General features: G+C 58.4%; 58 protein-coding genes (1 of these 58 cut by a window edge). 47 read left to right on the top strand and 11 right to left on the bottom strand.

Going from position 1 to position 56,451, the window contains the following annotated elements; all coding sequences use genetic code 11:
• Positions 1-111: 111 nt before the first annotated feature.
• The 38 genes from rplJ (at position 112) to bfr (ending at position 30,304) form a co-directional block, all read left to right on the top strand.
• Positions 112-612 carry a 50S ribosomal protein L10 gene (gene rplJ / locus KGB29_RS14170; protein ID WP_007970413.1) on the top strand — a complete coding sequence of 167 codons (501 nt, stop codon included), beginning with the start codon at positions 112-114 and terminating at the stop codon, positions 610-612.
• A gap of 75 nt (positions 613-687) precedes the next feature.
• Positions 688-1,053: a 50S ribosomal protein L7/L12 gene (gene rplL, locus KGB29_RS14165; protein ID WP_007970414.1), complete on the top strand. Its 366-nt coding sequence runs from the start codon at positions 688-690 to the stop codon at positions 1,051-1,053.
• Between the two features lie 220 nt (positions 1,054-1,273).
• Positions 1,274-5,347 carry a DNA-directed RNA polymerase subunit beta gene (rpoB, locus tag KGB29_RS14160; protein ID WP_007984407.1) on the top strand — a complete coding sequence of 1,358 codons (4,074 nt, stop codon included), beginning with the start codon at positions 1,274-1,276 and terminating at the stop codon, positions 5,345-5,347.
• A gap of 64 nt (positions 5,348-5,411) precedes the next feature.
• Positions 5,412-9,611, top strand: coding sequence for a DNA-directed RNA polymerase subunit beta' (gene rpoC / locus KGB29_RS14155; RefSeq protein ID WP_008053876.1), 4,200 nt, complete (start codon positions 5,412-5,414; stop codon positions 9,609-9,611).
• 216 nt (positions 9,612-9,827) lie between these two features.
• The gene (rpsL, locus tag KGB29_RS14150) at positions 9,828-10,199 is read left to right on the top strand and encodes a 30S ribosomal protein S12 (RefSeq protein WP_003186084.1); all 372 of its coding nucleotides are present in this window, start codon (positions 9,828-9,830) and stop codon (positions 10,197-10,199) included.
• A 108-nt stretch (positions 10,200-10,307) separates the two neighbouring features.
• Positions 10,308-10,781, top strand: a complete 474-nt coding sequence (rpsG, locus tag KGB29_RS14145) for a 30S ribosomal protein S7 (protein ID WP_007994653.1) — start codon at positions 10,308-10,310, stop codon at positions 10,779-10,781.
• 30 nt (positions 10,782-10,811) lie between these two features.
• Positions 10,812-12,917 (top strand): elongation factor G, encoded by a 2,106-nt coding sequence (gene fusA / locus KGB29_RS14140; RefSeq protein WP_057713099.1) that lies wholly within the window; start codon positions 10,812-10,814, stop codon positions 12,915-12,917.
• Positions 12,918-12,947: 30 nt separating this feature from the next.
• Entirely contained in the window at positions 12,948-14,141 is a 1,194-nt protein-coding gene (gene tuf / locus KGB29_RS14135; RefSeq protein ID WP_008053875.1) for an elongation factor Tu, read from the top strand.
• Positions 14,142-14,298: 157 nt separating this feature from the next.
• Positions 14,299-14,610, top strand: a complete 312-nt coding sequence (gene rpsJ, locus KGB29_RS14130; RefSeq protein ID WP_003186070.1) for a 30S ribosomal protein S10 — start codon at positions 14,299-14,301, stop codon at positions 14,608-14,610.
• Between the two features lie 80 nt (positions 14,611-14,690).
• A complete protein-coding gene (rplC, locus tag KGB29_RS14125) occupies positions 14,691-15,326 on the top strand; it encodes a 50S ribosomal protein L3 (RefSeq protein WP_007955641.1) in 636 nt (211 codons plus the stop codon).
• Positions 15,327-15,338: 12 nt separating this feature from the next.
• Positions 15,339-15,941: a 50S ribosomal protein L4 gene (gene rplD / locus KGB29_RS14120; protein ID WP_003228735.1), complete on the top strand. Its 603-nt coding sequence runs from the start codon at positions 15,339-15,341 to the stop codon at positions 15,939-15,941.
• On the top strand, positions 15,938-16,237 hold the full coding sequence (gene rplW, locus KGB29_RS14115) for a 50S ribosomal protein L23 (RefSeq protein ID WP_002555488.1): 300 nt from the start codon (positions 15,938-15,940) through the stop codon (positions 16,235-16,237). Before rplD ends, rplW begins: the two co-directional genes overlap by 4 nt.
• Positions 16,238-16,251: 14 nt before the next feature.
• The gene (gene rplB, locus KGB29_RS14110) at positions 16,252-17,076 is read left to right on the top strand and encodes a 50S ribosomal protein L2 (protein ID WP_008018194.1); all 825 of its coding nucleotides are present in this window, start codon (positions 16,252-16,254) and stop codon (positions 17,074-17,076) included.
• Positions 17,077-17,092: 16 nt separating this feature from the next.
• Entirely contained in the window at positions 17,093-17,368 is a 276-nt protein-coding gene (rpsS, locus tag KGB29_RS14105; RefSeq protein WP_002555486.1) for a 30S ribosomal protein S19, read from the top strand.
• Between the two features lie 11 nt (positions 17,369-17,379).
• Positions 17,380-17,712, top strand: coding sequence for a 50S ribosomal protein L22 (gene rplV / locus KGB29_RS14100; RefSeq protein WP_003103908.1), 333 nt, complete (start codon positions 17,380-17,382; stop codon positions 17,710-17,712).
• Between the two features lie 13 nt (positions 17,713-17,725).
• Positions 17,726-18,412 carry a 30S ribosomal protein S3 gene (gene rpsC / locus KGB29_RS14095; RefSeq protein WP_007970424.1) on the top strand — a complete coding sequence of 229 codons (687 nt, stop codon included), beginning with the start codon at positions 17,726-17,728 and terminating at the stop codon, positions 18,410-18,412.
• Positions 18,413-18,424: 12 nt separating this feature from the next.
• Complete coding sequence (gene rplP, locus KGB29_RS14090; RefSeq protein ID WP_003228729.1) at positions 18,425-18,838, top strand: 50S ribosomal protein L16; 414 nt, start codon at positions 18,425-18,427, stop codon at positions 18,836-18,838.
• The gene (gene rpmC / locus KGB29_RS14085) at positions 18,838-19,029 is read left to right on the top strand and encodes a 50S ribosomal protein L29 (protein WP_002555481.1); all 192 of its coding nucleotides are present in this window, start codon (positions 18,838-18,840) and stop codon (positions 19,027-19,029) included. Before rplP ends, rpmC begins: the two co-directional genes overlap by 1 nt.
• Positions 19,030-19,031: 2 nt before the next feature.
• Positions 19,032-19,298 (top strand): 30S ribosomal protein S17, encoded by a 267-nt coding sequence (gene rpsQ, locus KGB29_RS14080; protein ID WP_003176419.1) that lies wholly within the window; start codon positions 19,032-19,034, stop codon positions 19,296-19,298.
• A 23-nt stretch (positions 19,299-19,321) separates the two neighbouring features.
• Entirely contained in the window at positions 19,322-19,690 is a 369-nt protein-coding gene (rplN, locus tag KGB29_RS14075) for a 50S ribosomal protein L14 (protein ID WP_002555479.1), read from the top strand.
• An 11-nt stretch (positions 19,691-19,701) separates the two neighbouring features.
• Entirely contained in the window at positions 19,702-20,016 is a 315-nt protein-coding gene (gene rplX, locus KGB29_RS14070; protein WP_003176416.1) for a 50S ribosomal protein L24, read from the top strand.
• Positions 20,017-20,038: 22 nt separating this feature from the next.
• Positions 20,039-20,578 (top strand): 50S ribosomal protein L5, encoded by a 540-nt coding sequence (rplE, locus tag KGB29_RS14065; RefSeq protein WP_003210069.1) that lies wholly within the window; start codon positions 20,039-20,041, stop codon positions 20,576-20,578.
• 13 nt (positions 20,579-20,591) lie between these two features.
• Positions 20,592-20,897 carry a 30S ribosomal protein S14 gene (rpsN, locus tag KGB29_RS14060; RefSeq protein WP_003176414.1) on the top strand — a complete coding sequence of 102 codons (306 nt, stop codon included), beginning with the start codon at positions 20,592-20,594 and terminating at the stop codon, positions 20,895-20,897.
• Between the two features lie 209 nt (positions 20,898-21,106).
• Entirely contained in the window at positions 21,107-21,499 is a 393-nt protein-coding gene (rpsH, locus tag KGB29_RS14055) for a 30S ribosomal protein S8 (RefSeq protein WP_003186040.1), read from the top strand.
• 12 nt (positions 21,500-21,511) lie between these two features.
• Positions 21,512-22,045, top strand: coding sequence for a 50S ribosomal protein L6 (rplF, locus tag KGB29_RS14050; protein WP_003176412.1), 534 nt, complete (start codon positions 21,512-21,514; stop codon positions 22,043-22,045).
• A gap of 10 nt (positions 22,046-22,055) precedes the next feature.
• Complete coding sequence (gene rplR / locus KGB29_RS14045) at positions 22,056-22,406, top strand: 50S ribosomal protein L18 (RefSeq protein WP_003186037.1); 351 nt, start codon at positions 22,056-22,058, stop codon at positions 22,404-22,406.
• Positions 22,407-22,409: 3 nt separating this feature from the next.
• Positions 22,410-22,910, top strand: coding sequence for a 30S ribosomal protein S5 (rpsE, locus tag KGB29_RS14040; RefSeq protein WP_003186035.1), 501 nt, complete (start codon positions 22,410-22,412; stop codon positions 22,908-22,910).
• A gap of 2 nt (positions 22,911-22,912) precedes the next feature.
• Entirely contained in the window at positions 22,913-23,089 is a 177-nt protein-coding gene (rpmD, locus tag KGB29_RS14035) for a 50S ribosomal protein L30 (RefSeq protein ID WP_003176408.1), read from the top strand.
• Between the two features lie 3 nt (positions 23,090-23,092).
• Positions 23,093-23,530, top strand: coding sequence for a 50S ribosomal protein L15 (gene rplO, locus KGB29_RS14030; RefSeq protein WP_003228720.1), 438 nt, complete (start codon positions 23,093-23,095; stop codon positions 23,528-23,530).
• Complete coding sequence (gene secY, locus KGB29_RS14025) at positions 23,531-24,859, top strand: preprotein translocase subunit SecY (protein ID WP_003210064.1); 1,329 nt, start codon at positions 23,531-23,533, stop codon at positions 24,857-24,859. It begins immediately after the preceding gene.
• 24 nt (positions 24,860-24,883) lie between these two features.
• On the top strand, positions 24,884-25,000 hold the full coding sequence (gene rpmJ, locus KGB29_RS14020) for a 50S ribosomal protein L36 (RefSeq protein ID WP_002555468.1): 117 nt from the start codon (positions 24,884-24,886) through the stop codon (positions 24,998-25,000).
• Between the two features lie 130 nt (positions 25,001-25,130).
• Positions 25,131-25,487: a 30S ribosomal protein S13 gene (gene rpsM / locus KGB29_RS14015; protein ID WP_009045849.1), complete on the top strand. Its 357-nt coding sequence runs from the start codon at positions 25,131-25,133 to the stop codon at positions 25,485-25,487.
• A gap of 30 nt (positions 25,488-25,517) precedes the next feature.
• A complete protein-coding gene (gene rpsK / locus KGB29_RS14010; RefSeq protein WP_002555466.1) occupies positions 25,518-25,907 on the top strand; it encodes a 30S ribosomal protein S11 in 390 nt (129 codons plus the stop codon).
• 18 nt (positions 25,908-25,925) lie between these two features.
• Positions 25,926-26,546, top strand: coding sequence for a 30S ribosomal protein S4 (gene rpsD, locus KGB29_RS14005; RefSeq protein ID WP_003176404.1), 621 nt, complete (start codon positions 25,926-25,928; stop codon positions 26,544-26,546).
• Positions 26,547-26,568: 22 nt separating this feature from the next.
• Complete coding sequence (locus KGB29_RS14000; protein ID WP_007970428.1) at positions 26,569-27,570, top strand: DNA-directed RNA polymerase subunit alpha; 1,002 nt, start codon at positions 26,569-26,571, stop codon at positions 27,568-27,570.
• A 42-nt stretch (positions 27,571-27,612) separates the two neighbouring features.
• Positions 27,613-27,999, top strand: a complete 387-nt coding sequence (gene rplQ / locus KGB29_RS13995; RefSeq protein ID WP_007970429.1) for a 50S ribosomal protein L17 — start codon at positions 27,613-27,615, stop codon at positions 27,997-27,999.
• 237 nt (positions 28,000-28,236) lie between these two features.
• Positions 28,237-29,691, top strand: coding sequence for a catalase (locus KGB29_RS13990; protein ID WP_150814487.1), 1,455 nt, complete (start codon positions 28,237-28,239; stop codon positions 29,689-29,691).
• Between the two features lie 148 nt (positions 29,692-29,839).
• Positions 29,840-30,304, top strand: coding sequence for a bacterioferritin (gene bfr / locus KGB29_RS13985; protein WP_008053867.1), 465 nt, complete (start codon positions 29,840-29,842; stop codon positions 30,302-30,304).
• 65 nt (positions 30,305-30,369) lie between these two features.
• Here the strand turns inward: bfr and uvrA are convergent, their stop codons facing one another.
• Positions 30,370-33,204: an excinuclease ABC subunit UvrA gene (gene uvrA / locus KGB29_RS13980; RefSeq protein ID WP_150814486.1), complete on the bottom strand. Its 2,835-nt coding sequence runs from the start codon at positions 33,202-33,204 to the stop codon at positions 30,370-30,372.
• 191 nt (positions 33,205-33,395) lie between these two features.
• Here uvrA and KGB29_RS13975 point away from each other — a divergent pair, with 191 nt between their 5' ends.
• The 3 genes from KGB29_RS13975 (at position 33,396) to KGB29_RS13965 (ending at position 36,356) form a co-directional block, all read left to right on the top strand.
• Positions 33,396-34,793: an MFS transporter gene (locus tag KGB29_RS13975; RefSeq protein ID WP_150814485.1), complete on the top strand. Its 1,398-nt coding sequence runs from the start codon at positions 33,396-33,398 to the stop codon at positions 34,791-34,793.
• Between the two features lie 9 nt (positions 34,794-34,802).
• Positions 34,803-35,321, top strand: a complete 519-nt coding sequence (locus tag KGB29_RS13970; protein WP_007984430.1) for a single-stranded DNA-binding protein — start codon at positions 34,803-34,805, stop codon at positions 35,319-35,321.
• Positions 35,322-35,483: 162 nt separating this feature from the next.
• Complete coding sequence (locus tag KGB29_RS13965; RefSeq protein WP_150814484.1) at positions 35,484-36,356, top strand: AraC family transcriptional regulator; 873 nt, start codon at positions 35,484-35,486, stop codon at positions 36,354-36,356.
• A 30-nt stretch (positions 36,357-36,386) separates the two neighbouring features.
• On the opposite strand, the gene KGB29_RS13960 is transcribed toward KGB29_RS13965, so the two are convergent.
• Together KGB29_RS13960 and KGB29_RS13955 are read right to left on the bottom strand one after the other, a co-directional pair.
• Positions 36,387-36,887: a YkgB family protein gene (locus KGB29_RS13960; RefSeq protein ID WP_150814483.1), complete on the bottom strand. Its 501-nt coding sequence runs from the start codon at positions 36,885-36,887 to the stop codon at positions 36,387-36,389.
• A 221-nt stretch (positions 36,888-37,108) separates the two neighbouring features.
• The gene (locus KGB29_RS13955) at positions 37,109-37,669 is read right to left on the bottom strand and encodes a cysteine hydrolase family protein (RefSeq protein WP_150814482.1); all 561 of its coding nucleotides are present in this window, start codon (positions 37,667-37,669) and stop codon (positions 37,109-37,111) included.
• Positions 37,670-37,770: 101 nt separating this feature from the next.
• Between KGB29_RS13955 and KGB29_RS13950 the strand changes: the two genes are divergently transcribed.
• The 3 genes from KGB29_RS13950 to KGB29_RS13940 all read left to right on the top strand — a co-directional run bounded on the left by KGB29_RS13950 (position 37,771) and on the right by KGB29_RS13940 (position 40,921).
• A complete protein-coding gene (locus tag KGB29_RS13950; RefSeq protein WP_057713106.1) occupies positions 37,771-38,763 on the top strand; it encodes a GlxA family transcriptional regulator in 993 nt (330 codons plus the stop codon).
• Between the two features lie 300 nt (positions 38,764-39,063).
• Positions 39,064-40,173: a DUF3182 family protein gene (locus KGB29_RS13945; protein WP_150814481.1), complete on the top strand. Its 1,110-nt coding sequence runs from the start codon at positions 39,064-39,066 to the stop codon at positions 40,171-40,173.
• Positions 40,163-40,921 (top strand): alpha/beta hydrolase family protein, encoded by a 759-nt coding sequence (locus tag KGB29_RS13940; protein ID WP_150814480.1) that lies wholly within the window; start codon positions 40,163-40,165, stop codon positions 40,919-40,921. Before KGB29_RS13945 ends, KGB29_RS13940 begins: the two co-directional genes overlap by 11 nt.
• A gap of 138 nt (positions 40,922-41,059) precedes the next feature.
• On the opposite strand, the gene KGB29_RS13935 is transcribed toward KGB29_RS13940, so the two are convergent.
• From KGB29_RS13935 to KGB29_RS13915, 5 genes are all read right to left on the bottom strand, one after another.
• Positions 41,060-42,046: a lysylphosphatidylglycerol synthase domain-containing protein gene (locus KGB29_RS13935; protein ID WP_150814479.1), complete on the bottom strand. Its 987-nt coding sequence runs from the start codon at positions 42,044-42,046 to the stop codon at positions 41,060-41,062.
• Positions 42,033-43,325, bottom strand: coding sequence for a cardiolipin synthase ClsB (clsB, locus tag KGB29_RS13930; protein WP_150814478.1), 1,293 nt, complete (start codon positions 43,323-43,325; stop codon positions 42,033-42,035). The genes KGB29_RS13935 and clsB overlap by 14 nt, the downstream gene beginning before the upstream one ends.
• A complete protein-coding gene (locus KGB29_RS13925) occupies positions 43,322-44,119 on the bottom strand; it encodes an endonuclease/exonuclease/phosphatase family protein (RefSeq protein ID WP_150814477.1) in 798 nt (265 codons plus the stop codon). Before KGB29_RS13925 ends, clsB begins: the two co-directional genes overlap by 4 nt.
• On the bottom strand, positions 44,116-44,718 hold the full coding sequence (locus KGB29_RS13920; RefSeq protein WP_150814476.1) for a DUF72 domain-containing protein: 603 nt from the start codon (positions 44,716-44,718) through the stop codon (positions 44,116-44,118). Before KGB29_RS13920 ends, KGB29_RS13925 begins: the two co-directional genes overlap by 4 nt.
• A gap of 203 nt (positions 44,719-44,921) precedes the next feature.
• Positions 44,922-46,133 (bottom strand): MFS transporter, encoded by a 1,212-nt coding sequence (locus tag KGB29_RS13915; protein ID WP_150814475.1) that lies wholly within the window; start codon positions 46,131-46,133, stop codon positions 44,922-44,924.
• 354 nt (positions 46,134-46,487) lie between these two features.
• Here KGB29_RS13915 and KGB29_RS13910 point away from each other — a divergent pair, with 354 nt between their 5' ends.
• On the top strand, positions 46,488-48,617 hold the full coding sequence (locus KGB29_RS13910) for a mechanosensitive ion channel family protein (protein ID WP_150814473.1): 2,130 nt from the start codon (positions 46,488-46,490) through the stop codon (positions 48,615-48,617).
• A gap of 136 nt (positions 48,618-48,753) precedes the next feature.
• Here the strand turns inward: KGB29_RS13910 and KGB29_RS13905 are convergent, their stop codons facing one another.
• Complete coding sequence (locus tag KGB29_RS13905) at positions 48,754-53,061, bottom strand: DNA glycosylase AlkZ-like family protein (protein ID WP_218543912.1); 4,308 nt, start codon at positions 53,059-53,061, stop codon at positions 48,754-48,756.
• Positions 53,062-53,368: 307 nt separating this feature from the next.
• On the opposite strand from KGB29_RS13905, the gene KGB29_RS13900 reads away from it, so the two are divergent.
• Both KGB29_RS13900 and KGB29_RS13895 read left to right on the top strand, forming a co-directional pair.
• Positions 53,369-54,253 (top strand): sugar nucleotide-binding protein, encoded by an 885-nt coding sequence (locus KGB29_RS13900; RefSeq protein WP_008053852.1) that lies wholly within the window; start codon positions 53,369-53,371, stop codon positions 54,251-54,253.
• Positions 54,246-55,175, top strand: coding sequence for an NAD-dependent epimerase/dehydratase family protein (locus tag KGB29_RS13895; RefSeq protein ID WP_102670736.1), 930 nt, complete (start codon positions 54,246-54,248; stop codon positions 55,173-55,175). The genes KGB29_RS13900 and KGB29_RS13895 overlap by 8 nt, the downstream gene beginning before the upstream one ends.
• A 199-nt stretch (positions 55,176-55,374) precedes the next feature.
• On the opposite strand, the gene KGB29_RS13890 is transcribed toward KGB29_RS13895, so the two are convergent.
• On the bottom strand, positions 55,375-56,073 hold the full coding sequence (locus KGB29_RS13890; protein WP_150813873.1) for an OmpW/AlkL family protein: 699 nt from the start codon (positions 56,071-56,073) through the stop codon (positions 55,375-55,377).
• 221 nt (positions 56,074-56,294) lie between these two features.
• Positions 56,295-56,451, bottom strand: partial view of a DUF3299 domain-containing protein gene (locus KGB29_RS13885; protein ID WP_057713118.1) — the final stretch only. It continues 362 nt past the right edge of the window; 157 of the gene's 519 nt are visible here — the last part of the coding sequence; its start codon lies beyond the right edge, outside the window; its stop codon occupies positions 56,295-56,297.

Raw genomic sequence — 56,451 nt, 5'->3', positions numbered from 1 at the left:
TCTTAAACCACAAGCCTACGCAGATGGTGCTCCCGGTTCCTTACCGAATCAGACACCAAAACGACATCCGGTTTCGACCAGATGAAACGGTAACAAGCAGGAGTTAAACCCGTGGCAATTAAACTCGAAGACAAGAAGGCCATCGTCGCTGAAGTCAACGAGGCTGCCAAAGTCGCTCTGTCCGCTGTCGTGGCTGATGCCCGTGGCGTAACAGTAGGCGCGATGACCGGACTCCGTAAAGAGGCTCGTGAAGCTGGCGTTTACGTACGTGTTGTACGTAACACCCTGCTCAAGCGCGCTGTTGCTGACACTGAATTCAGTGTCCTCAACGACGTGTTCACTGGCCCTACCCTGATTGCGTTCTCCAAGGAACATCCAGGCGCTGCTGCCCGGATCTTCAAGGAATTCGCAAAGGGTCAGGACAAGTTCGAGATCAAGGCAGCTGCGTTCGAGGGCAAGTTCCTCGCAGCTAACCAAATCGACGTACTGGCAACTCTGCCGACCCGTGACGAAGCAATTTCTCAGCTGATGAGCGTGATTCAAGGCGCTACCAGCAAGTTGGCTCGTACTCTGGCGGCAATTCGCGACCAGAAAGAAGCTGCTGCAGCCTAAGGCTCGTCAACTTCTCGCGTTTTTTGTTTTTTTCGATGGTCGCGTAGGCCGTCCCCAATATCAGGAATTAGATTCATGTCTATCTCTCAGAACGATATCCTTGAAGCAGTTGGCAACATGTCCGTAATGGAAGTTGTTGAGCTGATCAAAGCTTTCGAAGAAAAATTCGGCGTTACCGCTGCTGCTGCATCGGCTGGTCCAGCTGTTGCTGCTGCCGTTGCTGAAGAGCAAACCGAATTCAACGTCATGCTGACCGAAGCTGGCGAGAAGAAAGTTAACGTGATCAAGGCTGTACGTGAACTGACCGGTCTGGGCTTGAAAGAAGCCAAGGCTGTAGTTGACGGCGCACCTGCCATGGTTCTGGAAGCTGTTGCCAAAGACGCAGCTGACAAAGCCAAAGCAGCTCTGGAAGAAGCAGGCGCTAAAGTCGAGCTGAAGTAAGCATCGACTTTGCTCCTCCAGCCCGAGCGTTAAGCGACAGGCTGATGGCTGGTGGCTCTTGCCACCGGCCTTTTTCCGTTATTGGCAGCCGACTGGGTCGGTGCCGATAACGTGCTGTAACCACCCGATGCGGTGGCGCAAACCATGGGGTTTGCACGATTTTCTGGCTGCTCCCGTCGGGAGGGGCCAAACAAGCAGGTGACCAAGCTGGGGAACGCTGATGGCTTACTCATATACTGAGAAAAAACGTATCCGCAAGGACTTTAGCAAGTTGCCGGACGTCATGGATGTGCCGTACCTCCTGGCCATCCAGCTGGATTCGTATCGTGAATTCTTGCAAGCGGGAGCGACTAAAGATCAGTTCCGCGACGTGGGCCTGCATGCGGCCTTCAAATCCGTTTTCCCGATCATCAGCTACTCCGGCAATGCTGCGCTGGAGTACGTCGGTTATCGCCTGGGCGAACCGGCATTTGATGTCAAAGAATGCGTATTGCGCGGTGTAACTTACGCCGTACCTTTGCGGGTAAAAGTGCGCCTGATCATTTTCGACAAAGAGTCGTCGAACAAAGCGATCAAGGACATCAAAGAGCAAGAAGTCTACATGGGTGAAATCCCCCTGATGACTGAGAACGGTACCTTCGTAATCAACGGTACCGAGCGTGTAATCGTTTCCCAGCTGCACCGTTCCCCGGGCGTGTTCTTCGACCACGACCGTGGCAAGACGCACAGCTCCGGTAAACTGCTGTACTCCGCGCGCATCATCCCTTACCGCGGTTCGTGGCTGGACTTCGAGTTCGACCCGAAAGACTGCGTATTCGTGCGTATCGACCGTCGTCGCAAGCTGCCTGCCTCGGTACTGCTGCGCGCGCTGGGCTATACCACTGAAGAAGTGCTGGACGCGTTCTATACCACCAACGTATTCCACGTGAAGGGCGAGACCCTGAGCCTGGAGCTGGTGCCTCAGCGCCTGCGCGGTGAAATCGCTGTCCTCGATATTCAGGATGACAAAGGCAAGGTTATTGTCGAGCAGGGTCGTCGTATCACCGCTCGCCACATCAACCAGCTGGAAAAAGCCGGGATCAAAGAGCTGGATGTGCCTCTGGACTACGTCCTGGGTCGTACAACCGCCAAGGTCATCGTGCACCCGGCAACCGGCGAAATCCTGGCAGAGTGCAACACCGAGCTGAACACCGAGATCCTGGCCAAAATCGCCAAGGCTCAGGTTGTTCGCATCGAAACTCTGTACACCAACGATATCGACTGCGGTCCGTTCGTCTCCGACACCTTGAAGATCGACTCCACCAGCAACCAACTGGAAGCGCTGGTCGAGATCTATCGCATGATGCGTCCTGGCGAGCCGCCAACCAAGGACGCTGCCGAGACCCTGTTCAACAACCTGTTCTTCAGCCCTGAGCGCTATGACCTGTCTGCGGTCGGCCGGATGAAGTTCAACCGTCGTATCGGTCGTACCGAGATCGAAGGTTCGGGCGTGCTGTGCAAGGAAGACATCGTCGCGGTACTGAAGACCCTGGTCGACATCCGTAACGGTAAAGGCATCGTCGATGACATCGACCACCTGGGTAACCGTCGTGTTCGCTGCGTAGGCGAAATGGCCGAGAACCAGTTCCGCGTTGGCCTGGTACGTGTTGAGCGTGCGGTCAAAGAGCGTCTGTCGATGGCTGAAAGCGAAGGCCTGATGCCACAAGACCTGATCAACGCCAAGCCAGTGGCTGCGGCGGTGAAGGAGTTCTTCGGTTCCAGCCAGCTGTCCCAGTTCATGGACCAGAACAACCCGCTGTCCGAGATCACCCACAAGCGTCGTGTTTCTGCACTCGGCCCTGGCGGTCTGACTCGTGAGCGTGCCGGCTTTGAAGTGCGTGACGTACACCCGACTCACTACGGTCGTGTATGCCCGATTGAAACGCCGGAAGGTCCGAACATCGGTCTGATCAACTCCCTGGCCGCTTATGCGCGCACCAACCAGTACGGCTTCCTCGAGAGCCCGTACCGCGTGGTGAAAGACGCTCTGGTCACCGACGAGATCGTGTTCCTGTCCGCCATCGAAGAAGCCGATCACGTGATCGCTCAGGCCTCGGCCACGATGAACGACAAGAAAGTCCTGATCGACGAGCTGGTAGCTGTTCGTCACTTGAACGAATTCACCGTCAAGGCGCCGGAAGACGTCACCTTGATGGACGTATCGCCGAAGCAGGTAGTTTCGGTTGCTGCGTCGCTGATTCCGTTCCTCGAGCACGACGACGCCAACCGTGCGTTGATGGGTTCGAACATGCAGCGTCAAGCTGTACCAACCCTGCGTGCCGACAAGCCGCTGGTAGGTACCGGCATGGAGCGTAACGTAGCCCGTGACTCCGGCGTTTGCGTCGTGGCTCGTCGTGGCGGCGTGATCGACTCCGTCGACGCCAGCCGTATCGTGGTTCGTGTTGCCGATGACGAAGTTGAAACCGGTGAAGCCGGTGTCGACATCTACAACCTGACCAAGTACACCCGCTCCAACCAGAACACCTGCATCAACCAGCGTCCGCTGGTGCGTAAGGGTGATCGGGTTCAGCGTAGCGACATCATGGCCGACGGCCCGTCCACCGACATGGGTGAACTGGCACTGGGTCAGAACATGCGCATCGCGTTCATGGCATGGAACGGCTTCAACTTCGAAGACTCCATCTGCCTGTCCGAGCGTGTTGTTCAGGAAGACCGTTTCACCACGATCCACATCCAGGAACTGACCTGTGTGGCCCGTGACACCAAGCTTGGCCCAGAGGAAATCACTGCCGACATCCCGAACGTGGGTGAAGCGGCTCTGAACAAGCTGGACGAAGCCGGTATCGTTTACGTAGGTGCTGAAGTTGGCGCAGGCGACATCCTGGTCGGTAAGGTCACTCCGAAAGGCGAGACCCAGCTGACTCCGGAAGAAAAACTGCTGCGTGCGATCTTCGGTGAAAAAGCCAGCGACGTTAAAGACACTTCCCTGCGTGTACCTACCGGTACCAAAGGTACTGTCATCGACGTACAGGTCTTCACCCGCGACGGCGTTGAGCGTGATGCTCGTGCCCTGTCGATCGAGAAGTCCCAGCTGGACGAGATCCGCAAGGACCTGAACGAAGAGTTCCGCATCGTTGAAGGTGCTACTTTCGAACGTCTGCGTTCCGCTCTGGTCGGCCACAAAGCCGAAGGCGGCGCCGGTCTGAAGAAAGGCCAGGACATCACCGACGAAGTTCTCGACGGTCTTGAGCACGGCCAGTGGTTCAAACTGCGCATGGCTGAAGATGCTCTGAACGAGCAGCTCGAGAAGGCCCAGGCCTACATCGTTGATCGTCGCCGTCTGCTGGACGACAAGTTCGAAGACAAGAAGCGCAAACTGCAGCAGGGCGATGACCTGGCTCCAGGCGTGCTGAAAATCGTCAAGGTTTACCTGGCAATCCGTCGTCGCATCCAGCCGGGCGACAAGATGGCCGGTCGTCACGGTAACAAGGGTGTGGTCTCCGTGATCATGCCGGTTGAAGACATGCCGCACGATGCCAATGGCACCCCGGTCGACGTCGTCCTCAACCCGTTGGGCGTACCTTCGCGTATGAACGTTGGTCAGATCCTTGAAACCCACCTGGGCCTCGCGGCCAAAGGTCTGGGCGAGAAGATCAACCGCATGGTTGAAGAGCAGCGCAAGGTCGCCGAGCTTCGCAAGTTCCTGCACGAGATCTATAACGAGATCGGCGGTCGTCAGGAAAGCCTCGATGACTTCTCGGACCAGGAAATCCTGGATCTGGCTCAAAACCTGCGTGGCGGCGTTCCAATGGCCACTCCAGTGTTCGACGGTGCCAAGGAAAGCGAAATCAAGGCCATGCTGAAACTGGCGGACCTGCCAGAAAGCGGCCAGATGCAGCTGACCGACGGCCGTACCGGCAACAAGTTCGAGCGCCCGGTTACCGTTGGCTACATGTACATGCTGAAGCTGAACCACTTGGTAGACGACAAGATGCACGCTCGTTCTACCGGTTCGTACAGCCTGGTTACCCAGCAGCCGCTGGGTGGTAAGGCGCAGTTCGGTGGTCAGCGTTTCGGGGAGATGGAGGTCTGGGCACTGGAAGCATACGGTGCCGCTTACACTCTGCAAGAAATGCTCACAGTGAAGTCGGACGATGTGAACGGCCGTACCAAGATGTACAAGAACATCGTGGATGGCGATCACCGTATGGAGCCGGGCATGCCCGAGTCCTTCAACGTGTTGATCAAGGAAATTCGTTCCCTCGGCATCGATATCGATCTGGAAACCGAATAACACGTGACGCGAATCGAGAGCGGGGCAGGATTGCCCGCTCTCTGCTCCGCCAGGAGGAAAGGCCTTGAAAGACCTACTGAATTTGCTGAAAAACCAGGGTCAAGTCGAAGAGTTCGACGCCATCCGTATCGGATTGGCATCGCCTGAGATGATCCGTTCGTGGTCGTTCGGTGAAGTTAAAAAGCCGGAAACCATCAACTACCGTACGTTCAAACCTGAGCGTGACGGCCTGTTCTGCGCCAAGATCTTTGGCCCGGTAAAGGATTACGAGTGCCTGTGCGGTAAGTACAAGCGCTTGAAGCACCGTGGTGTGATCTGCGAGAAGTGTGGCGTTGAAGTCGCGCTGGCAAAAGTTCGCCGTGAGCGCATGGCGCACATCGAACTGGCCTCGCCAGTAGCCCACATCTGGTTCCTGAAATCGCTGCCGTCCCGTATCGGCTTGCTGATGGACATGACCCTGCGTGATATCGAACGCGTTCTCTACTTCGAGAGCTATGTCGTTATCGATCCAGGCATGACCACCCTTGAAAAAGGTCAGCTGCTCAACGACGAGCAGTACTTCGAAGCGCTGGAAGAGTTCGGCGACGATTTCGATGCCCGCATGGGTGCCGAAGCTGTCCGCGAACTGCTGCACGCTATCGACCTGGAGCACGAGATTGGCCGCCTGCGTGAAGAGATTCCGCAAACCAACTCCGAAACCAAGATCAAGAAGCTGTCCAAGCGTCTGAAGTTGATGGAAGCCTTCCAGGGTTCCGGCAACCTGCCAGAGTGGATGGTGCTGACCGTTCTGCCGGTTCTGCCGCCAGATCTGCGTCCACTGGTCCCGCTGGATGGCGGTCGCTTCGCGACTTCCGACCTCAACGATCTGTATCGTCGAGTGATCAACCGTAACAACCGCTTGAAGCGCCTGCTGGATCTGTCCGCTCCGGACATCATCGTGCGCAACGAAAAGCGTATGTTGCAGGAAGCCGTCGACGCACTGCTCGACAACGGTCGTCGTGGCCGCGCTATCACCGGTTCCAACAAGCGTCCTCTGAAATCCCTGGCTGACATGATCAAGGGTAAGCAGGGTCGTTTCCGTCAGAACTTGCTCGGTAAGCGTGTTGACTACTCCGGTCGTTCGGTAATTACCGTAGGTCCGACCCTGCGTCTGCACCAGTGCGGTCTGCCGAAGAAAATGGCTCTCGAGCTGTTCAAGCCGTTCATTTTCGGCAAGCTTGAAATGCGTGGTCTCGCTACCACCATCAAGGCTGCCAAGAAGATGGTCGAGCGCGAACTGCCAGAGGTTTGGGACGTTCTCGCTGAAGTGATTCGCGAACACCCGGTTCTTCTCAACCGTGCACCGACCCTTCACCGTCTGGGTATCCAGGCGTTTGAACCGGTACTGATCGAAGGTAAGGCTATCCAGCTGCACCCTCTGGTCTGCGCCGCGTACAACGCCGACTTCGACGGCGACCAAATGGCCGTGCACGTACCGCTGACGCTGGAAGCCCAGCTCGAAGCGCGTGCGTTGATGATGTCGACCAACAACATTCTGTCGCCAGCCAACGGTGAGCCAATCATCGTTCCGTCGCAGGACGTTGTATTGGGTCTGTACTACATGACTCGTGAAGCGATCAACGCCAAGGGCGAAGGTCGTGTGTTCGCGGATCTGCAGGAAGTTGACCGTGTGTTCCGTGCCGGCGAAGCCGCACTGCACGCCAAGGTCAAGGTGCGGATCAACGAAACCGTCAACGACCGTGATGGTGGCAGCGTGACCAACACCCGTATCGTCGACACCACTGTCGGCCGTGCGCTGTTGTTCCAGGTTGTGCCAAAAGGTCTGTCGTACGACGTCGTCAACCTGCCGATGAAGAAAAAGGCGATCTCCAAGCTGATCAACCAGTGCTACCGCGTGGTTGGTCTGAAAGAGACCGTGATCTTCGCTGACCAGTTGATGTACACCGGTTTTGCCTATTCGACCATTTCCGGCGTTTCCATCGGTGTTAACGACTTCGTTATCCCGGATGAAAAAGCCCGCATCATCGGTGCAGCCACCGACGAAGTGAAAGAGATCGAAAGTCAGTACGCCTCCGGCCTGGTAACCCAGGGCGAGAAGTACAACAAAGTGATCGACCTTTGGTCCAAGGCGAACGACGAAGTTTCCAAGGCGATGATGGCCAACCTCTCGAAAGAGAAAGTCATCGACCGTCATGGCGTCGAAGTCGACCAAGAGTCTTTCAACTCGATGTACATGATGGCCGACTCGGGTGCGCGGGGTTCCGCAGCACAGATTCGTCAGCTGGCCGGTATGCGTGGTCTGATGGCCAAGCCGGACGGTTCCATCATTGAAACGCCGATTACCGCGAACTTCCGTGAAGGTTTGAGCGTACTCCAGTACTTCATCTCCACTCACGGTGCTCGTAAAGGTCTGGCGGATACCGCGTTGAAAACGGCGAACTCGGGTTATCTGACTCGTCGTCTGGTAGACGTGGCGCAGGATCTGGTTGTAACCGAGATCGATTGCGGCACCGAACACGGTCTGCTGATGACTCCGCACATTGAAGGCGGTGACGTTGTAGAGCCGCTGGGTGAGCGCGTATTGGGTCGAGTTATCGCCCGTGACGTATTCAAGCCAGGTACCGAGGACGTCATCGTTCCTGCCGGCACTCTGGTAGACGAGAAGTGGGTCGAGTTCATCGAGCTCAACAGCATCGACGAAGTGATCGTGCGTTCGCCGATCAGCTGCGAAACCCGTTTCGGTATTTGCGCCAAGTGCTACGGTCGCGATCTGGCTCGTGGTCACCAGGTGAACATCGGTGAAGCGGTCGGCGTTATCGCTGCCCAGTCCATCGGTGAGCCGGGTACCCAGCTGACGATGCGTACGTTCCACATCGGTGGTGCGGCAAGCCGGACCTCCGCAGCCGACAGCGTTCAGGTGAAGAATGGCGGTACCGTCCGTCTGCACAACCTGAAGCATGTTGAGCGAGTGGATGGTCACCTGGTTGCCGTGTCCCGTTCCGGTGAGCTGGCCATCGCTGATGACTTCGGTCGTGAGCGTGAGCGTTACAAGCTGCCGTACGGTGCCGTGATTTCGGTTAAAGAAGGTGACAAGGTCGAAGCTGGCGCCATCGTGGCCAAGTGGGATCCGCACACTCACCCGATCGTTACCGAAATGAAAGGTACCGTGACCTACGTGGGCATGGAAGAAGGCATCACGATCAAGCGTCAGACTGACGAATTGACCGGTATGACCAACATTGAAGTACTCGACGCCAAAGATCGTCCAGCTGCCGGTAAAGACATCCGTCCTGCCGTGAAGATGGTCGACGACAACGGCAAGGATCTGTTGCTGCCAGGCACTGACGTTATCGCTCAGTACTTCCTGCCAGCCAACGCCCTGGTCGGTGTAGCGGATGGTGCGAAGATCGCGATCGGTGATGTTATCGCTCGTATCCCGCAAGAGACTTCGAAAACTCGAGACATCACCGGTGGTCTGCCGCGTGTTGCCGACTTGTTCGAAGCCCGTCGTCCGAAAGAAGCGTCGATTCTGGCTGAAGTCAGCGGCACCATCGCGTTCGGTAAAGAGACCAAGGGCAAGCGCCGTCTGGTTATCACCCCGAACGACGGTAGCGATCCGTACGAAGAGCTGATTCCGAAGTGGCGTCACCTGAACGTGTTCGAAGGCGAACAGGTAAACCGCGGCGAAGTTATCTCCGACGGTCCGAGCGATCCACACGACATCCTGCGTCTGCTGGGTGTGAGTGCGCTGGCCAAGTACATCGTCAACGAGATCCAGGACGTTTACCGTCTGCAAGGCGTGAAGATCAACGACAAGCACATCGAGACCATCCTGCGTCAGATGCTGCGTAAAGTTGAGATCGCTGAATCCGGCGATTCCAGTTTCATCAAGGGCGACCAGATGGAATTGACTCACGTACTGGTAGAGAACGAGCGTCTGAGCGGCGAAGACAAGTTTGTCTCCAAGTTCACTCGTGTTCTGCTGGGTATCACCAAGGCGTCGTTGTCCACCGAATCGTTCATCTCGGCGGCTTCCTTCCAGGAAACCACTCGCGTACTGACCGAAGCGGCGGTAACCGGCAAGCGCGATTACCTGCGCGGCCTGAAAGAAAACGTGGTCGTGGGTCGTCTGATCCCGGCTGGTACCGGCCTGGCTTATCACAGCGAGCGTAAGCGCCGCCGTGATGCAGACAAGCCGTTGCGCGTAAGCGCCAGTGAAGTGGAAGCTGCACTGACCGAAGCGCTGAACTCGAGCGGTAACTGAGTTCTGCGGTAAATGAGTGTGAGGCCCTGGTCACTCCGTTCATCGAATCGAGACAATTTGTCGAGATTGGATGAGCGGGGAGGGCGGGGCCTTGCCTTGACTGGGGACAAGATCCTCTTTAGACTCTTGTACCCCTAAATTTGGCGGGAACTCGTTCCTGCCATTTTGCTTTTCTTGCAAGACAATAGCGTCGCAAGACAACAGTGGAGCTAGTAGATGGCAACTATCAACCAGCTGGTACGTCAGCCGCGTAAGCGTATCGTCGAGAAATCCGACGTGCCTGCGCTGCAGAACTGCCCGCAACGCCGTGGCGTGTGCACCCGTGTGTACACCACCACGCCGAAAAAACCTAACTCGGCACTGCGTAAAGTATGCCGTGTGCGCCTGACCAACGGTTTCGAGGTTTCCTCGTACATCGGCGGTGAAGGCCACAACCTGCAAGAGCACAGCGTGGTACTGATCCGCGGCGGTCGTGTAAAAGACTTGCCAGGTGTTCGTTACCACACCGTTCGCGGTTCGTTGGATACTTCCGGTGTTAAAGGTCGTAACCAGGGTCGTTCGAAGTACGGTACCAAGCGTCCGAAGTAATCGGCCGTTTTGCAGTTTTTCATTTTATTGAGTCGATAAGAGTAAGGTCGGGCACGCATCCATAGGAGCTGTCCCGGGCTAACCTGAAGACCGTTTGAGGGCTTATCAATGCCAAGACGTCGCGTAGCAGCCAAGCGTGAGATTCTGGACGATCCGAAATACGGAAGCCAAATCCTCGCCAAATTCATGAACCACGTAATGGAAAGCGGCAAGAAAGCCGTTGCCGAGCGTATCGTTTATGGTGCCCTGGATACCGTGAAGGCTCGTAAGGCCGGCACCGATCCCCTGGAACTCTTCGAAAAAGCACTCGACGCCATCGCTCCGCTGGTCGAAGTGAAGTCGCGCCGCGTTGGTGGTGCTACTTACCAGGTTCCGGTCGAGGTTCGTCCTTCCCGTCGTAACGCTCTGGCAATGCGCTGGTTGGTAGACTACGCCCGCAAGCGCGGCGAGAAGTCTATGGCTCTGCGTTTGGCTGGCGAACTGTTGGACGCTGCCGAAGGTAAAGGTGCTGCAGTTAAGAAGCGTGAAGACGTTCACCGTATGGCTGAAGCCAACAAGGCTTTCTCGCACTACCGCTTCTAATTTTAGCGTCACTAATTTTGCGAGGGCTTTATGGCTCGTACAACACCGATTAATCGCTACCGTAACATTGGTATCGTTGCACACGTGGATGCTGGTAAAACCACCACCACTGAGCGCGTCCTTTTTTACACTGGCAAAAGTCACAAAATGGGCGAGGTGCATGACGGCGCCGCGACCACAGACTGGATGGTGCAGGAGCAGGAGCGTGGTATTACCATTACTTCTGCTGCCATTACCGCCTTCTGGCAGGGTTCCGCCAAGCAGCACAAAGACCAGTACCGTTTCAACGTCATCGATACCCCGGGCCACGTAGACTTCACTATTGAAGTTGAACGTTCCCTGCGTGTACTCGACGGCGCGGTCGTTGTGTTCTGCGGTACTTCCGGCGTTGAGCCTCAGTCCGAAACCGTATGGCGTCAAGCCAACAAGTACGGTGTTCCACGTATCGTTTACGTGAACAAGATGGACCGTGCCGGTGCGAACTTCCTGCGCGTGATCGCTCAGATCAAGCAGCGTCTGGGTCACACTCCGGTGCCTATCCAGCTCGCTATCGGTTCCGAAGACAACTTCCAGGGTCAGATCGATCTGATGACCATGGAAGCCGTTTACTGGAACGATGCCGACAAGGGTATGACCCCTCGTCGTGAAGCCATCCCTGCTGAACTGCAGGAACTGGCTGAAGAGTGGCGCAACAACATGGTTGAGGCTGCGGCCGAAGCCAGCGAAGAGCTGATGAACAAGTACCTTGAAGGTGAAGAACTCACCGTCGAGGAAATCAAGGGTGCTCTGCGTCAGCGTACTATCGCTGGTGAGATCGTTCTGGCTGTTTGCGGTTCTTCCTTCAAGAACAAGGGTGTTCCCCTGGTTCTCGACGCCGTTATCGACTACCTGCCGGCTCCAACCGACATTCCTGCCATCAAGGGTACTGACCCGGATGACGAGGAAAAGCAGATGGAGCGTCATGCAGACGACAACGAGCCGTTCTCGGCTCTGGCGTTCAAGATCGCTACCGACCCATTCGTGGGTACCTTGACTTTCGTCCGTGTTTACTCGGGCGTGTTGGCCTCCGGCGACGGCGTGATCAACTCGGTCAAAGGCAAGAAAGAGCGCGTGGGTCGTATGGTGCAAATGCACGCAAACGCCCGTGAAGAGATCAAGGAAGTACGCGCTGGTGACATCGCGGCCCTGATCGGCATGAAGGACGTCACCACTGGTGAAACCTTGTGCAACGCTGACAAGCCAATCATCCTGGTTCGCATGGACTTCCCGGAGCCGGTTATTTCGGTTGCCGTAGAGCCTAAGACCAAGGATGACCAGGAAAAAATGGGTATCGCTCTGGGCAAACTTGCTCAGGAAGACCCGTCTTTCCGCGTCAAGACTGATGAAGAGACTGGTCAAACGATCATCTCTGGCATGGGCGAGTTGCACCTGGACATCCTGGTTGACCGGATGCGCCGTGAGTTCAACGTCGAAGCCAACATCGGTAAGCCTCAGGTTTCGTATCGTGAGCGCATCACGAAGAATTGCGAAATCGAAGGCAAGTTCGTTCGTCAGTCCGGCGGTCGTGGCCAGTTCGGCCATTGCTGGATCCGTTTTGCTCCTGCTGACGAAGGTCAGGAAGGTCTGCAATTCGTGAACGAAGTAGTGGGTGGTGTGGTTCCTAAGGAATACATCCCGGCTATCCAGAAGGGTATCGAAGAGCAGATGAAGAACGGCGTAGTTGCCGGCTATCCGCTGATCGGCCTGAAGGCTACCGTGTTTGATGGTTCTTACCACGACGTCGACTCGAACGAGATGGCGTTTAAGGTGGCTGCTTCCATGGCGACCAAGCAACTGGCCCAGAAGGGCGGTGGTGAGTTGCTCGAGCCGATCATGGCGGTAGAGGTTGTTACGCCTGAAGACTATATGGGTGACGTGATGGGCGACCTTAACCGTCGTCGCGGCATGATTCTGGGTATGGAAGACACGGTCTCCGGTAAGGTGATCCGTGCTGAAGTTCCGTTGGGCGAGATGTTCGGTTATGCGACCGACGTTCGTTCGATGTCCCAGGGTCGCGCAAGCTACTCTATGGAATTCAAAAAATACAATACAGCTCCGTCGCACATCGTCGAAACTGTAACCAAAAAACAAGGCTGATTCAGTCCTTTAGGCAAGGAGTTAATTGTCGTGGCTAAAGAAAAATTTGATCGTTCCCTACCGCACGTCAACGTTGGCACCATCGGTCACGTTGACCACGGTAAAACCACTCTGACCGCAGCTCTGACTCGCGTTTGCTCCGAAGTTTTCGGTTCCGCAATCGTTGATTTCGATAAAATCGACAGCGCGCCAGAAGAAAAAGCTCGTGGTATCACCATCAACACCGCGCACGTCGAGTACAACTCGAAGATCCGTCACTACGCTCACGTTGACTGCCCAGGTCACGCTGACTATGTGAAGAACATGATCACCGGTGCTGCCCAGATGGACGGCGCGATCCTGGTTTGCTCGGCCGCTGATGGTCCGATGCCACAAACCCGTGAGCACATCCTGCTGTCCCGTCAGGTAGGCGTTCCGTACATCGTGGTTTTCCTGAACAAGGCTGACCTGGTAGACGACGCTGAGCTGCTGGAACTGGTCGAGATGGAAGTTCGCGACCTGCTGTCCACCTACGACTTCCCGGGCGATGACACTCCAATCATCATCGGTTCGGCTCGTATGGCGCTGGAAGGCAAAGACGACAACGAAATGGGCACCACTGCCGTTCGTAAACTGGTTGAAACCCTGGACAGCTACATCCCAGAACCAGAGCGTGCTATCGACAAGCCATTCCTGATGCCAATCGAAGACGTATTCTCGATCTCGGGTCGTGGTACTGTTGTGACTGGTCGTATCGAGCGCGGTATCGTTCGCGTTCAAGATGCACTGGAAATCGTTGGTCTGCGTGACACCACCACCACCACCTGCACCGGTGTTGAAATGTTCCGCAAGCTGCTCGACGAAGGTCGTGCTGGCGAGAACTGCGGCGTTCTGCTGCGTGGTACCAAGCGTGACGACGTTGAGCGTGGCCAGGTTCTGGTTAAGCCAGGTTCGGTTAAGCCGCACACCAAGTTCACCGCAGAAGTTTACGTTCTGAGCAAGGAAGAAGGCGGTCGTCACACTCCGTTCTTCAAAGGCTACCGTCCACAGTTCTACTTCCGTACTACTGACGTGACTGGTAACTGCCAGCTGCCAGAAGGCGTTGAAATGGTAATGCCAGGTGACAACATCCAGATGGAAGTTACCCTGATCAAGACCATCGCAATGGAAGACGGCCTGCGTTTCGCTATCCGTGAAGGCGGTCGTACCGTCGGCGCTGGCGTCGTAGCCAAAATCATCGAGTAAGCATCTCTTTTGAGATAGCTTCGATGCTTTGAAAGGCCCCCGCTCAGCGGGGGCTTTTTTATTGGGTTGACACCCATCTGGGGCGTCTATAGAATTGCGCCTCCTTTTAACGGGCGTATTGCGCCCGGTGGGAATAGCAGCCGGAGTCTGAAATCCAATGCAAAATCAGCAAATCCGTATCAGGTTGAAGGCTTTCGACCATCGCCTGATCGACCAATCAACCCAGGAAATCGTGGAAACCGCGAAACGTACTGGTGCTCAAGTGCGTGGTCCAATTCCACTGCCTACCCGTAAAGAGCGGTTCACCGTTCTGGTCTCCCCGCACGTCAACAAAGACGCGCGTGACCAGTACGAGATCCGTACTCATAAGCGTGTTCTGGACATCGTCCAGCCAACGGATAAAACCGTTGATGCTCTTATGAAGCTTGATCTTGCGGCCGGTGTGGAAGTGCAGATCAGCCTCGGCTAAGACTCGGTCTTAGTCGTGTAACGCTCTGAAATGGGCGGCCATAGCGGGTGAAAGCCCCGTACACTCATGAGGTTTACAACATGACTATTGGTGTAGTCGGTCGTAAAGCGGGTATGACCCGTATTTTCACCGAAGAAGGTGTCTCCATTCCGGTCACGGTCATTGAGATCGAACCGAATCGCGTCACCCAGTTCAAAACTGAAGAGACCGATGGCTATCGTGCAGTGCAAGTCACTGTCGGCGAGCGTCGTGCTTCGCGTGTAACAGCAGCTCAGGCTGGCCACTTCGCTAAAGCGAACGTTGCCGCTGGTCGTACCGTAATGGAATTCCGCCTTGAAGAAGGCGAGTACCAAGCCGGCGATCTGATCAACGCTGAAATCTTCGCCGCTGGTCAACTGGTTGATGTAACCGGTCAGTCCAAGGGTAAAGGCTTCCAGGGTACGATCAAGCGTTGGAATTTCCGCGGGCAAGATAACACCCACGGTAACTCCGTATCCCACCGCGTTCCAGGCTCTATCGGCCAGTGCCAGACTCCTGGTCGTGTATTCAAGGGCAAAAAAATGTCCGGTCATATGGGCGCTGAGCGCGTGACCGTGCAGTCCCTCGAAGTAGTGCGCGTGGACGCTGAACGCAATCTGTTGTTGGTCAAGGGCGCTGTTCCTGGCGCTACTGGCGGCAACTTGGTTGTACGTCCAGCAGCCAAGGCTCGCGGTTAAGGGGAAGCTGACATGCAATTAAATGTAAATGACGCTCAAGCGATCGAAGTTTCCGAACTGACATTTGGCGGCGAATTCAACGAGACGCTGGTTCACCAAGCAGTCGTAGCCTACATGGCTGGCGGTCGTCAGGGTTCCAAGCAGCAAAAGACCCGTTCCGACGTTCGTGGTGGCGGTAAGCGCCCATGGCGTCAGAAAGGTACTGGCCGTGCTCGTGCCGGTACTATCCGTAGCCCAATCTGGCGTGGCGGCGGTACCACTTTCGCAGCTCGTCCTCAGGATCACTCCCAGAAGCTGAACAAGAAGATGTACCGCGCAGCAATGCGTTCCATCCTTGCTGAGCTGGTGCGTACTGATCGTCTGGTCGTGGTTCAGGATTTCGCCGTTGAAACGCCGAAAACCAAAGACCTGCTGGGCAAACTGAACAACATGAGCCTGACCGACGTTCTGATCGTGTCCGACGCTGTTGATCAGAACCTGTACCTGGCTGCTCGTAACCTGCCACACGTAGATGTACGTGACGTGCAAGGTTCCGATCCAGTTAGTCTGATCGCATACGACAAGGTGTTGATCACCGTGTCGGCCGTGAAGAAATTCGAGGAGCTGCTGGGATGAACCAGGAACGCGTATTTAAAGTTCTGCTTGGCCCGCACGTTTCCGAGAAGGCTACGGTTCTGGCAGACAAGAAAGGCCAGTTCGTTTTCAAGGTTGCTACCGACGCAACCAAGCTGGAAATCAAGAAGGCCGTCGAAAGCCTGTTCAGCGTGAAAGTAGAGCGTGTTACTACCCTGAATGTTCTGGGTAAGAGCAAGCGCACTGCTCGCGGTCTGGGCAAGCGTAATGACTGGAAGAAGGCAGTTATCTCCCTTCAGCCAGGCCAAGATCTCGATTTCAGCAGCAGTGCTGAGTAAGGAAGGGGTGCATCATGGCAATCGTTAAATGCAAACCGACTTCCCCTGGCCGCCGTTTTGTGGTCAAGGTGGTCAACCAGGAGCTGCATAAAGGCGCTCCTCACGCACCGCTGCTCGAGAAGAAATCGAAGACTGGTGGTCGTAACAACAATGGCCGTATTACCACTCGTCACATCGGTGGTGGTCATAAGCAGCATTACCGTATGGTCGATTTCCGTCGCAACGACAAAGATGGCATCGTCGCCACTGTCGAGCGTATCGAATACGATCCAAACCGTACTGCTCACATCGCACTGCTCTGCTACGCAGACGGCGAGCGCCGCTACATCATCGCCCCTAAAGGCGTGAGTGCTGGCGACACGCTGATCGCGGGCGCTCTGGCTCCAATCAAGCCAGGTAACGCTCTGCAACTGCGCAACATTCCAGTCGGTTCTACCGTACACGGCATCGAACTGAAGCCAGGTAAAGGCGCACAGATCGCTCGTTCCGCTGGTGCTTCGGCTCAGCTGATCGCTCGTGAAGGCGTGTACGTTACCCTGCGTCTGCGTTCCGGTGAAATGCGTAAAGTCCTGGCTGAATGCCGTGCGACCCTGGGCGAAGTCTCGAACTCCGAGCACAGCCTGCGTTCGCTGGGTAAAGCTGGTGCCAAACGCTGGCGTGGCGTTCGCCCAACCGTTCGTGGTGTTGCCATGAACCCGGTTGACCACCCACATGGTGGTGGTGAAGGTCGTACCTCTGGTGGTCGTCATCCGGTATCGCCATGGGGCTTCCCGACTAAGGGCGCGAAGACTCGTGGTAATAAGCGTACCGACAAAATGATCGTCCGTCGTCGCAAGTAAATAGAGGGATACGACAGTGCCACGTTCTCTGAAAAAAGGTCCTTTTATCGATCTTCACCTACTGAAGAAGATCGAAGTGGCGGCGGAAAAGAACGATCGCAAACCGGTGAAAACCTGGTCGCGTCGTTCGATGATCCTGCCACAAATGGTCGGTCTGACCATCGCAGTACACAACGGTCGTCAGCACGTCCCAGTTCTCGTGAACGAAGACATGGTCGGCCACAAACTGGGCGAGTTCGCCGGTACCCGCACTTATCGCGGGCACGTGGCAGACAAGAAAGCCAAGCGTTAAGGGGTTAGGAAATGGAAGTAGCCGCTAAGTTGTCGGGCGCTCGAATCTCCGCCCAGAAAGCCCGCTTGGTCGCCGACCAGATCCGCGGGAAGAAGGTGGGCGAAGCGCTCAACCTGTTGGCTTTCAGCAGTAAGAAAGCCGCCGAGATCATGAAGAAAGTGCTGGAGTCGGCCGTAGCCAACGCCGAGCATAACGAAGGCGCAGACGTTGATGACCTGAAGGTCAGCACTGTTTTCGTCAACGAAGGGCGTTCGCTGAAGCGCATCATGCCACGTGCCAAAGGCCGTGCTGATCGCATCGTCAAGCGGTCTTGCCATATCACTGTCAAGGTTGCTGACAAGTAACGGAGTCGAAGAGATGGGTCAGAAAGTACATCCCATTGGCATTCGCCTGGGAATCGTCAAGGAGCACACCTCCGTCTGGTACGCAGACGGTCGGACTTATGCGGACTATTTGCTCGCAGATCTGAATGTGCGTGAGTACCTCCAAGACAAACTAAAAAGCGCGTCCGTAAGCCGTATCGATATCCATCGTCCGGCCCAAACTGCACGCATCACCATCCACACCGCTCGTCCAGGTATCGTTATCGGGAAGAAAGGTGAAGATGTTGAGAAACTGCGTCAGGACCTGACCAAGCAAATGGGTGTGCCTGTGCACATCAATATCGAAGAGATCCGCAAGCCGGAGCTCGACGGTATGCTGGTTGCGCAGAGCGTAGCTCAGCAGCTGGAGCGTCGCGTAATGTTCCGTCGCGCTATGAAGCGCGCTGTACAGAACGCCATGCGCATTGGTGCCAAAGGCATCAAAATCCAAGTGAGCGGTCGTCTCGGCGGTGCTGAAATCGCACGTACTGAATGGTATCGCGAAGGTCGTGTGCCATTGCACACCCTGCGTGCCGACATCGACTATGCCAACTACGAAGCTCACACCACTTACGGTGTGATCGGTGTAAAGGTTTGGATCTTCAAAGGCGAAGTAATTGGTGGTCGCCAAGAAGAACTGAAACCACAAGCACCAGCGCCTCGTAAAAAAGCTGCTAAGTAAGGGGTACGCCAAATGTTGCAACCAAAGCGTACGAAGTTCCGCAAGCAGATGACTGGTCACAACCGTGGCCTGGCATTGCGCGGTAGCAAAGTCAGCTTCGGCGAGTTCGCGCTGAAGTCTGTTGCTCGTGGTCGTCTCACCGCTCGTCAGATCGAGTCAGCGCGTCGTGCTCTGACCCGTCACGTAAAACGTGGCGGCAAGATCTGGATCCGTGTATTCCCGGACAAGCCGATCTCCAAAAAACCTCTCGAGGTTCGGATGGGTAAAGGTAAGGGTAACGTGGAATACTGGGTTGCCCAGATTCAGCCAGGCAAAGTCCTGTATGAAATCGAGGGTGTTTCTGAAGAGCTGGCGCGTGAGGCTTTCGCCCTGGCTGCTGCAAAGCTGCCGCTCGCCACCTCCTTTGTTAAACGGACGGTGATGTGATGAAAGCGAATGAACTTCGTGAAAAATCCGCACAGCAGCTGAACGAGCAACTGCTCGGCCTGCTGCGCGACCAGTTCAATCTGCGTATGCAGAAAGCAACTGGCCAGTTGGGGCAGTCTCATCTGCTCTCGCAAGTTAAGCGTGACATCGCTCGCGTGAAGACTGTGCTCAACCAGCAGGCAGGTAAGTAATCATGGCTGAAGCCGAAAAAACTGTCCGTACGCTGACTGGCCGTGTTGTCAGCGACAAGATGGACAAAACCATCACCGTTCTGATCGAGCGTCGCGTTAAGCACCCGATCTACGGTAAATACGTTAAGCGTTCGACTAAGCTGCACGCGCACGACGAAACCAATCAGTGCCACATCGGCGACAAAGTCACTATTCGTGAAACTCGTCCTTTGGCCAAGACCAAGTCTTGGGCGCTGGTTGATGTTCTCGAACGCGCTGTGGAAGTCTAAGGACTAGGGGTCGGAGAAATTATATGATTCAGACTCAATCCATGCTCGATGTGGCCGATAACAGCGGCGCTCGCCGCGTTATGTGCATCAAGGTGCTGGGTGGCTCCCATCGTCGTTACGCTGGTATCGGTGACATCATCAAGGTTACCGTGAAGGAAGCAATTCCTCGCGGTAAAGTGAAAAAAGGCCAAGTGATGACTGCTGTAGTAGTCCGCACTCGTCACGGCGTACGTCGTGCTGATGGCTCCATTATCCGCTTTGATGGCAACGCTGCTGTTCTGTTGAACAACAAGCAAGAGCCGATCGGCACCCGTATCTTTGGGCCAGTGACCCGTGAACTTCGTACTGAGAAGTTCATGAAGATCGTCTCGCTCGCCCCAGAAGTGCTGTAAGGAGATCCGACATGCAAAAGATTCGTCGTGACGACGAGATCATCGTGATCGCCGGCAAAGACAAAGGTAAGCGCGGTAAGGTGCTTAAGGTTCTCGCTAACAACCGTTTGGTTATTGGTGGTCTGAACCTGGTCAAGCGTCATACCAAGCCTAACCCGATGTCGGGCGTGCAGGGCGGTATCGTCGAAAAAGAAGCTCCACTGGATGCTTCTAACGTCGCCATTTTCAACGGCGAAACCAACAAGGCTGACCGCGTTGGTTTCAAAGTAGAAGACGGCAAGAAAATTCGTGTCTTCAAGTCGACCCAAAAAGCGGTTGATGCTTGAACACTGCTAGGTAGATGAGACCATGGCACGACTAAAAGAGATTTACCGGAAGGAAATTGCTCCGAAACTTAAGGAAGAACTTAAGCTTTCGAACGTGATGGAAGTTCCGCGCGTTACCAAAATCACCCTGAACATGGGTCTGGGCGAAGCGATCGGCGACAAAAAAGTCATCGAGCACGCTGTTGCTGACCTGGAAAAGATCACCGGCCAGAAAGTCGTTGTGACCTACGCTCGCAAATCCATCGCTGGCTTTAAAGTCCGTGAAGGTTGGCCGATCGGCGTCAAAGTGACCCTGCGCCGTGAGCGTATGTACGAGTTCCTGGATCGTCTGCTGTCGATCTCCCTGCCTCGGGTTCGCGACTTCCGCGGCCTGAATGCCAAGTCCTTCGATGGTCGTGGCAACTACAGCATGGGCGTGAAAGAGCAGATCATCTTCCCGGAAATCGACTACGACAAGATCGATGCTCTCCGCGGTCTGGACATCACCCTGACCACCACTGCCAAGAACGATGATGAAGGCCGCGCTCTGCTGCGTGCGTTCAAATTCCCGTTCCGCAACTGATTGGAGTAGGACCATGGCCAAGATGAGCATGAAAAACCGCGAGCTGAAGCGTCAGCTCACGGTTGCCAAGTACGCCAAGAAGCGTGCAGCACTGAAAGCTATCATCGTTGATCTGAACGCAAGTCCAGAAGCGCGTTGGGAAGCTACAGTAGCCCTGCAGAAGCAGCCACGTGACGCAAGCGCTTCGCGCATGCGTAACCGCTGCCGCCTGACCGGTCGTCCACACGGCGTTTACCGCAAGTTCGGCCTCGGCCGTAACAAGCTGCGTGAAGCTGCCATGCGTGGTGACGTACCGGGTCTGGTTAAAGCCAGCTGGTAAGTACTGTCAAAGTCTCGGTGTCCAGGATCGCAAGATCCTGACCACCGGTGGCCTTGAATCTGGATCAAGCCCCTTTTGGGGCTTGATTCATTTCCGGGGTGTGTCTAGAATACCCGGCTCGCCTGAGCCCGTGTTTTTCATGCTCGGAGATTCTCGGCGACACGTAATAGCCGCAAGGCTAATTTTTTTGTATTAGGAGCGTCTAGCCCATGAGTATGCAGGACCCGTTAGCGGACATGCTAACTCGTATCCGTAATGCCCAGATGGCTGAAAAGTCCGTCGTAAGCATGCCATCTTCCACGTTGAAGGTAGCTGTTGCCAAAGTCCTGAAGGACGAAGGTTACATTGCGGGTTATCAGATCAGCAGCGAAATCAAACCACTGCTGTCCATCGAGCTGAAGTACTTCGAAGGCCGTCCGGTTATCGAAGAAGTGAAGCGCGTTAGCCGTCCAGGCCTGCGTCAGTACAAGTCCGTCGATGATCTGCCAAAAGTTCGTGGCGGTCTCGGTGTGTCTATCGTCTCCACCAACAAGGGTGTGATGACTGATCGTGCTGCGCGCGCTGCCGGTGTCGGCGGCGAAGTTCTTTGCACTGTGTTCTAAGGGGGGATAAGCATGTCTCGCGTCGCTAAGAACCCCGTTAAGCTGCCAGCCGGTGTCGAAGTAAAATTCGCAGGCCAACAGCTTTCGGTGAAGGGTGCCAAGGGCACTCTCGAACTGAACATCCACTCGTCCGTTGAGATCGTTGAAGAAGCTGGTGAGCTGCGTTTCGCTGCTCGCAATGGCGATCAACAGACTCGCGCGATGGCTGGTACCACTCGTGCGTTGGTAAACAACATGGTCCAGGGCGTAAGCCAAGGCTTCGAGCGCAAGCTCCAGCTGGTCGGTGTTGGTTACAAAGCGCAAGCAAAAGGCACAGTGCTGAACCTGGCTCTTGGCTTCTCGCACCCAGTGGATTACGAACTGCCGGAAGGCATCACCGCTGAGACTCCTAGCCAGACCGATATCCTGATCAAGGGCATCGACAAGCAGCTGGTAGGTCAAGTGGCCGCCGAGATCCGCGACTTCCGTCCACCAGAGCCGTACAAAGGCAAAGGTGTGCGCTACGCGGACGAAGTCGTCCGTCGTAAAGAAGCCAAGAAGAAGTAGGGCATAGCAAATGACCGACAAAAAAGTTACTCGACTGCGTCGCGCTCGCAAAGCACGCCTGAAAATGCACGAACTCGAAGTCGTGCGTCTCTGCGTGTTCCGCTCTTCGCAGCACATCTACGCCCAGGTCATTTCGGCCGACGGCAACAAAGTCCTGGCAAGCGCCTCGACTTTGGATAAAGAACTGCGTGATGGTGCCACCGGCAACATCGACGCGGCCACTAAGGTTGGCCAGCTGGTCGCTACGCGTGCTAAGGCCGCTGGCGTCTCGCAAGTGGCTTTCGACCGCTCTGGCTTCAAGTACCACGGCCGCGTTAAAGCGCTGGCTGATGCTGCTCGTGAAGCTGGGCTGGAGTTCTAAGTTATGTCAAATAACGACCAAAAGCGCGACGAAGGCTACATCGAGAAGCTGGTTCAAGTTAACCGCGTAGCCAAAACCGTTAAAGGCGGCCGTATCTTCACCTTCACCGCGTTGACCGTGGTTGGTGATGGTAAGGGCCGTGTTGGCTTCGGCCGTGGCAAGTCGCGTGAAGTGCCTGCTGCGATCCAGAAGGCAATGGAAGCTGCTCGCCGCAACATGATCCAGGTTGATCTGAACGGCACCACTCTGCAGTACGCAATGAAGTCCGCTCACGGCGCTTCGAAGGTGTACATGCAGCCTGCTTCTGAAGGTACCGGTATCATCGCTGGCGGCGCTATGCGTGCTGTCCTCGAAGTTGCTGGCGTTCAGAACGTTCTGGCCAAGTGCTACGGCTCGACTAACCCTGTAAACGTGGTTCACGCCACTTTCAAGGGTTTGAAAGCAATGCAGTCTCCTGAATCCATTGCCGCCAAGCGTGGCAAAAGCGTCAAGGAGATCTTCTGATCATGGCTACCGTAAAAGTAACGCTGATCAAAAGCATGACCGGCCGCATCCCTAACCACAAACTGTGCGTTAAGGGTCTGGGTCTGCGTCGCATCGGTCACACTGTAGAAGTCCAGGATACTCCCGAGAATCGCGGGATGATCAACAAGGCTTACTACATGCTGCGTGTCGAGGGTTAATCGATGAAACTCAATGATCTGAGTCCAGCGCCGGGTTCCCGTCGCGAAAAGCATCGTCCGGGCCGTGGTATCGGTAGCGGTTTGGGTAAGACTGGTGGCCGTGGTCACAAAGGTCAGACCTCCCGCTCCGGTGGCACCATTGCTCCAGGCTTTGAAGGCGGTCAACAGCCGCTGCATCGTCGCCTGCCGAAGTTCGGTTTCGTTTCCCTGAAAGCCATGGATCGCGCAGAAGTGCGTTTGTCCGAGCTGGCTAAAGTGGAAGGCGACATCGTCACCGTGCAGTCCCTGAAAGATGCCAACGTGATCAATGTCAACGTACAGCGTGTGAAAATCATGCTGTCCGGTGAAGTGACTCGCGCTGTCACTATCGGCAAGGGAATCGGCGCCACCAAGGGTGCGCGTGCGGCTATCGAAGCAGCTGGCGGCAAGTTCGAGGAATAAATGGCTAAGCAAGGTGCTCTCTCTGCGCTCGGCAAAGGCGGTATGTCTGAACTCTGGGCTCGTCTGCGTTTTCTGTTCCTGGCGATTATCGTCTACCGAATAGGCGCACACATCCCGGTTCCAGGTATCAACCCGGACCGACTCGCGGACCTGTTTCGACAGAATGAGGGGACCATTCTTAGCTTGTTCAACATGTTTTCCGGCGGCGCGCTGGAGCGGATGAGCATCTTTGCACTGGGGATCATGCCGTACATCTCGGCATCGATCATCATGCAACTGATGACCGCCGTCAGCCCGCAGCTGGAGCAGTTGAAGAAGGAAGGTGAAGCTGGCCGTCGCAAGATCAGCCAGTACACCCGCTACGGCACTGTCATCCTCGCCCTTGTTCAGGCTATCGGCATGTCCGTTGGCCTGGCGGGGCAGGGTGTTGCGTTCACTGGTGACTTTGGCTTCCATTTCGTCGCGGTATCCACGTTTGTGGCTGGTGCGATGTTCATGATGTGGCTGGGTGAGCAGATTACTGAGCGTGGTGTTGGCAACGGTATCTCGATGTTGATTTTCGCAGGTATCGTCGCCGGTCTTCCGAGAGCGATCGGGCAGTCTTTCGAGTCTGCACGTCAGGGTGATATCAACATCTTCGCCCTGGTTGCCATCGGTTTGCTGGCAGTAGCGATTATCGGTTTCGTGGTGTTCATTGAGCGTGGTCAGCGTCGTATTGCTGTTCACTACGCCAAGCGTCAGCAGGGCCGCAAGGTCTTCGCTGCGCAGACCAGCCACTTGCCGCTGAAGGTGAACATGGCCGGTGTTATTCCGGCTATTTTCGCGAGCAGCATTTTGCTGTTCCCGGCTTCGTTGGGTGCCTGGTTCGGTCAGTCTGAAGGTATGGGCTGGTTGCAGGACATCTCGCAGTCGATCGCTCCTGGTCAGCCGTTGAATATTCTGCTGTTTAGTGCAGGGATTATTTTCTTCTGCTTCTTCTATACGGCGTTGATGTTCAATCCGAAAGACGTAGCGGAAAACCTGAAGAAGTCCGGTGCCTTTATTCCGGGCATCCGTCCAGGTGAGCAGTCTGCGCGCTACATTGATGGCGTTCTGACTCGCTTGACCATGTTCGGTGCTCTTTACATGACGGCCGTCTGCCTGTTGCCCCAGTTCCTGGTGGTTGCAGCCAACGTACCGTTCTACCTTGGCGGGACCTCGTTGCTGATCGTCGTCGTGGTTGTGATGGACTTCATGTCCCAAGTACAATCGCACCTCGTTTCGCACCAGTACGAATCCCTGATGAAGAAAGCCAACCTGAAGGGTTACGGCAGCGGCATGCTGCGCTGACCCATAAGGTTCGAGGAGTTGGTGATGAAAGTTCGTGCATCGGTGAAAAAGCTGTGCCGTAACTGCAAGATTATTCGCCGCGAAGGTGTTGTTCGAGTAATTTGCAGCGCGGAACCGCGTCACAAACAGCGCCAAGGCTGAGTGTGATTGTGCTTCAAGCCCGGCAGCTAGTGCGCTGCCGGGTTGATTATTTGTTATTACAGCGATATTATCTCGCGCCCTATTTCTTGGCTTCCGGGGCGTAGGTAGCTGTCAATTGGAGTCCCACTGAATGGCCCGTATTGCAGGCGTTAACATTCCAGATAACAAGCATACTGTTATCTCGCTGACCTACATCTATGGTGTTGGTCGCACTACTGCACAGAAAATTTGTGCAGAGACTGGGGTAAACCCAGCAGCAAAGATCAAAGATCTGAGCGACGAGCAAATTGAACAGCTGCGTGGCGAAGTGGCGAAGTTCACCACTGAAGGTGACCTGCGTCGCGAAATCAACATGAAAATCAAGCGCTTGATGGACCTCGGTTGCTATCGCGGTCTGCGTCATCGTCGCGGTCTTCCAGTACGCGGTCAGCGTACCAAGACCAACGCGCGTACCCGTAAAGGTCCGCGTAAGCCGATCCGCAAGTAATCGCCCCAGCGAATCGACAGGAATTTAATCATGGCAAAACCTGCTGCTCGTCCTCGTAAAAAAGTTAAAAAGACAGTGGTTGATGGCATCGCCCACATCCATGCATCTTTTAACAACACCATCGTGACCATCACCGACCGTCAAGGTAACGCTCTTTCCTGGGCTACCTCCGGTGGTTCGGGTTTCCGCGGTTCCCGCAAGTCCACCCCGTTTGCTGCTCAAGTAGCTGCTGAACGTGCTGGTCAAGCTGCGCTGGAATACGGCCTGAAAAACCTCGACGTCAACGTCAAAGGTCCAGGTCCAGGTCGTGAATCCGCAGTCCGCGCTTTGAACGGCTGTGGCTACAAGATCGCCAGCATCACCGACGTGACGCCAATCCCGCACAACGGGTGCCGTCCGCCGAAGAAGCGCCGCGTGTAATCCAGGAGATTGTAAAGAATGGCTCGTTACATTGGTCCAAAATGCAAACTCGCTCGTCGCGAAGGCACCGATCTCTTCCTGAAGAGCGGCGTGCGCGCGATCGAATCGAAGTGCAACATTGAAGCAGCACCTGGTATCCACGGCCAACGCCGCGGTCGCCAGTCCGACTACGGCACCCAACTGCGTGAAAAGCAGAAGGTCCGTCGTATCTACGGCGTTCTCGAGCGTCAATTCAGCGGCTACTACAAAGAAGCTGCTGGCAAGAAAGGTGCAACCGGTGAAAACCTGCTGCAACTGCTCGAATGCCGTCTGGACAACGTTGTATACCGTATGGGCTTTGGTTCGACTCGTGCCGAATCCCGTCAGCTGGTATCGCACAAGTCGATCAGCGTAAACGGTCAGACCGTTAACGTTCCGTCCTACCAGGTTCGTGCTGGTGACGTGGTCGCTGTTCGCGAGAAAGCAAAAAATCAACTTCGCATTGTCCAAGCTCTCGATCTGTGTGCCCAACGTGGCCGCGTAGAATGGGTAGAAGTAGACACTGAGAAGAAGTCGGGCGTTTTCAAGAACGTTCCAGCTCGCAGTGATCTGTCCGCCGACATCAACGAAAGCCTGATTGTCGAGCTCTACTCCAAGTAAGGGCTAGAAAATAGGTGCATCCATGCAGATTTCGGTAAATGAGTTCCTGACACCCCGCCACATTGATGTGCAGGTTGTCAGTCCAACCCGCGCCAAGATCACTCTCGAGCCTCTCGAGCGTGGCTTTGGCCATACCCTGGGCAACGCGCTGCGCCGCATCCTGTTGTCCTCAATGCCCGGCTGTGCAGTAGTCGAGGCCGAGATTGACGGTGTGCTCCACGAGTACAGCGCCATCGAAGGTGTACAGGAAGACGTAATTGAAATCCTGTTGAACCTTAAAGGTCTGGCTATCAAGCTGCACGGTCGTGACGAAGTTACGCTGACCTTGTCGAAGAAGGGTTCGGGGGTGGTTACCGCTGCCGATATTCAGCTGGATCATGATGTCGAGATCGTTAATCCCGATCACGTAATCGCTAACCTGGCGTCTAACGGCGCCCTGAACATGAAGCTCGTAGTAGCTCGTGGTCGTGGTTATGAACCGGCAGACTCGCGTCAGAGCGATGAAGACGAAAGCCGCAGCATCGGTCGCTTGCAGCTTGACTCTTCGTTCAGCCCGGTTCGCCGTATCGCATACGTGGTGGAAAACGCCCGTGTCGAGCAGCGTACTAACCTGGACAAGCTGGTTATTGATCTGGAAACCAACGGTACTCTGGATCCTGAAGAGGCAATTCGCCGCGCTGCAACCATCCTGCAACAGCAGTTGGCTGCGTTCGTCGACCTCAAGGGTGACAGTGAGCCAGTGGTTGTCGAGCAGGAAGACGAGATCGATCCGATCCTGCTTCGCCCGGTTGACGATCTGGAACTGACTGTACGTTCGGCTAACTGCCTTAAGGCGGAAAACATCTACTACATCGGTGACCTGATTCAGCGTACCGAAGTAGAGCTGTTGAAGACTCCGAACCTGGGCAAGAAATCCTTGACTGAAATCAAGGACGTTCTGGCCTCCCGCGGTCTGTCCCTCGGCATGCGCCTCGACAACTGGCCGCCTGCAAGTCTTAAGAAGGACGACAAGGCGACTGCCTGATCGTCGTAATCACCGAACGTAGTGTTTGGTAAGGAATGAACCATGCGTCATCGTAAAAGTGGTCGTCACCTGAGCCGCACCAGCTCGCACCGCAAGGCCATGTTCCAAAACATGGCGGTGTCGCTGTTCGAGCACGAGCTGATCAAAACTACTCTGCCAAAAGCTAAAGAACTGCGCCGCGTTGCCGAGCCGCTGATCACTTTGGCCAAGACAGATAGCGTTGCTAACCGCCGTCTGGCTTTCGACCGTACTCGTTCGAAAGCTATCGTTGGTAAGCTCTTCAACGACCTGGGCAAGCGTTACGCTACCCGTGAGGGTGGCTACCTGCGCATCCTCAAGTGCGGTTTCCGCGCTGGCGACAACGCGCCTATGGCGTACGTCGAGTTGGTTGATCGTGCTACTGCTGGCGAAGCTGTATCTGCCGAGTAAGACGTCAGTCTGAAACAAAGAACCGGGCCTAGTGCCCGGTTTTTTGTGCCTGTAAGAAATGCGCCCTCTGTACAAGCGTCTCCCTCGTCCACATCGTCATTATGTGATGGGGATGATCATTAGTTTTTCTCTATCGATGCCTGCAAGTTAATGAATTTGTAGCTGTCATATTGATGATCAATACTCCCTCTCAGCCGATAGCCGGCAGTTCAAGACCGACAGAGGAAGGAAGATCGCATGAGCCAAAACAAAACGCTTACCACCGCCAGTGGCGCTCCTGTTGCCGATAACCAGAATTCCCGTTCCGCCGGCCCTCGTGGCCCGCTGCTGCTCGACGACTTTCACCTGATCGAGAAGCTTGCCCACTTCAACCGTGAAAACATCCCTGAGCGCCGTGTACACGCCAAAGGCTCGGGAGCCTACGGCACGTTCACCGTGACGCGCGATATCACTCAATACACCAGCGCGAAGCTGTTTGAGACAGTCGGCAAGCAAACTCCGACTTTCCTGCGTTTTTCCACCGTGGGCGGTGAGCGGGGTTCGGCTGATACCGAGCGTGATCCGCGCGGGTTCGCCTTGAAGTTTTATACCGAGGAAGGCAACTGGGACATCGTCGGCAACAACACCCCCGTGTTCTTCATTCGCGATCCACTGAAGTTCCCGGACTTTATCCACACCCAGAAGCGTTTGCCGCAAAGCAACCTGAAGAGTGCCCAGGCGATGTGGGACTTCTGGTCGCATTCGCCCGAGGCGCTGCACCAGGTCACCATCCTGTTCTCCGACCGGGGTATCCCTGATGGATACCGTCACATGCATGGTTTTGGCAGCCACACTTACAGCCTCATCAACGCTCAAGGTGAGCGTCACTGGGTGAAGTGGCACTACAAGACCAGGCAGGGGATCAAGAACCTTGCTCCAGCGGAGGCTGCGCGCCTGGCGGGCACTGATCCGGATTACGCCCAGCGCGACCTGTTCAATGCCATCGAACAGGGAGATTTCCCGAAATGGCGCGTATGCATCCAGATCATGAGCGAAGCTCAGGCAGCGGCGCACTACGAGAACCCCTTTGATGTCACCAAGACCTGGTCGCAGAAAGAGTTTCCACTGATTGAAGTCGGAGAACTGGAGCTCAATCGCAATCCGCTGAACTACTTTGCTGAAGTCGAGCAAGCGGCATTCGGTCCCAGCAACATGGTCCCAGGTGTTGGCTTATCGCCTGACCGCATGCTGCAAGGTCGAGTATTCGCTTACGCGGATGCTCACCGCTACCGTGTTGGCACCAATCACCAGCAATTGCCGGTTAATGCGCCTCGCAGTCCGGTGAACAGCTACCAGCGTGATGGTTCGATGGCGTTTGGCAGTAACGGCGGTGCGGCACCCAACTACGAGCCGAACAGCTACGTTGAGTCGCCGAAGCAAGCGCCTCGCTATGCGGAGCCGCCATTGGCACTGAGCGGTGCGGCTGATCGCTACGATCACCGCGAGGATACCGACTACTACAGCCACGCCGGCGCGTTGTTCCGCTTGATGACTGGGGAGCAGCAATCATTGCTGGTTAGCAACATTGCCGGTGCGATGGCGGGTGTATCGAGTGATGTGGTTGATCGCCAGTTGCAGCATTTCTACAAGGCTGACCCGGCGTATGGAGAAGCAATCGCAAAGCTGCTCAACGTACAGCTTAACGAAGTCTAAATGAGAAGCAGAACCGCCCTTATTTGGGCGGTTTTTGCGTTATTTCAGCCGGTTTTCTCAGAATATCTTCGCTTTTATTGCGTCTTGCGAGTGACGATAAGGGCATGTTGGTTCAAACTACAACTTTAAAGCAGGGAGATGTAGGGCGATGCAAGGCCACCCAGATGTGATCGATTACCTCAACACGTTGCTGACCGGCGAACTGGCCGCGCGTGATCAATATTTCGTCCACTCGCGGATGTATGAGGACTGGGGTTTCACCAAGCTCTACGAAAGAATCAACCACGAGATGGAAGAGGAAGCAGGGCACGCTGATGCCCTGATGCGCCGGATTCTGATGCTCGAAGGCACGCCGCGCATGCGTCCGGACGATCTCGACGTCGGCACCACGGTGACAGAGATGCTCGAAGCGGATTTGCGCCTGGAATACAAGGTACGGGCTGCGTTGTGCAAGGGCATCAAGCTCTGCGAACAACACAAGGACTACGTCAGCCGCGAAATGCTGCGGGTTCAATTGCATGACACCGAAGAAGATCACACCTACTGGCTCGAGAAGCAGTTGGGTCTGATCAAGTTGATCGGGCTAGAGAACTACCTGCAATCCCACACCTGATTGCTGCGAATACAAAAAAGCCCCTGTCACTGATGAAGTGACAGGGGCTTTTTCATGGGGGGCGGTCAAGCCCGATCGCGCTCCAGAAGCGGCTTGAGGTAATAACCGGTATGGGACTGCTTCATCTCTGACACTTCCTCCGGCGTGCCGACGGCAATGATCTGCCCGCCCTTGGAACCACCCTCCGGCCCCAGGTCCACCAGCCAGTCAGCGGTCTTGATCACGTCCAGGTTGTGTTCGATCACCACCACGGTGTTGCCGTGGTCGCGCAGGCGATGCAACACGTCCAGCAGTTGCTGGATATCCGCGAAATGCAGACCGGTGGTGGGTTCGTCGAGGATGTACAGGGTCTTGCCGGTATCGCGCTTGGACAGCTCGCGGGACAGTTTCACCCGTTGGGCTTCACCGCCGGACAGCGTGGTCGCCGATTGCCCCAGCTTGATGTACGACAGGCCGACATCCATCAATGTTTGCAGCTTGCGCGCCAGGGCCGGTACAGCATCGAAGAACACCCGCGCTTCCTCGATGGTCATCTCGAGGGTTTCGTGGATGCTCTTGCCCTTGTACTTGATCTCAAGGGTCTCGCGGTTGTATCGCTTGCTCTTGCACACGTCGCAGGGCACGTAGATGTCCGGCAGGAAGTGCATCTCGACCTTGATCAGGCCGTCGCCCTGACAAGCCTCGCAGCGGCCGCCCTTGACGTTGAAGGAGAAGCGCCCCGGACCATAGCCCCGGGAGCGGGACTCCGGTACGCCGGCGAACAACTCGCGGATCGGCGTGAACAAACCGGTGTAGGTCGCCGGGTTGGAGCGCGGTGTACGGCCGATCGGGCTCTGGTCGATGTCGACGACCTTGTCCAGGTGCTCCAGGCCCTTGATGCTGTCGTGGGCGGACGCTTCGAGGGTAGTGGCGCCATTCAGCGCCGTGGCGCTCAAAGGGAACAGGGTGTTGTTGATCAGCGTCGACTTGCCGGAGCCGGACACGCCGGTCACACAGGTCAGCAGGCCGATCGGAATCTCCAGGTCGACATTGCGCAGGTTGTTGCCGCGCGCGCCCTTGAGCGACAGCGTCAGCTTCTTGTTGCGCGGTGTACGTTTGGCCGGGACTTCGATCTTCACCCGGCCCGACAGGTATTTACCCGTCAGCGAGTCCGGGTGAGCCATGACCTCGGCCGGTGTGCCTTCAGCAACGATATGCCCGCCGTGCACGCCAGCGCCCGGGCCGATGTCCACCACGTAGTCGGCCAGGCGGATCGCGTCTTCATCGTGCTCGACCACGATCACCGTGTTACCGATATCGCGCAGGTGCTTGAGGGTGCCCAGCAGCCGGTCGTTATCGCGCTGATGCAGGCCGATGGAGGGTTCGTCGAGGATGTACAGGACGCCCACCAAGCCGGCGCCAATCTGGCTGGCCAGACGAATACGCTGGGCCTCGCCACCGGACAAGGTGTCCGCGCTGCGATCCAGCGACAGGTAGTCGAGGCCGACGTTGACCAGGAACTGCAGGCGCTCGCGGATTTCCTTGAGGATCTTGTCGGCAATTTCGCCACGTCGTCCGGTGAGCTTGAGCCCGCCAAAATAATCGGACGCATCGCCGATCGGCAGGTTGGTCACTGCCGGCAGGGTTTTCTCGCCGACCCACACATGCCGCGCTTCACGCCGCAGGCGAGTGCCGCGGCAATCCGGGCACGACTGGGTGCTGAGGAACTTGGCCAGTTCTTCGCGCACCGATGCCGATTCGGTTTCGCGGTAACGGCGTTCCAGGTTCGGCACGATGCCTTCGAACGGGTGCGAGCGTTTGACGATATCGCCACGGTCGTTCAGGTATTTGAAGTCGACGTTTTGCGAACCGCTGCCGTGCAGGATGAATTTCTGCTGATCGGCCGGCAATTCGTTGAACGGAACTTCCAGGCTGAACTTGTAGTGCGAGGCCAGCGAGCCGAGCATCTGGAAGTAATAGACGTTACGCCTGTCCCAGCCACGAATCGCCCCTTCGGCCAGGGTCAGTTCGCCATTGACCAGGCGCTTGATGTCGAAGAACTGCTTCACCCCCAGACCATCGCAGGTCGGGCAAGCGCCGGCCGGGTTGTTGAAGGAGAACAGCTTGGGTTCCAGTTCGCTGATCGCGTGGCCGCAGATCGGGCAGGCGAAGCGTGCGGAGAAGATCATCTCTTCACCCGGCTCGTCGTCCATCGGCGCCACCAGGGCGATGCCGTCCGCCAGTTTCAGCGCGGTCTCGAAGGATTCGGCCAGGCGTTGTTGCAGGTCGGCGCGAACCTTGAAGCGGTCGACCACGACATCGATGGTATGTTTTTTCTGCTTGTCGAGCTTGGGAGCTTCGTCCAGCTCATAGAGCTTTCCATTGATTCTGGCGCGGACAAAACCCTGCGCGCGCAGCTCTTCGAAAACCGACAGGTGCTCGCCTTTGCGCTCGCGGATGACCGGCGCCAACAGCATCAGCTTGCTGCCCTCCGGTTCGGCGAGGACCAGGTCGACCATCTGGCTGACGGTCTGCGCTTCCAGCGGGATGTCGTGATCCGGGCAACGGGGAATACCCACACGTGCATAAAGCAGGCGCAGGTAGTCGTAGATTTCGGTGATAGTGCCGACCGTCGAGCGCGGGTTGTGCGAGGTCGACTTCTGTTCGATGGAGATCGCCGGCGACAGGCCTTCGATAGTGTCGACGTCGGGCTTTTCCATCATCGACAGGAACTGCCGGGCGTAGGCCGATAGCGATTCGACGTAGCGGCGCTGGCCTTCGGCGTACAGGGTATCGAAAGCCAGGGACGACTTGCCGGAGCCGGACAGGCCGGTGATGACGATCAGCTTGTCCCGTGGCAGGGTCAGGTCGATGTTCTTCAGGTTGTGGGTTCGAGCCCCACGAATCAGGATCTTGTCCAAGGTGGCCTCGCTCGGCGGGCGTCGAAAACGTAGGAGTATACGGCCAAATACTGGATGGATGCACACTATCGAATGCTGCTATTGCTGCCTTACATGAAAGCTCTGTCATCTACACGCGTCAAAGCGTCGCGATATACCCTGCCAATCGATGGGACTGGTAGAATCGCCGCCGGTTCACATGAGGTTTTTCCATGCACGATCCCCACAGCGAGCGCATGAGCGGCAGCGAGACCCGCGCGGCAAGCGGTCTGGCCCTGGTGTTCGCCTTCCGTATGCTTGGCATGTTCATGGTGTTGCCGGTTTTGGCGACCTATGGGATGGACCTGGCAGGAGCGACCCCGGCCCTTATCGGGCTGGCGATTGGCGCTTACGGCCTGACCCAGGCGATTTTCCAGATTCCATTCGGTTTCATTTCCGATCGCATCGGCCGCCGCCCGGTGATTTACATCGGGTTGATTATCTTCGCACTCGGCAGTGTGCTGGCGGCCAATGCCGATTCGATCTGGGGCGTGATCGCCGGGCGAATCCTGCAAGGTGCCGGGGCGATTTCAGCCGCGGTCATGGCCTTGTTGTCAGACCTGACCCGGGAGCAGCATCGGACCAAAGCCATGGCCATGATCGGCATGACCATCGGTCTGTCGTTCGCCGTCGCCATGGTGGTCGGCCCGTTGCTGACCCGCGCTTTTGGTCTGTCCGGGTTGTTCCTCGCCACGGGCGGCATGGCGCTGCTCGGCATTGTGATCGTCATGTTCATGGTGCCGCGCTCTACCGGGACATTGCAGCATCGCGAGTCCGGTGTTGCGCGCCAGGCATTGATGCCGACGCTCAAGCACCCGGACCTGCTACGGCTGGACCTGGGTATTTTTGTGTTGCACGCGATGTTGATGTCCAGCTTCGTCGCCTTGCCGCTGGCGCTGGTCGAGAAAGCCGGGCTGCCCAAAGAGCAGCACTGGTGGGTGTACCTGACCGCGTTGCTGATTTCTTTCTTCGCCATGATCCCGTTCATTATCTACGGCGAGAAGAAACGCAAAATGAAACGAGTTTTACTCGGCGCCGTCGTGACGCTGATGTTCACTGAGCTATTCTTCTGGCAGTTCGGCGATAGCTTGCGGGCTCTGGTGATCGGTACGGTGGTGTTCTTCACCGCGTTCAATCTGCTGGAAGCTTCGTTGCCATCGCTGATCAGCAAGGTTTCACCGGCCGGCGGCAAGGGCACGGCGATGGGGGTTTATTCCACCAGCCAGTTCCTCGGGTCGGCATTGGGCGGCATTCTTGGCGGTTGGCTGTTCCAGCATGGCGGTCTGTCGGTTGTGTTCCTCGGATGCGCCGGTCTGGCTGCCCTCTGGCTGGCCTTTGCTGTTACCATGCGCGAACCTCCCTACGTCACGAGCCTGCGCTTGCCGTTGTCGCCCGAGGCGATCCGCGAAGCGGGTCTGGTCGAGCGCCTGAAGGCGGTCGTAGGGATAACAGATGCAGTCATCGTCGCGGAAGAGGCGGCGATTTACATCAAACTGGACACCGAACTATTGGATCGCACCACCCTTGAGAGCCTGGTGAACAACCCGGCCGGGGCAGCGTGCGTAGCCTAGGAGAACGTTATGGCCCGTGGGGTTAACAAAGTCATATTGGTCGGCACTTGCGGCCAGGATCCCGAAGTTCGCTACTTGCCTAACGGTAACGCCGTGACCAACCTGAGTCTGGCGACCAGCGAACAGTGGACCGACAAGCAAACCGGTCAGAAAGTTGAAAAGACCGAATGGCACCGTGTGTCGATGTTCGGCAAGGTTGCAGAAATCGCTGGCGAATACCTGCGTAAAGGTTCTCAGGTCTACATCGAAGGCAAGCTGCAGACCCGCGAGTGGGAAAAAGACGGTATCAAGCGTTACACCACCGAAATCGTGGTCGACATGCAAGGCACCATGCAACTGCTGGGTGGCCGTCCACAGGGCGACCAGCAGGGCCAGGGCGGTGGTAACAACTACCAGCAGTCCGCGCCACGCCAGCAGGCTCCACGTCCACAGCAGTCGGCGCCGCAACAGTCGCGCCCGGCTCCACAGCAGGCCGCTCCTCAGCCGGCTCCGGATTTCGACAGCTTTGATGACGATATCCCGTTCTGATTCTTTCACCAAAGAATAGAACCTGAAAAAGCCCGGCCTCCCTATGGATGCCGGGCTTTTTGCATTTTTACCAGGGCATTCCTCGCCGGGATCGAGGATCGTCCAGCCGTCAGCGCGCAGTGATACTCTGCTATGGGTCCAGACCCTGTGCAGAGTTGCCCTATGGATCGCCTGTCTACGTTGTTGTCACAGTTCGGCGTGCGCGCGAACCTGTTTTACAGCGGCATGCTTTGCGGCGTGGCGTCCTACGATGGCGCCGACCAGCGCGGTCATATTCACCTGTTGCAGGCCGGCTCTGTCACGTTGAAAGGCCCAGGGAGGAGTGAGTTGTTGCTCACTCGCCCCAGCCTGATTTTCCTGCCACGCCCCAGTCGACATCAGCTCATCGCCAGTGAGACTGAAGGTGCTCAGCTGTTATGTGCGTCGATGCTGTTCGATGGCGGCGCCAGCAATCCGATATCTGCTTCGCTCCCCGATCTTCTGGTGTTGCCCCTGGATGAGCTGCCGTTGCTGGCCGACACCCTGAGATGGCTGTTCGGTGAAGCTGGCGCCGGGCATTGCGGCAGGGAGGCCGTGCTTGATCGTTTGTTCGAACTGTTGATCATCCTGCTGTTCCGGCATTTGCTCGACCACCATCAGTTGAGCACCGGCATGATGGCCGGGTTGGCCGATGTGCGGCTGTCGCGCTCGCTGATACAGATGCACAACCAACCTCAGCGGGCCTGGTCAGTGGCCGAGTTGGCAAATGAATCGAACATGTCCCGCGCCGCTTATGCCGTGCATTTCCGCGCGGTCCTGGGGCAAACACCGTTGGATTATCTTCTGAGCTGGCGGATCAGTCTGGCGCAGAAGCGCCTGCGGGAGGGGCGGCCGATTACGCTGATCGCCGATGAGGTGGGCTATGAAAGTCCGTCGGCCCTTGCCCGTGCGTTTCGCCGCAAGACCGGCTGCAGTCCACGGGACTGGATGAAATCCCTGGCCCTTGAGGGCCGCGTACTGGCTGGTGATGGCGATGACCTGAATGCATCGAGCTGATTCAGGCCATCGGCGGGTGAAGTTGTCAGCTCAAGGGGTTTCCAGTCGGGTCAGCGAATGGCCCGCCACGAACAGGGAGGCGGCAAGCAAACCGATGTCCTTGAGCAGGAACTGGCCTGGCGCGACCGAAATGGCCGGGAAACCAAGGCCGGGCTCAATCACGCCGGGGGTCGAGAACATAAAGCTCAAGGTGGTGAAAAACAGCCCGGCCGACAAGGCGCCCCCGATCAAGGAAAGCTTTGGCGACAGCAGGCGACCCGCAATCAGCACACCGATGGAGATCTCCAGAACGCCAAGCAAACTGGAAAACAGATCGACACTGAAAATGTTATAGACCCATCCCAGGAAGGGGCTGTTGCTTACCAGTGGCACCAGTCCCTCTGCTTCATAGTGGGTGAATTTCATTCCCCCGAACCAGAAGTAGATAACGGCGAGGGCGAAGTAAATGCCGTAGGTCCCTAGCGTCATGGTGGTGAGTCCGAGGGATGTTTTTTTCGACAGGCTGTCAGTGCTGATATTCATGCTGTTCATTGTTCAGGCTTCCAGTGAGTTATCCAGAAAGTGGCATGGGTGAAAGCAACATCCCCCGCGTATGCGTTGGGAGTGGAGTGATTGTTGGCTTCGGCATGACTTTTCAGGATTCTGGCGGTATTGCGTTTGATGCAGATCGTCCAGACTCACCGGCAATTAAAAGCCCATGGCAGGTGAGGCCATGGGCTTTTTCATTTTTGCTGTCTTGTCCTGAATAAGGTTTACAGCTTCCGGCTTCTTGTCAGGTACTCGTTGGTCGAGACCACGCTGGCATAGGCAAACGCCAGGGCCGCCATGAACGCCGCATGAACTTGCGCCGCCGGAACCGTCACGCCATTGAACTCCAGGTCACGGGTGGCGCAGGCGTCGTGGATCACGGTGACCGTATAGCCAAAATCCGCCGCCGCCCGGGTGATGCCGTCGACGCACATGTGGCTCATGCTGCCCACGACCACCAGTTCCTTGATGCCTTGTTCGTCGAGGATCGATTTCAGTTCGGTTTCGCGGAACGAGTTGACGAAGTGTTTGAGCACCACCGGTTCGTCGGCACGGTTGAGCACTTTCGGGTGCAACCTCGCGCCCTCGGAGTTCGGGGTGAAAAACGGCGCATCTTCAGAGGTGAATTCGTGGCGAATGTGCACCACTGAATCCCCTGCGTCGCGGAAGGCCTTGATCAGGCGGACGGCGTTGTCGGCGGCGGCGTCGGCACCGACCAGCGGCCACTTGCCTTGGGGGAAGTAGTCGTTCTGGATATCGACTAGGATGAGCGCTTGCTTGGCCATGACTGTTTCCTCGAAGTGTGTGTTGGTGTGGAATGAAGTATTGGCTCTGGCAGGCGATCCGAGGATTGGCCGCACCGACAATAGAAGGGGGAAAACTGACAATGGACGCAGAAAGGGCAATCGCCGAACTAGGTGTACTGATCTATCCCGGCGCGCAGATGGCGGCGGTGCATGGTTTGACGGATTTGTTCGGGGTGGCCAACCGGATCGCCGCCGAACATCAGTCTGCGCAGTTGCCGCTGTTGCGGGTCAGCCATTGGCAGGTCGAGGGTGATCAGGCGCCGGTTCGGGTCTTCGACAGCCATCCTGGCCCGGAGCGCGCCCTGGTGGCCGTGTTGATTCCGCCATCGATCGGCGGTTTTTCCGAGGGCCAGGCGCCAAAGGGGTTGATTCGCTGGTTGCGTGAGCAACATGCCAGCGGCGCGACACTGGGCGGGGTTTGCGTGGGCTCTATCCTGTTGGCCGAAAGCGGTCTGCTCGACGGTCGTAGCGCCACCACTCACTGGACCTCGGCCAAAGCTTTCGCCGAACGTTATCCGGCGATCCGGCTCAAGGCCGATACGCCGATTGTCGATGACGGCGACCTGATTACCACCGCCGGGCTGATGGCCTGGTCGGAACTGGGTCTGCGCCTGGTCAACCGGTTGCTGGGGCCGAGCATCGCCACCAACACCGCGCGTTTTCTGGTGGTGGAACACAGCGATAGCGCCAGTGAGTGCGGCAGCAACTTTGCGCCGATCCTCAGTCATGGCGATGCGACGATCCTCAAGGTGCAACACTGGCTGCAAAGCACCGGAGCGACCGATGTGTCGCTGGCGGCGATGGCCGAAAAGGCAGGGCTGGAAGAACGCACCTTCCTGCGACGCTTTCGCGCGGCCACCGGGCTCAAACCCACCGAATACTGCCAGCACCTGCGAGTTGGCAAGGCCCGGGAAATGCTTGAGTTCACCAACGGCACCATCGACCACATCGCCTGGACCGTGGGTTATCAGGACCCCGGGGCGTTTCGCGCAACGTTCAGGAAAATCACCGGGTTGGCGCCGAGTGATTATCGGACACGGTTTGGGGTGAACTCTGGATCGGTCGCACGGTAGTCGCATCACCTCGATTCCCTGTGGGAGCGAGCTTGCTCGCGATAGCTGTGTGTCTGCTACATAAATGTTGAATGTCATTCCCTCATCGCGAGCAAGCTCGCTCCCACAGGGGCGGGCGTGTGGGCTGGAATCGTGCAAAATGCCGGAGTATCAAAGGGCGTCGTGCAGAATAAAACAGGCCACATGCCATCACTCCCTGCGCAACGGGCTGATTTAAAACCCCTTTTCCCTCAACGGGCCTTGGCCTGATCTCTGCACCCCTTCAGCTACATTCATCAAACGTCGATTGAAGGGGGATGCATGACCCCGGCAAACCGCAGGAAACTGGTGGTCGCCCATTCGGTGCTCGCCGACGCGCCAGTGCATGAAGTTGAAACCAACCGCGCACTGGCCCGCTGGCTGGCGCAGATACTGGGGCTCAAGTACGGCGGCAGCTACGACCCGCAACTGCATGCAGGGCGAGACCTCTACCTGTTGCCGACCCAGACCCTTGTGGGCGCTGCGGCTGCCCGGCAACTGGGGGTCAAGGGCCCGGAGGATTTGTGGGGTGGTTATGTCGACCACGACTTCATCTGCACCAAAGCGATCAGTCACGGATTGCTCAACCACCATGCCCATGCGCCGCGAGGCTGGGCTCCGTTGTTTTCCGAGCGGGTGCGCAGCGTGGTGCTCGACGGTCTCAGCGTGTTTTCCCTGAAGGATGCGCGCCCGGCGGCGGAGCATTTGCTGTACACCGGGCCGATCCGCCTGAAACCGATTCATGCCTGTGCCGGACGTGGTCAGGAAGTGATCAAAAGCCTCGACGAGTTCGATGACCTGCTTGCCCAGCCCGAGGCCGAGGCGATGTTCAGCGAAGGCGTGGTGCTCGAACAGGACCTGGACCAGGTGATCACCCACAGCGTCGGCCAGAGTTTTATCGGCGCAAAGGTACTCAGTTATTGCGGTGATCAATATTTGACCGAGGACGCTCAGGGTGAACAGGTGTATGGCGGGTCCAACCTGCTGGTGGTGCCAGGCGGCTATGACGAATTGTTGAAGCTGGATCTGCCGGAAGACGTGCAACTGGCGATCCGCCAGGCACAGGTGTTCGACAGCGCGGCGGATGAAGCCTACCCAGGTTTCTATGCCTCACGGCGCAACTACGACATCGCCCAGGGCGTCGGCAGCGATGGCCGGCCACGCAGCGGTGTGCTCGAACAATCCTGGCGCATGGGCGGAGCCAGCAGCGCCGAGGTCGCGGCCTTGCAGAATTTCGTCAACGATCCGGGGATGTGCGCGATTCGTGTGTCTTCGGTGGAAACCTACATCGACCAGCCGCTGCCGGCGGACGCCATCGAGGTGTACCGCGGGCCGGCGCAGGCCAGTGACTTTCTCCTCAAGTACGTGACGGTTAAACCCTATGACGGCTAGAAGCGAATCCATTCAGATCGACATTGACGACGAACAGATGAGCGGCACCTTCCTGAGTCCCAAATCGAAAGTCCCCGGCGTGCTCTTTGTGCACGGTTGGGGCGGCAGCCAGGAGCGGGATCTGGAACGCGCCAAAGGTATCGCCGGGTTGGGGTGCGTGTGCCTGACCTTTGACCTGCGCGGGCACACCGGTGGCACCGGCATTCCATTGTCCCGGGTGACCCGGGAAGACAATTTGCGCGACCTGCTGGCGGCCTATGACCGCTTGCTCGCGCACCCGGCCCTCGATACCTCGGCGATTGCCGTGGTCGGCACCAGTTACGGGGGGTATCTGGCCTCGATTCTGACCTCGCTGAGGCCCGTGCGCTGGCTGGCGCTGCGGGTGCCGGCGCTGTATCGCGACGAGCAATGGCACGCGCCGAAACGCGACCTGGACAAGCTGGATTTGCGTGATTACCGAAGCACTCTGGTGCGTGCCGACAGCAATCGTGCCTTGCACGCCTGCTCGCAATTCACCGGGGATGTCCTGTTGGTGCAGTCCGAGACCGACGACTACGTGCCCCATTCGACGATCATGAGTTACCGCGCGGCGTGTCAGCAGACTCACTCGCTGACCCATCGCATTATCGATGGCGCCGACCATGCGCTGAGCGACCCGGTTTCGCAGCAGGCCTACACCTCGATCCTTGTCGGCTGGATTACCGAGATGGTGGTGGGGGAGCGTTTGAGCATTATTCAATCCCAGTGATTTGCGGTGTGCTTGCGGACGCCTTCGCGGGCAAGCCCGCTCCCACAAGGATCGAGGGTGTACATGGAATCTGTATCCACCAACAGACACTGTGGGAGCGGGCTTGCCCGCGAAGGCGTCCTCACAACCAGTACAAAATCACTTGGGTTTCTTCGCAATCCGCAATGACTTGGCCTTGGCTTCCACCAGCAGGTACATCACCAGGGCAATCAACAACGGCAGGATGAAGTAAATCGCCCGATAGGCCAGCAGTCCCGCCACCAGGCTGCCCCGCGAAGCCTCGTGTTGCAGCAGCGCCACAAACACGGCTTCCAGCACGCCGAGCCCGGCCGGGATGTGAGTGATGACCCCGGCGATGGCGCTGATCAACAGCACACCCAGCACCAGTGGATAGTCCAGTTTGTTCGGTAGCAAGGTGAAGATCACCGCTGCCATCAGCGACCAGTTCAGGGCACCGAGGGCCAGTTGCAGCACGGCCATGCGCGGCGACGGCAGGTCAATCTCCACACCACGAATCACCCACTCCCGACGTTTGGCAAACCGGCACGCCACCAGGTATCCGGCGCTCAGCAGCAACAACAAAACCCCCACGCCTTGCAGCGCGCTACTGCTGAGCTTCCAGCCCGGCGGCATGCGTACCAGCCCGCTGCTGAACATGGCGCCGGCAATGACCATGTAACCGAACCAGTTGGTCGCCAGGCTCAGACCGAGGATTTTCGCGATGTTGCTCTTACTGACCCCGAGCCGCGAATACAGCCGGTATCGCATGGCGATGCCACCGACCCAGGCGCTCAGGTTCAGGTTGAAGGCGTAGCTGATGATCCCCACGGGCAGAATCTGCTTCCAGGTCAGGTTCTGGCGGATGTAGGTGCGGCCGATCAGGTCGAAGCAGGCGTACACCAGAAAACTCACCAGGGTCAGCCCCGAGGCAATGATCAGTGTGCGCACCTTGAATTCGGCCAGGGTATCGAACACTTCGTTCCATTCGATGCGCTGGGCGAGCATCGTGAACAGCACGATCAGCATCAGGAAAAACAGCATCGTCAGCGGTCGTTTCCAGCGGTTCCAGTGCGTCTTCCCAGGGCTTTTGGCGTGAGTTGCCGTGTGGGGCTCAGTGCGGTTCATGGTCAGCGGCCCCGGTCGGAGGAGGAATGTGTTTCAGGCGAGGTTTATGCGCCGGCAACCAACCGGCCCACGCCGGGAAATGCCGCAGGCAGTGAAACACCAGAAAACCGACGGTCATGTGCCAGACACGCCCGCGTGGCGCGATGTCGTGAGACATGACCTTGCAATGGTTGTCGCTGAGGTCTTCCAGGCGATCGAACAGAACTCGATTGAAGCCACGGTCGCGGATCAGCACGTTGGCTTCCAGGTTCATCGACAGGCTCAACGGGTCGAGGTTACTGGAGCCTACGGTGCTCCAGTCTTCATCCACCAGTGCGACCTTGCCGTGCAGCGGACGGTCGCAATATTCGTAGATCTTCACACCGGATTTGAGCAGGTAATCGTAGGTCATGCGCGCCGCAAGCCTGGCCACCCGCATGTCTGGCTGGCCCTGCAGGATCAGCCGCACATCCACCCCTCTGCGGGCCGCGTTGCGGATCTCGCGCAACAAGCGGAACCCTGGAAAGAAGTAGGCGTTGGCGATCACCACCCGGCGCTGCGCCTGGCGCAATACCTGGCGGTAAACCTCCTCGATGTCGGTCTGGTGTTCCCCGTTGTCGCGGTACACCAGCCGCACCTGGCCATCGTGATCGCTGAAGGCCAGTTCCGAACGCCGCTGTCGACGGCGGTGCCACCAGTATTTTGCGTGCGCCGGGCGACCGCATTGCAGCAGGGCAAAGTGATGGATATCGGCCACGGCCGGGCCTTGTACTTCTACGGAATAATCCTGTTTGGCCTCGGGGCCGAAGTCGGCCAGATGATCGGCAGAAAAATTGATCCCGCCGACGAACGCGACGGTGCCATCGACCACCACGATCTTGCGGTGCAGGCGCCGGAACCAGTTGGTGCGGATGCCCAGGCGTTTCGGTGCCGGATCGAACATTTGCAGGTGCACGCCGGCCGCGGTCAGGGCGTTCAGGAACCCGGTACTCAGTTCGCCGCAGCCGAAGCCGTCGAGGCTGACGGTAGTGCGCACGCCACGCTGGGCGGCTTCGATCAGAATCTGTTGCAGCTCATTGCCGACCTTGTCCTCGAACAGAATGAAGGTCTCCAACAGGATTTCATTTTGCGCCCGGCGCAGGGCTTCAAACACCCGGGGAAAATACGCCTCGCCATTTTCCAGCAACTCGACCCGATTGCTGCCTTGCCAGCCGTATTCGACATCGACCGCTGTCGGCTCGCGGGTGGGCGGAGCGGGGATGTGTTCCAGCGTGTTTTTTTCCATCGACTGGCTGCTCATAGCTCGATCTCCACCGACAGCGGGGCGTGGTCGGAAAGGTGCGACCAGGGCCGGGAGGTCAGCACTTGCGGATGGCTGGCCTTGAGGTTGCGTACGTAGATGCGGTCCAGGCGCAATGCCGGCAAGCGCGCGGGGAAACTGCGCGCCGGTTTGCCATGGTGCTCGGCGAAGACTTCGCGCAAACCGCTGGGTGTGAGCAATGCATCGGCGCGCTGGCGCCAATCATTGAAGTCCCCGGCGACAATCACCGGGGCGTTGCCGGGCAGGGCGTCCAGGCGCTGGGCGAGCAGCTTCAGTTGCGCGGTGCGATGGGTTTCGCGCAGCCCCAGATGCACGCAAATCGCATGCACCTCCTGGCCGTCGCCGGGCAAGCGCAACACACAATGCAAGAGCCCGCGGTTCTCGTGGCCGCTGATGGACACGTCGAGGTTGTCGTGGCGGATGATCTGGAACTTCGACAACAGCGCATTGCCGTGATCGCCCGCCGGATACACCGCATTGCGGCCATAGGCGAACTGCGGCCACAGGCTGTCGGCAAGGAATTCGTATTGCGGCATCGCCGGCCAGTTGGTGTAGCGCCTGGGGTGCTGTTCGTGGGTGCCGTGGACTTCCTGCAAAAACACCACATCGGCAGACACGCTACGCACCGCTTCACGCAGTTCCGGCAGGATGAAACGCCGGTTGAGCGCGGTGAAACCCTTATGGGTGTTGACCGTCAGCACGGTGAAGCGCTGCACTGTCGTGTTGATGGGTGTCTGCTCGTCCGTGACGCCGACCGGCTCTGGAATGCTCATGGCAACACGCCCTCGGCCGCAGGCTCACCGGGGACGGTGGCGAGGTTTTTTTCGAGGTGCAGGCGTTGCAGCAAGTGGCGTGCATCAAAGGGGGCGCGGACTTTGATGTCGTTATCGAAATAGCAGAACACCTCCCGGGATTTGCACGCCTTTGGCTTCTGCCGGGGCGCGATCAATTGTGGATTATCCGGTTGTTGGCCGTGATGCCAGGCTTCGATTCGTTCGCCCCAGCGTTTTAGTGACTGCGGGGTGTAACCGCTGGCATAGAGTGCTTCGGCGCCATGCAGACGCAGGTAGACGAAATCGCTGGTGATGTCTTCGCGATACGGCCATTTACCTGCGGTGTCGGCGATGACCAGGGCCGTGTTATAGCGCTTGAGCAAGCGGACGAACAGCGGATCGACAAAGCTGTCATGGCGGATTTCCACGGCATAGCGTTCGGGGCGCTGCAGTGCGTAGAACGATCCATTGATTTCGATGCTGTTGACCGCCCGCGAGGCGAATTGCAATTCGCGCTTGTGGGTCAGGCCAATGGGGTAGAAGTCTCCCCGCCAGGGCGTGTAGCGCCAGCCTGAAATACCGATATGAATCGCCGCCATGTCGCCTCCGGACTACCTACCCATGTCTTTGGGTGACTGCGCTGCGGCGGCAAAAGTTTCGATGGGGCTACGGATGGTCAATTTTCTACAGAACAACACCGAACAAGTGTGGGAGCGAGCTTGCTCGCGATGGCGGTTTATCAGTCACATCCATGTTGAATGGACCGCCGTCATCGCGAGCAAGCTCGCTCCCACAGTGGGTATCAGTGACCCGTGATAATGCGGGGAGAACCCTCAGATGGTTCTGCATACACCGGGCCGAGGCGATCAAGACGTCCACTCCACGCGGTCAATGCCAGCGCCACCAACACCACCAGGCCACCGATCCATGCGGTGTGAATCAACCCCATGTGGGCGACGATCAGGCCTCCGCCCCACGCGCCACCGGCAATGCCGAGGTTGAACGCTGCGATGTTCAGGCCGGACGCCACGTCCACCGCCTGCGGGGTGTGATGCTCAGCCTGACGCACCACATACACCTGCAACCCCGGCACGTTGCCGAATGCCACGGCGCCCCAGACCAGCACGGTGGCCAGCGCGAGCCAAGGATTACCGGCGGTGAAAGTCAGCACGAACAACACGGCGGCGAGCAGGGCAAAGATGATTTTCAGGGCGCTGATCGGGCCGCGCTTGTCCGCCAGTTTGCCGCCCCAGATGTTGCCGATGGCCACGGAGATGCCGTAGACCAGCAACACCAGGCTGACGGTGCTGGCGCTGAAGCCGGAGAGGTCCTGAAGAATCGGCGCGAGGAAGGTAAAGGCAATGAACGAGCCGCCGTAGCCGACTGCCGTTATCGCATACACCAGCAGCAGGCGTGGTTGCTTGAGCACCTGCAATTGCTGCAACAGCGATGCGGGTTTGCTGTGGGCGATATTTTTCGGCACGTATATCAGGCTGCCGATGAAGGCGATCACGCCCAGGGCCGAAACGGCGAGGAAGGTTTCACGCCAGCCGAAATGCTGGCCGATGAATGTCCCCAGCGGCACGCCGGTGACCAGCGCCACGGTCAGGCCGGTGAACATGATGGCAATCGCGCTGGCGGCTTTTTCCTTCGGCACTAGACTGGTGGCGATGGTCGAGCCGATCGAGAAAAACACCCCATGGGCCAGGCCGGTGACGATCCGTGCGAGGATCAACGACTCGTAACTCGGTGCTTGCCACGCCAGCAGGTTGCCGAGGGTGAACAGCACCATCAGCGACAACAGCAGCAATTTGCGCGGAACCTTGCCGGTGAGGGCGGTCAGCACCGGGGCGCCGACGGCAACGCCAAGGGCATACAGGCTGACCAGCAGGCCGGCGGATGGCAGACTGACGCCGAGGTCGGCGCCGATGGTGGGTAACAGGCCAACGATGACGAACTCGGTCGTCCCGATGGCAAAGGCGCTGAGGGTCAGCGCGAGCAAGGCAATGGGCATGGCTGCAACTCCGGTGGATTCATTCGATGGAGCGCAGTGTCGTGGTTCGGATCGTGCGGAAAAATACAGGGACGAGCATTTGATATTTGCGTGCAGATCAAAGATCGTGAGGGCGGATGCATATTTGTGGCGAGGGGGCTTGCCCCCGTTGGGGTGCGAAGCGCCCCTAAAACCTACCATTCGAATTCATCTGATACACCGCATGCAATGGGTTTACGACTGCTTCGCAGCCGAACGGGGGCAAGCCCCCTCGCCACAGGAGATATCACTGTCCTGCTATTTGCGGGCAATATCCGAACTTGCCCGGTATTTCTCGATCAGTTCCTTACCGACACAGCCAAAGGAGCGGGTGTTTTGATCAGGCTCAAGACCGCGATACTGCTGGGAGCGTTGCTGTTTGTGGGTAGCGAGCAACTGGAAGCCGCCGCGATACCGGGGCTGCCGACCACCGCGACCGCCGCGACGCCGCCGGCCCATCCCGAACCGCTGGTGCAAGGCGGATTACTGGGGGCCATCAGTTCAAGCATCGACGAGGTCCAGACCAAACTCGATCTCAACGAAAACCTCCTCGACGTCTGGCGCCTGCGTGCCGACCTCGCGGCCGATGAAGTGGATCAGTTGGTCAATAAGCCATCGGCCCATTCGCCCTGGCGCGTCGCCGGCGATTTCCTGCTGCTGACCTGCGTGTGGGCGGCCGTGTTTGCCTGTCTTTGGCTGCTTGGGCGGATGGTCGCCAGGCGCCTGTGCGAGCACCGTCTGCTGCTCAGTCGCGAACGGGGCCAGGCGTTGCTCGGTTACGTGCTGCCCTACACCCTTCCCGCGGTGATCAGTCTGCCGTTGACGATTTATGCCAGCCAGCTTTTGCCGATATCGGCGGGAAGGGCGCTGGCGTTGTGTTTTGCCTATGCCACCAGTGCCGGGATCTTTGCCGCGTCATTGGTGCTGTCGCTGGTGGTGATGTTCAATGCCGGACACAAGCGGCGGGCGGTGCAGATTATTCGACAACACAGCCCACGACCGCTGTTCGGCATCGGTTTTCTGGTGGCCCTGAGCGATGCCCTGACCAGCCCGCAGATCGCCCATCAACTGGGCAGTAATCTCACCAGCAGCATCGCCGTGTTCACTGGATTGGCAGCGTCGATTTCCTTCGGCTTGCTGGTGATCCGCATGCGTCGCCCTGTCGCCCATGTGATCCGCATCCTGCCGCTGGCCCAGCGCCTCAGCCAGCCGGCGTTGCGTGAAACCCTGCGGATATTTTCCGGGCTCTGGTATTGGCCGATTCTGTTGATGGTCCTGGTTTCGATTATCAACCTGATCGGCGCCGGGGTGGACAACCAGAGGGTGCTGCGCAGCGCCTTGTTCACCACGGTGCTGCTGATCGCCACGGTGTTTCTCAGCACCACGCTGCATCATCTGTTCAAGACGCGCAGCGAAGCGGACCTGCGCCGCAGCAGCGCCTACAAGGAGCGCTTTCTCAATTTGTCACATGCCTTGTTGCGCATCGCCATGGCCATCGTGTTCATCGATATCCTCGGGCGGATCTGGGGCGTGTCGCTGTTCGAATTCGCGGTGACCAATGCCGTGGGCCGGGCGATCAGTGATTCCCTGGGCCACATCGGTCTGATCCTGCTGGTGACCTGGATGGTCTGGGTGGTGCTCGACACGGCGATTCAGGAAGCCCTGAAACCGCCAACCAACAAGCGCTCGGCGCGCCAGCCGAGTACGCGGGTGAAAACCATCCTGCCGCTGCTGCGCAACGCGATCAAAATCATCCTGGTGGTGATTTGCGCGATCACCACCATGGCCAACCTGGGGATCAACGTCGCACCGTTCCTGGCAGGTGCCGGGGTCATCGGCCTGGCGATCGGTTTCGGCTCTCAGCAACTGGTGCAGGACGTGATCACCGGGCTGTTCATCATCATCGAAGACACCCTGTCCATCGGTGACTGGGTGGTGCTCGATTCCGGGCATGCCGGCACCGTCGAAGGCCTGACCATCCGTACCTTGCGCCTGCGCGATGGCAAGGGCTTCGTGCACTCGGTGCCGTTCGGGCAGATCAAGGCCGTGACCAACCAATCGCGGCAATTCGCCTATGCGTTTTTCTCGGTGCAGTTCACCTACGACACCGATGTCGACAAGGCCATCGAGCTGATCCGCGAGGCCGGGCATTCCATCAGCAACGATCCGTTCCTGCGCTACAACCTGCAAGGGCCGCTGGATGTGTTTGGCGTCGACAAGATGGACCTCAACGGTGTGGTGCTGACCGCGCAATTCCGTACGGTGTCCGGTGGTCAATACGCGGTGAGCCGGGCTTTCAACCAGCGCCTGAAAAAGCTTGTGGATAACTGCCCGTGGGTGCATTTCGCGCAGACTTATCCACAGCAGGCGCTGGTGCCCAGGCATGCGGTCGAGCCGCCAGCCGAGGCGGGGCATGAGCCGGACCATTCGGCGGTGCTGATGCCGGATCGACCGCGGTCGCAATAGTTTTTTGTCGACAATACTGGCCTCTTCGCGGGCAAGCCCGCTCCCACAGGGTTTTATGTTGGAACACCAATCTGCGTCCGGACATTGATCCAATGTGGGAGCGGGCTTGCTCGCGAAGGCGCCAGACCAGACAACCTCAGTGCCGGATCAGTTTGTTGCGCACCTCGACACTGAGTTGCTGATCCAGCTCAACCCAAAAATGCTGCTTGCCGGCAATCTCGGCAGCAACCGCCAACCCATCGCGATACACCAGCCGATTGCTTGCCAGTGCCGGGACTTTCGCGCCAGGCAATAGCGTGCCGGCGAGGTTCAGCGGATCGACCCCGCACACCGCGACCAGGCTGCCGTCATGGGGCCGACGCCGTACCTCCCGCAACAAGGGGATCGCCTCGGGCAGGGCGAATTGCTCGCCCGCCAGGCCACTGACAAAACGCCCGCCACGAATCTCGCCGCGAGCCTCCAGGCGATGGAAAGTACGCAGCAGTTCGCGCCAGCTCGGCAGCCAGTCCGCCTCACGTTCCAGCAAACGCCAGAACACCACGCCGTAACGGCGCAGCAAGGTCATGGCGATGTGCTCAAGGGTATCGGCAGGCGTCCGCTGGTTTTGCACCACCGGCGCGACAGGCGTGCGTCGCAACAAGACCCAGCGCCCGGCATCGTCCATGCCTCCGATGAATGCTCCGCGCCCGCGTCGACTGTTGCGAGGCTGGCGCTTGCTGGCCGGGGTGATCAGTGCGCGCAATCCGGCGAAGCTGTCAGCATTCACCAGCCCCGCGCCCACCAGTTCCTGCAAGGCGATTTCCAGCTCCGAACGCAGCAGATGGGCCTCATGGATCAGTTCATCGAAAAACAGCGCGCCATGCTGGTTGAGGGCGGAGTGGACCTTTTGTGTTTTTGGCGACAGTTCGCTGACCGGCGTCTGTTCGGTCAAGCCGCTCCAGAGGCCGACCCGGTTGCGCGGCAGCAACACAATCGGCGTGCTGCGCAGCGCGGTGCTGGCGCTTTTGTTGTGCGCAGTCAGGCGCGTCCACACCAGTCTGCCACTGCGGCACAGCTCATCGAGCCAGGTCGCCGAGTAGTCCTTGATCCGCGCCGGCAGGATGTCGCTGTCCCAGGCTGAAGCGGCAGCAGGGTAGCCTTCCAATTGCGCGACGACGGCTGGCAGTACCGCGGCGCCCTGACCCTGGCTTGCGCTCGACACATGCTGCCAGTCGAACAGGAAGCGCATGAAATCCTGCAACGCCACCGGTTCGATTTCCCGGCGCAGGCGCTTGACCGTATAGCGGTGAATCCGCGCCAGCAAATGCCGCTCGCACCATTCTTCCCGGGTGGCACCCGGGGTAAAGCGACCGCGCAGCACATAGCCTTCGCGTTCCAGTTGCGCCAGGGCCTGGTTGACCTGCGCAGCGGGCAAGCCGAGTGGTTCGGCAATGCGATCGAGCGCCAGCGGCCCGAAGGCACTGAGCCGCGCGCGGATCAGTTCGAGGATGGCGTCGTCGGCTTCCCAGACCTCGTCGAAGTCCGGCAGCGCTTGCAGCGACGGCGTCAATTCGGCCTGGGGATAAATCGCCTGCAGGCAGGTCAGGCGCTCCAGCGCCAGCCACAGCGATTGCCTGGCGTTGATCTGCAAACGGCTCGCGCGGCCACTGTCGGCCAGGGTCTTGAGCCAGTCGAACCACTGCGGATTGGCGCCGGCCTCGGTATCGGTGATGCACGCCAGGCTCATCAACGCCTCGTGCATTTCGTCGACCCCGCAGGGCGCTGGCCAGGCTTCGTTGCGCACGGCGGCAATCGCCTCGGCGTCCAGGGCGCCGAGGTCGTCGGTGGATTGCGGGTCGCTCCAGCGCCGATTGAGCACTGCCTGGGTTCTACGTTCCTCCAGTGGCGCATCGTCGAGAAAGGTATAGGGCCGGGCGCTGAGAATCTCCGCCGCCAGCGGTGAAGGCGCCGGCAAGTCGCGGCTGATCAGGCGAATGTCGCCGCGTTCCATGCGCCGCAACAAGGCCAGCCAGCCTTGGCTGTCCATGGCTTCGTGCAGGCAATCGTCGAGGGTTTGTTCCACCAGCGGATGGTCGGGAATCTCCCGTTCGCCGGCGAGATTTTCCACGCAGGCGATCTGATCGGGAAACACGCTGGCGATCAGGTCTTCGCTTTTCATCCGCTGGATCTGCGGCGGGACTTTGCGCCCGCCGCTGTAGCGCGGCAGCGCCAGGGCCACGCCGGCATTCCAGCGCCAGCGCACGCCGAACAGCGGCGCGTCGAGCACGGCTTGAATCAGGATGTGTTCGGCACTGTTGCTGTGCAAGTAGCGCCAGACGTCGTCCAGTTCAAAACTGTGGCTGGTGGACAGCGACAGCACGATGGCGTCTTCGCTGGCGGCGGCCTGCAATTCGAAATTGAAGGTGCGACAGAAACGCTTGCGCAGGGCCAGGCCCCAGGCGCGGTTGATGCGGCTGCCGAACGGCGTGTGAATGACCAGTTGCGTGCCGCCTGACTCGTCGAAAAAACGCTCCATCAGCAGCGTGTCTTGGGATGGCAGGGCACCCAGCGTTTGCCGCGCACGGGCCAGGTAATCCACCAGTTGTCCGGCGCTGGCGATGTTCAAACCCAGGGTCTCGGTCAGCCAGTCGAGCGCTGGTTGCAAGTCACCTGGCGCAGCCCCCAGCAGGTCATCGAGTTGTGCCTGCAAGCGCGCCACCGCCGAGGACAATTCGGCACTGCGCCCCGGTGCTTCACCGAGCCAGAACGGAATGGTCGGCGGCTGGCCCTGGGCATCCTCGACCCGGACTTTGCCGGTTTCCACCCGCAGGATCCGATAGGACGTGTTGCCTAACTGGAAGATATCCCCGGCAATGCTTTCCACGGCGAAGTCTTCGTTGATGGTGCCGATGTTCAGCCCTTGAGGCTCCAGCAGCACGCTGTAGTCGGCGTTGTCCGGAATGGTCCCGCCACTGGTCACCGCCGTCAGTTTCGCGCCCCGGCGGCCGCGCAGGGTGCGGCTCACAGCGTCGCGATGCAGGTAGGCACTACGGATGCCCTGACGACCGTTGTAACCCTCGGCGAGCATGTGCAGCAGCGCCTGATAGTGTTTGTCGTCGAGTCCGGCGTAGGGCGAGGCGCGGCGCAGCATCTCCAGTAGCGCTTGCTCCGGCCACTCCTGGCAACTGACCTCGGCGATGATCTGCTGCGCCAGCACGTCCAGCGGCGCTTGCGGGATCAGCAAGGTATCGAGTTCGCCCCGGCGCACGCAGTCGAGCAGCGCGGCGCATTCGATCAGGTCGTCCCGGGTGGTGGCGAACAAACGACCCTTGGGCGTGCCGCCGACCTGGTGCCCGGAGCGGCCGACCCGTTGCAGAAACCCGGCAATCGAACGCGGTGAGGCGATCTGGCACACCAGGTCGACGTCGCCGATGTCGATCCCCAGTTCCAGCGACGCGGTGGCGATCAGCACTTGCAGGTCGCCGCGCTTGAGTCGCCGCTCGGCATCCAGGCGAAACTCCTTGGCCAGGCTGCCGTGGTGGGCGGCCACGGCATCTTTGCCCAGGCGCTCGCTCAGGTGCCGGCTCAGGCGTTCGGCCAGACGTCGGGTGTTGACGAAGATCAGCGTGGTCCGGTGTTCCCGGGCGAGGGCGGCGAGGCGGTCGTAGACCAACTCCCAGACATCGTTGGCCATCACGGCCGATAGCGGCACGGGCGGTACTTCGATGTCCAGGTCGCGGGGGCGGGCGTGGCCGATGTCGACGATCTCGCACGGGCGGTCGCGACCGACAAGGAAGCGCGAGACCGCTTCGATGGGCTTTTGCGTGGCCGACAGCCCGATGCGCAACAGTGGCTCCGGGCAGAGGGCTTGCAGGCGTTCAAGGCTCAGCGCCAGGTGGCTGCCGCGTTTGCTGGCCGCCATGGCGTGGATCTCGTCGACGATCACCGTTTGTGCGGTGCCGAGCATCTGCCGGCCAGAGTCGGAACCGAGCAGCACATACAGGGATTCCGGCGTGGTCACCAGTATGTGCGGTGCGGTCTTGCGCATTGCCGAACGATCTTTTTGCGGTGTATCGCCGGTGCGCACGGCGGTGGTGATCTGCAGTTCGGGCAGGCCCATCACGCGCAATTGCTCGGTAATGCCGGCCAGCGGGTTTTGCAGGTTGATCTGGATGTCGTTGGACAGGGCCTTGAGGGGCGAGACGTAGACCACCAGGGTTGCGTCGGGCAAGCCTTCGGGGCTTTCCAGGCCGCGGTGCACCAGGTCATCGATGACGGCGAGAAAGGCGGTGAGGGTCTTGCCGGAACCGGTGGGCGCGGCGACCAGGGTTGAGCGACGCTGGCGGATCAACGGCCACGCCCGGGCCTGGGCGGCGGTGACCGCCGGGAACGTGTGGCTGAACCAGGCGCTGACGGCAGGGTGGAAGCCGCTCAGGGCACTGTCTGCGGGAATGGGCAGGTTCATGCAGCAAGTTATGCGGGTGGGTGGGCCAAGATGCAAGTACCGCTTGGGGATCTCTGTTGACTGACAGGACCCCATCGCGAGCAAGCTCGCTCCCACAGGGGAGCGGTTTACACAAAACCATTGTGGGAGCTAGCTTGCTCGCGATGAGGCCAGTGACAGCACCACAAATCCCCCGGATCTACACTTTACGGGTGACGGTTGCGCACTAAACCCGCAAAATGCAACGATTCCGGCAATTATCAACGACATCGCCTGGGCGCGATGTCGATAAAGCCATCGTTTCAATCAGACTGGGCCTGCTGACTCTATGCGAATGCGCCTTATGTTACTGGGCGGCGGAAATGCCCTTGGGCAGGCGCTGATTCGCCTCGGTGCGGAGGAAGACATCGGTTTCCTCGCCCCCCGCCCGCCCGAAGACGGCTGGGATGCCGCGAGCCTGACACAACTGCTCGACGACACCCGTCCCGATGCATTGATCAACCTTGCCTACTACTTCGACTGGTTTCAGGCCGAGGCGGTGAGCGAATCGCGCCTGGCCGGCCAGGAGCGCGCGATCGAGCGTCTGGCGGAACTGTGCCAGCACCACAACATCGTCCTGCTGCAACCCTCCAGCTATCGCGTGTTCGACGGCTCCCGTGCCACCGCCTACAGCGAAAAAGACGAACCGGTGCCCCTGGGCCTGCGGGGTCAGGCGTTGTGGCGGATCGAGCAAAGCGTGCGCGCCACCTGCCCGCAACACGTGCTGCTGCGTTTCGGCTGGCTGCTGGACGACAGCCCGGACGGTGCCCTTGGCCGCTTCCTCGCCCGTGCCGAACAACCCGAAGAGCTGCTGATGGCCGACGACCGACGGGGCAATCCGACGCCGGTCGACGATGCCGCCCGCGTGATCATTTCAGTGCTCAAGCAACTCGATTGCGCGGCGCCGCTGTGGGGCACCTACCACTACGCCGGGCATGAGGCGACCACGCCGCTGGCGCTGGGGCAGGCGATTCTGACCGAAGCCCGCAGCCTGCATCCGCTGGCCATCGAAGCCCCGACCGCCCAGGCCCACGCCGCGCGTCCGGATGCCGCCGAAGAACCGCAACACGCGGTACTGGCCTGCAAAAAAATTCTGCACACCTTCGGAATCAAACCACGCGCCTGGCGTGCAGCGCTTCCCGGTCTACTGGACAGGTTCTATCGCCATGGCTGACAGCCCCGTTTTGATCACCGGTGGTGCCGGTTTCATTGGTTCACACCTGACTGACGCCCTGCTTGCCAGGGGCCATGCGGTGCGGATTCTCGATGACCTGTCCACCGGCAAGCACAGCAATCTGCCGCTGGATAATCCCAGGGTCGAACTGATCGTCGGCGACGTGGCCGATGCGGCTTTGGTTGCCCAGGCGATGGCCGGATGCAGCGCTGTGGCGCACCTGGCCGCCGTGGCTTCGGTGCAGGCCTCGGTGGACGATCCGGTGCGCACACACCAGAGCAATTTCATCGGCACGCTGAACGTCTGCGAAGCCATGCGCCAGACCGGGGTCAAACGCGTGCTGTTTGCCTCCAGTGCGGCGGTGTATGGCAACAATGGCGAAGGTGAGTCGATCGACGAAGACACGCCCAAGGCGCCGTTGACGCCTTATGCGGTGGACAAGCTGGCCAGCGAGCAATACTTCGACTTCTACCATCGCCAGCATGGGCTGGAACCGGTGATTTTCCGCTTCTTCAACATCTACGGCCCGCGCCAGGATCCGTCCTCGCCGTACTCCGGGGTGATCAGCATTTTCAGCGAGCGCGCCCTGAAGGGCTTGCCGATCACGGTGTTCGGCGATGGCGAGCAGACCCGGGATTTTGTCTACGTCGAAGACCTGGTCGACTTGCTGGTGCAGGCCATCGAAATGCCCCAGGTCGAAGTCGGTGCGGTCAACGTTGGCTGGAACCAGGCGACGACCCTCAAGCAAATGCTCGAAGCGCTCGAAGCCGTGGTCGGCAATTTGCCACCGGTGAGCTACGGCCCGGCACGCTCCGGTGACATTCGTCATTCCCGGGCGAACAACCGGCGCCTGTTGGAACGCTTCACGACCTCGGAGCAGACACCGATGCGTGTGGGGCTGGCGCGGTTGCTGGGGCGATAGATCGCTTCCATGCGGACATGAAAAAGGCGCCTTTTTACAGGCGCCTTTTTCACGGCCGGAATTTACTTACAGCTTGTGTAATTCCTGTGGCGAGGGGGCTCGTCGGATCGCCGCATCGCCCCGTTCGACTGCGCAGCAGTCGCCGTCATTTTTAAGTCTGCTCACCACCAAGCCTCATTCACCACCACGTGAACGTTCTTTAGAACTTGTAACCCAGACCCACCATGTAGATGAACGGGTCTACATCGACGTCCACCCGTGCCCGGGTGCCTGGTGCGATCGAGTTGTTCTCGACGGTGGCGCGGGTATCGATGTCGATGTAGCGCACCTGGGCGTTGATCATGATGTTATCGGTCAGCATGTAGTCAGCGCCGACCTGCCACGCCAGACCCCAGGAGTTTTCCGCCTTGAAGTTGCTGAAACCGGCGGACTGGGCCTGGCTGCCAACGTGTTCGTCGTAGATATAGGTGTAGTTGATGCCGCCGCCGACGTACGGCTGGAAGGCCGACTTCGGATCCAGCGGGTAGTACACCAGGCTCAAGGTCGGTGGCAGGTGCTTGAGGGTGCCGAGTTTGCCGTTGGCCGCGCTCAGGGCCGTGCCCTTGAGTTTCACGTCATGCTCGAACGGTGTGGCCGCCAGCAGCTCGATACCCAGGTGGTTGGTGAGCATGTAGGCGAAGTTCAAGCCCAGTTGCGTGTCGCTGCTCATGGTCGCCTTGCCGCCCAGGTCGGCGCCCGCCAGCGGGCCTTGATCGACCTTGACGCTGGAGCTGTCGGCTTCCGGGTTGACGGTGATTGCACCGGCGCGAAGGAGGATGTCACCGGCTTCGAAGGCATTGGCGAGCGGGGCTGCGAGCGCAAGGGCAACCAGCGAAGCTCTGAGCATGGACTTGTTCATGGGGGCTCCAGAGGACGTTAAAAATTTTGATGTCCAATGGTAAGGCGGCTAACGATTTGGTCTTTTGATGTAGCTCAATGAAATTGGCAAGGACTGGAGTTTGTAGCGATTTCGAGGGCCCCTTCGCGAGCAAGCCCGCTCCCACAGGGGGGAACGCATTCCAGTGTGGGAGCGAGCTTGCTCGCGATGGCGGACTGACAGTCGACACAAAACGACCTGATTCACTCCGGCAGTTCATACAGATAAATCTTGTCCGCCTCCATCTGATACCCGGCATCCGCCAACTCGCTGGTGGACGCCTTGACCTGCAGCGCGCCTTCGATCCAGTAAGGCTGATACAACTCATCCAGCTTCACGCCGACTTCGCTCTTGACGTGC

It is taken from the genome of Pseudomonas sp. BF-B-30 (genome assembly GCF_019956305.1).
Lineage (GTDB): Bacteria > Pseudomonadota > Gammaproteobacteria > Pseudomonadales > Pseudomonadaceae > Aquipseudomonas > Aquipseudomonas jessenii.
The sequence above is the reverse complement of the archived record's forward strand: the minus strand, read 5'-3'. Positions and strand labels throughout refer to the sequence as shown.

Bases quoted from the DNA above. Each gene is read 5' to 3' on its own strand.
- rplC (WP_007955641.1), top strand. From the start codon at position 14,691: ATGACTATTGGTGTAGTCGGTCGTAAAGCGGGTATGACCCGTATTTTC.
- KGB29_RS13940 (WP_150814480.1), top strand. From the start codon at position 40,163: ATGACGGCTAGAAGCGAATCCATTCAGATCGACATTGACGACGAACAG.
- rplQ (WP_007970429.1), top strand. From the start codon at position 27,613: ATGCGTCATCGTAAAAGTGGTCGTCACCTGAGCCGCACCAGCTCGCAC.
- rplR (WP_003186037.1), top strand. From the start codon at position 22,056: ATGACCGACAAAAAAGTTACTCGACTGCGTCGCGCTCGCAAAGCACGC.
- bfr (WP_008053867.1), top strand. From the start codon at position 29,840: ATGCAAGGCCACCCAGATGTGATCGATTACCTCAACACGTTGCTGACC.
- KGB29_RS13905 (WP_218543912.1), bottom strand. From the start codon at position 53,061: ATGAACCTGCCCATTCCCGCAGACAGTGCCCTGAGCGGCTTCCACCCT.
- rpsQ (WP_003176419.1), top strand. From the start codon at position 19,032: ATGGCTGAAGCCGAAAAAACTGTCCGTACGCTGACTGGCCGTGTTGTC.
- rpsN (WP_003176414.1), top strand. From the start codon at position 20,592: ATGGCCAAGATGAGCATGAAAAACCGCGAGCTGAAGCGTCAGCTCACG.
- KGB29_RS13945 (WP_150814481.1), top strand. From the start codon at position 39,064: ATGACCCCGGCAAACCGCAGGAAACTGGTGGTCGCCCATTCGGTGCTC.
- rpsJ (WP_003186070.1), top strand. From the start codon at position 14,299: ATGCAAAATCAGCAAATCCGTATCAGGTTGAAGGCTTTCGACCATCGC.
- rpmJ (WP_002555468.1), top strand. From the start codon at position 24,884: ATGAAAGTTCGTGCATCGGTGAAAAAGCTGTGCCGTAACTGCAAGATT.
- rplB (WP_008018194.1), top strand. From the start codon at position 16,252: ATGGCAATCGTTAAATGCAAACCGACTTCCCCTGGCCGCCGTTTTGTG.
- rplL (WP_007970414.1), top strand. From the start codon at position 688: ATGTCTATCTCTCAGAACGATATCCTTGAAGCAGTTGGCAACATGTCC.
- rplW (WP_002555488.1), top strand. From the start codon at position 15,938: ATGAACCAGGAACGCGTATTTAAAGTTCTGCTTGGCCCGCACGTTTCC.
- KGB29_RS13955 (WP_150814482.1), bottom strand. From the start codon at position 37,669: ATGGCCAAGCAAGCGCTCATCCTAGTCGATATCCAGAACGACTACTTC.
- rpsH (WP_003186040.1), top strand. From the start codon at position 21,107: ATGAGTATGCAGGACCCGTTAGCGGACATGCTAACTCGTATCCGTAAT.
- clsB (WP_150814478.1), bottom strand. From the start codon at position 43,325: ATGAGCAGCCAGTCGATGGAAAAAAACACGCTGGAACACATCCCCGCT.
- rpsK (WP_002555466.1), top strand. From the start codon at position 25,518: ATGGCAAAACCTGCTGCTCGTCCTCGTAAAAAAGTTAAAAAGACAGTG.
- rplD (WP_003228735.1), top strand. From the start codon at position 15,339: ATGCAATTAAATGTAAATGACGCTCAAGCGATCGAAGTTTCCGAACTG.
- KGB29_RS13975 (WP_150814485.1), top strand. From the start codon at position 33,396: ATGCACGATCCCCACAGCGAGCGCATGAGCGGCAGCGAGACCCGCGCG.
- rpsM (WP_009045849.1), top strand. From the start codon at position 25,131: ATGGCCCGTATTGCAGGCGTTAACATTCCAGATAACAAGCATACTGTT.
- KGB29_RS13925 (WP_150814477.1), bottom strand. From the start codon at position 44,119: ATGAGCATTCCAGAGCCGGTCGGCGTCACGGACGAGCAGACACCCATC.
- rplO (WP_003228720.1), top strand. From the start codon at position 23,093: ATGAAACTCAATGATCTGAGTCCAGCGCCGGGTTCCCGTCGCGAAAAG.
- secY (WP_003210064.1), top strand. From the start codon at position 23,531: ATGGCTAAGCAAGGTGCTCTCTCTGCGCTCGGCAAAGGCGGTATGTCT.
- KGB29_RS13895 (WP_102670736.1), top strand. From the start codon at position 54,246: ATGGCTGACAGCCCCGTTTTGATCACCGGTGGTGCCGGTTTCATTGGT.
- rplX (WP_003176416.1), top strand. From the start codon at position 19,702: ATGCAAAAGATTCGTCGTGACGACGAGATCATCGTGATCGCCGGCAAA.
- KGB29_RS13965 (WP_150814484.1), top strand. From the start codon at position 35,484: ATGGATCGCCTGTCTACGTTGTTGTCACAGTTCGGCGTGCGCGCGAAC.
- KGB29_RS13970 (WP_007984430.1), top strand. From the start codon at position 34,803: ATGGCCCGTGGGGTTAACAAAGTCATATTGGTCGGCACTTGCGGCCAG.
- KGB29_RS13915 (WP_150814475.1), bottom strand. From the start codon at position 46,133: ATGCCCATTGCCTTGCTCGCGCTGACCCTCAGCGCCTTTGCCATCGGG.
- rpoB (WP_007984407.1), top strand. From the start codon at position 1,274: ATGGCTTACTCATATACTGAGAAAAAACGTATCCGCAAGGACTTTAGC.
- rpsG (WP_007994653.1), top strand. From the start codon at position 10,308: ATGCCAAGACGTCGCGTAGCAGCCAAGCGTGAGATTCTGGACGATCCG.
- KGB29_RS14000 (WP_007970428.1), top strand. From the start codon at position 26,569: ATGCAGATTTCGGTAAATGAGTTCCTGACACCCCGCCACATTGATGTG.
- rpmC (WP_002555481.1), top strand. From the start codon at position 18,838: ATGAAAGCGAATGAACTTCGTGAAAAATCCGCACAGCAGCTGAACGAG.
- rplE (WP_003210069.1), top strand. From the start codon at position 20,039: ATGGCACGACTAAAAGAGATTTACCGGAAGGAAATTGCTCCGAAACTT.
- rpsC (WP_007970424.1), top strand. From the start codon at position 17,726: ATGGGTCAGAAAGTACATCCCATTGGCATTCGCCTGGGAATCGTCAAG.
- KGB29_RS13920 (WP_150814476.1), bottom strand. From the start codon at position 44,718: ATGGCGGCGATTCATATCGGTATTTCAGGCTGGCGCTACACGCCCTGG.
- rplN (WP_002555479.1), top strand. From the start codon at position 19,322: ATGATTCAGACTCAATCCATGCTCGATGTGGCCGATAACAGCGGCGCT.
- KGB29_RS13900 (WP_008053852.1), top strand. From the start codon at position 53,369: ATGCGAATGCGCCTTATGTTACTGGGCGGCGGAAATGCCCTTGGGCAG.
- rpsE (WP_003186035.1), top strand. From the start codon at position 22,410: ATGTCAAATAACGACCAAAAGCGCGACGAAGGCTACATCGAGAAGCTG.
- rpsL (WP_003186084.1), top strand. From the start codon at position 9,828: ATGGCAACTATCAACCAGCTGGTACGTCAGCCGCGTAAGCGTATCGTC.
- rplP (WP_003228729.1), top strand. From the start codon at position 18,425: ATGTTGCAACCAAAGCGTACGAAGTTCCGCAAGCAGATGACTGGTCAC.
- KGB29_RS13990 (WP_150814487.1), top strand. From the start codon at position 28,237: ATGAGCCAAAACAAAACGCTTACCACCGCCAGTGGCGCTCCTGTTGCC.
- rpsD (WP_003176404.1), top strand. From the start codon at position 25,926: ATGGCTCGTTACATTGGTCCAAAATGCAAACTCGCTCGTCGCGAAGGC.
- rplF (WP_003176412.1), top strand. From the start codon at position 21,512: ATGTCTCGCGTCGCTAAGAACCCCGTTAAGCTGCCAGCCGGTGTCGAA.
- fusA (WP_057713099.1), top strand. From the start codon at position 10,812: ATGGCTCGTACAACACCGATTAATCGCTACCGTAACATTGGTATCGTT.
- KGB29_RS13935 (WP_150814479.1), bottom strand. From the start codon at position 42,046: ATGAACCGCACTGAGCCCCACACGGCAACTCACGCCAAAAGCCCTGGG.
- rpmD (WP_003176408.1), top strand. From the start codon at position 22,913: ATGGCTACCGTAAAAGTAACGCTGATCAAAAGCATGACCGGCCGCATC.
- KGB29_RS13890 (WP_150813873.1), bottom strand. From the start codon at position 56,073: ATGAACAAGTCCATGCTCAGAGCTTCGCTGGTTGCCCTTGCGCTCGCA.
- rplV (WP_003103908.1), top strand. From the start codon at position 17,380: ATGGAAGTAGCCGCTAAGTTGTCGGGCGCTCGAATCTCCGCCCAGAAA.
- KGB29_RS13960 (WP_150814483.1), bottom strand. From the start codon at position 36,887: ATGAACAGCATGAATATCAGCACTGACAGCCTGTCGAAAAAAACATCC.
- KGB29_RS13950 (WP_057713106.1), top strand. From the start codon at position 37,771: ATGGACGCAGAAAGGGCAATCGCCGAACTAGGTGTACTGATCTATCCC.